We start from the raw sequence: 57,671 nt of genomic DNA, 5'->3' as shown, positions 1-57,671 counted from the left end.
GCAACTGTGAGTTTTATGTTGGAGATATGAAAAATGTTTTCAACGACGATTTTATTGCAAAACACGGTAAACCAGATGTAATCATCACCGATCCACCAAGAGACGGAATGCATAAAGATGTTGTGGAAATGTTATTAAAAACTGGTGCTCCGAAAATTGTTTACGTAAGTTGTAACTCGGCTACGCAAGCTAGAGATTTGGCTTTGATGGACGAAATGTACAAAGTTACTCGTGTGCGACCTGTAGATATGTTTCCGCAAACGCATCATGTGGAAAATGTTGTACTTTTGGAGTTGAGATAGTATTAAGATTTGAGTATTAAGTAGAAAGACCTATGAAAAAAATATTTTTATTATTGTTTGTGTTTTCGCTTTTAGGATGTGAGAAGGATGATATTTGTGATGCAACTACGCCTACTACTCCTAGATTAGTAATTGAATTTTATGATTTTAATGCATCTACTGAGACTTTAAAGAATGTAAGTAATCTTGGAATCGTTGCTCCTCCATTAACAGAAGGCTTAGGTTTTTCTGCCGTGAATAAAATTCAAGTTCCATTAAAAACTAATGCAGAAAGTACCACATTCAGTTTTATTCAAAACGGAACAGATACCGACTTAACCAATGATAATGAAGATGTTTTAGAATTTAATTACACTACAAGAGAAGTTTATGTTTCTCGTGCGTGTGGATTCAAAACATTGTTTACGCTAAAGCAAACCAATCCGATTGTTAACGCAGAGCCATTTAGTAGTCCAAGCTCTTGGATAAAAAATATCGTAATAATAAAACCAAACCTTGAAAACGAAAATGAAGTACACGTTAAAATATTCTTTTAGTCTACTATTGCTTGTAGCTTCGTTTTTGGGAAATGCTCAAGAAGTGAAAGTCAAAGACAGTATCAAACCAAAAACTGAGCGTTATGGTTTGCGAGTTGGTGTTGATTTATTCAAACTAACGCGTTCGTTTTATGAAAAAGACTATCGTGGTATTGAATTGGTTGGTGATTTCAAATTAACCAGAAAGCACTACATCGCAGCAGAAATTGGAACAGAAAACAAAACTGTAGATGACGACCGATTGAACTTTACTACCAAAGGAACTTACTTAAAAGCAGGTTTTGATTTTAATGGATATGAAAACTGGTTGGGCATGAACAACATGCTTTACGTAGGTATGCGCTATGGATTTAGTTCGTTTAGCCAAACCTTAAACTCTTACACTATTTACAATCCGAATCCTTATTTTGGACAAGCTCCAGAAATGCCATCAGGTGATAAATTCAATGGACTTACAGCGCAATGGGTTGAAGTTTTGGCTGGAGCAAAAGCAGAAATGTTTAAAAATTTCTATGTTGGAATGAGTGTGCGATTAAACTATTTAGTTTCCAACAAAAAACCAGATGGATTTGACAATTTATACATTCCAGGTTTCAATAGAACTTACGACGGAAAATTTGGCGTAGGAATAAACTACACCGTTTCCTATTTTGTTCCTATTTTTAAATCCGAGGTTAAACCTAAAGAAGGAAAAAAGAAATAGTAAAGCGAAACATCATAAAATGATAAAAAATCTATTCAATTTAAAAAAAGTAAAAATTTGGGTAATTGGTGTAATGATTTTTTATATATTATTGTCTTATGAGTTATGCTACTTCTTAAGATTTGCAAAAAGTGAAACTCAGAGTCACTATCTTTACTTTTATGCTGTTTTTTCTCAACTATTTATTTATGCTTTTTTATATAAAGCATTGAGAGATATTAAAGTATATTTATTTATTTTTATTATTGGTGTTTTACATCTTTACCTATTTTTCATATTAAAAGAAAATGCATCGCTTATTGGTTTGAAAAATAATATAGTTCTTAGTCTTAGAAATACAATCATTCTACTAATTATATTTAAAGTCTTACAGTTTGTTAGTTTAAAAACTCAAAATCAAGAATTAGTAAATATTGGTAGGAATAATAAAGATGTCTATGGAACTAGAAATGTTACTAGAGTAGATTACATTCTAGAAATAATCTATATCACAGCAACTTTTATATTATTGATAAAGTAGAAAAACTATATCTAACAAACATTAATTTATCTCCTTCACTCCTTTTACAAAGATAACTTTCATAAACAATTTTTCACCGTCTTTAGTTTTAACGGCTTGAAATTTTGGAGCAAGTATTGTTGCTATAACAAAAGCTACAATCAAAATCCAAATTCCTTTCAAATCTGTAAACGCTTGGATAGCTACTTGCAACGGCAAAAAGAAAGCCGCAAAACTTAACATGTTGTAAATAAATGATTTTGTTGATTTACTCATTTGTCTGTAGTGAAATTATATATTGTACTTTTAAAAAGCTATTATTCGCCTTCTGCTATCTGAAACTTTGTTCGTTTACTTCCTTCGTACATTTCGTATTTTACCAATCGCGCTTCTAAACTTCCGTTAAAAAGTTTTATTTTTCTAGAAGGTTTCAATCCAACATGTTTCAATGCTTCTAAGTTTGCTGTAATAAACCAAGCATGAGTTCCTGGATAATTTTGCTTCATGGTATCGCCCATTTCTCTGTAAAAACGTTCTAAATCAATATCCAAACGTTCGCCATAAGGTGGGTTGAAAACCATTTGCAACGGACCAGAAGTTTCTTTTTTAGTATCAAAGAAATTTTGTTGTTCTACTTTAATGTAATCATCAAGGTTGGCGTTTTTGATGTTATCAATAGCTTTATTGACAGCACTTGGCGCTTTATCGTATCCTTTTATAGTGTAATGAAATTCACGTGTGCGTTTCATTAGTGCATCAATAATTTGATCAAACAAATCGTTATCCCAATCGTTCCATTTTTCAAAAGCAAATTCTTTTCTGTTGATGTTGGCTGGAATATTACAAGCAATCATTCCGGCTTCAATAAGAATTGTTCCCGAACCACACATTGGATCTAGGAAATCGGTTTTTCCTTCCCAACCTGCTAACAATAACATTCCTGCTGCTAGAACTTCGTTTATTGGAGCAATGTTCGTTGCTGTTCTATAACCTCTTTGATGCAAAGAATTTCCAGAAGTATCTAAAGCCACCGAAACTTGGTCTTTATCGATGTGGATATTGATTCTTAAATCTGGATATTCCTTATCAATACTTGGACGAACTCCAGTTTTCTCACGAAATTGATCTACAATCGCATCTTTAGCTTTTTGCGATACAAATTGTGAATGTTTAAAAAAATCAGAGTGAATGGTAGTATCAATTACAAAAGTTTGATTGGCATTCAAATACTTACTCCAATCAATTCCTTGTATTCCTTTGTAAAGTAACACATCGGTTTTTGCTCTGAAATAATAAATTGGTTTTAAGATTTTTAAAGCAGTTCTCAAAGATAAATTGGCTTTATACATAAAACCTTTATCACCTTTAAAACTTACCATTCTTGTACCTATTTCAACATCTTGAGCACCTAAAACACGTAATTCTTGAGCTAATATTTCTTCAAAACCAAAGAAGGTTTTGGCAATCATTTTAAAATTTTCCATTTTCAATATCAAAATTCAATTGCAACTTCAATCCCGAATTGTCGGGACAATTGCAATTTCAACAATTAACTAAATTCCAAACTTGGAATAACTTCTGCAAAAATACACTAAATTTGCACGCTAGGAATTCATTTGAAAAGATAAATGTCAGAAAATACAAATTTGAAAACCAATAACTGGTTCGCCTCTTGGTTTGATACACCTTATTACCACATTCTTTATAAAGATAGAAATTACCGTGAAGCACAGATTTTCATGGACAATTTGACGCATTATTTAAACTTACCTGAAAAGGCAAAAGTATTAGACTTAGCTTGCGGAAAAGGTCGTCATTCTATTTACTTGAATCAATTAGGATTTGATGTAATTGGCGCCGATTTATCTGAAAACAGTATTGCTGAAGCTACTAAAAATGCAAATGCAACTTTACATTTTGAAGTGCATGACATGCGAGAAAAATTTGAAGATAAATTTGATGCTATCTTTAATCTTTTTACAAGTTTTGGTTATTTTGAAAATGATAATGATGATTTAAAAACATTAGTTGCAATAAAAGAAAGTCTTACCGATTACGGATTTGCTGTAATTGATTTCATGAATGTGCATCAAGTAATTCCGAATTTAGTTCCTGATGAAGTTAAAACTGTTGATGGAATTGATTTTCATATTAAAAGATATGTTGCCGATAATCATATCATCAAAGAAATTGATTTTGAAGACAACAATGAAAAATATCATTTTACAGAAAAAGTAAAAGCATTGACGTTAGAGGATTTTCAAAATATGATGAACGATGCTGGAATTTATTTATTGGACACTTTTGGTGACTACAAGTTGAAGAAATTCCATAAAAATACTAGCGAACGATTAATTATGATATTTAAATAATGAATTATTTATTACCTTTATTATCGGTTTTAATTGGTTTTTTTATAGCGATAGCATTAAAACCTAGAGCCAAAAAGAATTTAAAATTACTATTAGCTTTTAGTGGTTCTTTTTTGCTTTCACTAACAGTAATTCACTTGCTTCCAGAAGTATACGAATCCCACAATCACAATGTTGGAATTTTTATAATGATTGGTATTTTGTTTCAAATAATATTAGAATTTTTTTCAAAAGGAGCAGAACACGGACACGTTCATGGACATGATAAAATGGCTCAAATGCCATGGCTATTATTTATTAGTTTATGTATTCATGCGCTTTTAGAAGGATTTCCTGTTGGTCATCATCACGAATTGGCACTGGGAATTGCCATTCATCATCTTCCAATTGCCATCATCCTAACCACTTTTTTCTTGAATGCTGAGTTAAATAAAACTGCTTTGTTCCTTTTTATGTTAACCTTTGCCATAATGACACCGCTTGGGACTTTCATTTCTGATATTTTTCCAGCTTTAAATAAATACTATAATGAGATTACGGCAATAGTAATTGGAATTTTATTCCACATCTCTTCAACTATTATTTTTGAAAGTAGCGAAGGACATAAATTCAATATTGCAAAAATCTCGATGATAATTTTAGGAATTGTTTTGGCTTATTTTATGTAGATTTACAACATGAAAAGATTTCTATATTTTACATTATTTATACAATTACTTGCTTCTTGTAATAATGATATAAAATTTGATAAGAATAAATGGCAGGTAAATTCTGATGGATTTTACATTCATAGAGATAAAATGATTAATGATTTATTTTCTAAACATAATTTATCAAATTTAACATATGATGAAATTATAAATTTACTAGGTAAACCAGAAAATTATGCTAATGTTGAAGAAAATGAAATTTATTACAATATCGTAACTGATTATGGATGGGATATCGATCCTGTTTATTCAAAAAATTTAAAAATTCAATTCGACACACTAAATAAAGTCAAAGATTATAAAATTGAAGAAATAAAGAAATGAACTTCACTAAAACCACTGAGCAATCTTCCAAATACGAGCATTTAGAAAAAATGTCTGTTTCTGAATTGTTGACAAACATCAATAATGAAGATAAAACCGTTCCGTTGGCAGTTGAAAAAGCTTTGCCTCAAATTGAGTCATTAGTTTCAAAAGTGGTTGAAAAAATGAAACTTGGTGGACGACTTTTTTATATTGGAGCAGGAACTTCTGGAAGATTAGGAATCGTTGATGCTTCAGAATGTCCTCCTACATTCGGAGTTCCATTTGATTTGGTAAACGGAATTATTGCAGGTGGAGATAAAGCCATTAGAAAAGCAGTTGAAAACGCCGAAGACAATACTACACAAGCTTGGATAGACTTACAAGAACAAAATATTTCAGAAAACGATGTTGTAATAGGAATTGCTGCCTCAGGAACAACTCCATATGTAATTGAAGGTTTGAAAAAATGTAATGAAAATAATATTATTACTGGTAGTATCACTTGCAATGAAGGAAGTCCGTTGGCATTAACAGCAAATTTTCCAATTGTCGTTGTAGTTGGACCTGAATTTGTAACTGGAAGTTCGAGAATGAAAGCAGGAACAGCTCAGAAATTAGTATTAAACATGATTTCAACTGCAACCATGATTCAATTGGGAAAAGTGAAAGGCAACAAAATGGTAGATATGCAATTGAGTAATGATAAATTGGTGGATAGAGGCGTAAAAATGATTATGGGTGAAATTCCAGTTGATTATGAAAAAGCTAGTCAATTATTAAAGGAATTTGGAAGCGTTAGAAAAGCCGTTGAAAATTGGAAATAATAACTTAAAATAAATAAATATGAAAAAAATACTTTTAACATTCGCATTATTACTTTCTGTACTTTCTTTTTCTCAAGAAATCAATCTTGAAAGAGGTAAATATTATGTAAACGGAAGTCAGATTTCTACTAGAGAAACCAAACAATTATTGGCTTCTAATGCTGAGGCTTTGAGTAAATTCAAATCAGGACTTGGTAAAGAATCTGCTGGTGGTTTCCTTATTGGATTTGGTGGTGCATTGGTTATTACCGATTTGGTAGTAGGTTTGGTTTCAGATGTAAAATATCCAACTGCGGCAACCTATATTGGAGCTGGAGCCTTAATTGTTGCAATTCCTGTTTTATCAGGAAAGAATAAAAAAATTAAAGAAGGAATTGATTTGTATAATAGCGGTTTGAAAAATCTCGGAGAAACAAATTCAAATTTTGAGGTGAACTTAATAGGAAACCGAAGAGGTTACGGCATCCAAATTCGTTTTTAATATGGCAACCAACAAAGAACTTTTAGCTAAAGGTGTAAAGTATTTATTTGGTGCATTGCCAATGATGTTTATTGGACCAAGTTTAATGTATAATGCTTTCATGAACAAGCATACCAATTGGCATTATTTAATTTTAGTAATTGGTTGTGCTGTTTGTATAACATCGGTTTTTTTAGCTTTCAAAGGAATAAAAACTATGACTGATGCACTTTTTAATGATAAACAATAGTAAATTTTTATGAAAAAAATAATGCTTTTCTTTTTTACAATAACACTTCTTAGTTGCCAAAACAAATTGGAATGTAATCCAAAAGAGTTTAAAACCGGTAAATTTGAATTCGTTCAAGAAGTTAATGGCAAAAAAGAAATTACAACATTTGAACGAACAGATAAATTACAAATTGAAACCTACAACGGAAGAACCGATACGGCTTCAGTCCGTTGGGTAAATGACTACGAATTTATTCTTCAAAAATTGCATCCTAGAAATATGGCTGAAAAAAAAGCAATTTCCATGCGCTTCATTTCTACAAAAGGAAAAACCTATACCTTTGAATATTCTTTTGTAGGAGAATCAAAAAAACAAATGGGAACTGTAACAAAAATCGATTAATTCCGTAAAACCACTTTAACAATAACTTTTTTAAACTAACCAATGGAAGTATTATTTACCACAGATGCACTAATTGCACTTTTAACATTAACCTTTTTAGAAATCATTCTTGGTATCGATAACATCGTCTTTTTATCAATTGTATCAGGAAAATTAAGAGCCGAAGACCAACCAAAAGCTAGAAGAATTGGACTATTGTTAGCTATGGTTTTTCGTATCATTTTACTTTTCGGAATCACTTGGGTTATGGGATTAAAAAAATCTTTTTATGATTTTGATTTCGGATTTTTCTCAGGTGGAATTTCAGGACAAAGCTTAATTATCTTTGGTGGAGGATTGTTTTTGTTATACAAATCGGTATCCGAAATTCATCACAAATTAGAAGGTGAAGAAGAATCAACCAACGGAAAAGCAAGCAATAGTTTATCCGCTGCTATTTTACAAATCGCTTTATTAAATATCGTTTTCTCATTTGATAGTATCTTAACAGCTATTGGTTTAGTAAGTTCTGCCGAACCACCAAAAGGTTTTGGACCTGCTGGAGCAATAGAAATCATGATTCTTGCTATTATAATTTCCATTGTTGTAATGCTTGCCTTTGCAGGACCAGTTTCTAAATTCGTAAACGAACATCCAACGATACAAATTCTTGGGCTTTCCTTTTTAATTCTAATTGGAGTAATGCTTCTAGCTGAAGGTTCGCATTTGGCAAACTTTAAATTTGGGGACGATGTTGAAGTTCATAGTATCCCAAAAGGTTACTTATATTTTGCTATTTTCTTCTCTTTATTTGTGGAATTCCTAAACTTAAAAATGAAGAAAAGCAGCAAAAAACCAGTTGTCTTACACAACAGTAAAATCATTGATAAAAAATTAGAAGATAGCGATATTACTAATTAATCGTATATCGTTGAAAGAAAAAAATGGTGATTGAGGCTCTCGAAATCACCATTTTTTTTATGGTTTAAAAAGAAATACTAAGACAATCCGATTATCTTACCATTATTGTCAATATCAATCCTTTCAGCATTTGGAACTGCTGGCAAACCTGGCATTCGCATAACATCACCAAGTAACGGAACAATAAATCCTGCGCCGCTTGCAATTTCAAACTCACGAACCGTAATAGTGAAATCCTTCGGACGACCTATTATCTTTTCATTATCAGAAAAACTTGCAGGTGTTTTTGCCATACAAATCTGAAATTCATTAAAACCTAAATCATTAATCATCTTCAATTGTGATTTCGATTTTGGTGAAAACTCAACAGAGCTTGCTCCATAAATTTCTTTGGCAATCGTATTTATTTTATATTCAATCGAATCCTCTTTTTGATATAAAGGTTTATAATTTGCTTCACCTTTATTGATTTCAGCAACTACTTTTTCAGCTAATTCAGCCGAACCTTTTCCACCATTAACAAAAGCTGTGCTTACAATTGCAGTCACACCTTTTGCTAAACACAATGCTTTCAATTTATCATATTCTGCTTGAGTATCATCCGGAAAAGCATTTATAGAAACCACAGGATTTATTCCAAATTTTTGAATATTTTCAATATGTTTTTCTAAGTTGCAAAATCCTTTTTCAATCGCAGCTACATTTTCAGTTTTAAAATCTTCTGAACTCAATCCAGCATGATGTTTAATCGCTCGAATTGTTGCAACTAAAACCACTGCATCTGGTTTTAATCCGCTTTGTCCACATTTTATATGAAAGAATTTTTCGGCACCTAAATCGGCACCAAATCCTGCTTCAGTAACAACATAATCACCAAGAGAAAGTCCCATTTTAGTAGCAATTACAGTATTCGTTCCTTGTGCAATACTTGCAAATGGACCGCCGTGAAGAATCGCTGGATTTCCTTCTAAAGTTTGCACTAAATTAGGTTTCAAAGCATCTTTAAGTAAAACTGCCATTGCTCCTACTACTTTCAAATCACGAGCAAAAATCGCTTTTCCATCAAAAGTTTTTCCAACAAAAATATTTCCTAATCTAAATTTCAAATCTTCTAAATCTTTTGATAAACACAAAATCGCCATCACTTCAGAAGCTGGAGTAATATTGAAACCATCTTCTCTCATTGTTCCATTGGCTTTGGCACCAACTCCAATAATGATTTGGCGCAACGAACGATCATTCATGTCCATCACACGTTTCCAAGCAATAGATTTTGGATCTAAATTCAAGGAATATTTTGGATTTTGAAGATTATTATCAATTACTGCCGAAAGTAAATTATTTGCTTTTTCAATAGCCGAAAAATCACCTGTGAAATGCAAATTAATATCTTCCATCGGAACAACTTGAGCATAACCGCCACCAGCAGCGCCTCCTTTCAACCCGAAAACTGGTCCGAGTGATGGTTCACGCAAAACTCCAATAGCTTTTTTTCCGATGTAATTCAAACCGTCTGTTAAGCCAATTGACATTGTGGTTTTTCCTTCACCATATTTAGTAGGTGACATTGCAGAAACCAGAATAAGTTTACCTTTTGGATTTTCAGATTGTAATTCTAAAGGTAATTTGGCTTTGTACTTTCCGTAGTATTCTAAATCGTCTTCTTGAATATTTATTTTTTCAGCAATTTTTCTAATGTGTTGTAAAGTTGCATTTTGAGCAATCTCAATATCGGATGGAAATGTTGACATTATTATTTTAGTATAATTTGAAGTAAAATTAGTTGAGTCGTTTTGAAATAAAAATGATATAAATCAAATAAAAAAACCTACAAGGTTTGTAAAACCTTGCAGGTTGAGTTTATTCTAAAGACAACGTAATTTGTCCGTCGTCGTCTAATTCTGTTTGAATATCTTCAGAAACATTATCTTCTCCTGAAACTTCCATTTCTTCTGGCGCTTCTTCCACAGGTTCTTCATAAGGCAATGGTTCTAGAAGATTGACTTGTTTCAATTTATCGGCCGTTAATTGGTTTCCTAAAGCTTTTATTCCTTTTACAGTAATAAATTGTTCTAAATCTATTGTTTGATTATCCTTTTGAACACCTTTTACTTTGGCAAAAATGATTTCAGCAACTGGACGCCAATCGGTAGAAACAATTTCTAACTGTGATTTTTCGTGTTCGGTAATGAAAACTTCATCTTTGTTTTCGTTTTCAACCAAGAAACGTTTTACAAAATAACGTTCTTTTTCACCATCATAATAAATACAAGAAATTGGTTTCTTTGGATTCCATTTTTCCAACACAATCATATCTTCATCAAAGTGCGTAGTCAATTCTGGAATTATGGTTTTCAATTTTCCTGCTTGATTGATAATCAAAAGTCTATCATTTGGACGGAATTCTCCCAACAACTCTCCTCTTCCATCAACATTCAAACGTTGAACTGTATCATCAAACCAAACTTTTCTCGGACGTAAAGTTGAAATTCCTTTCTCCTTCAATTCGATTTTCTTGATTGGATATTTAGTAACTGTATTTCCACGAGAAGCACGACCTTTTATGGCAATATCTGTGAAGTCTACATCCCATTTTAGTTTCTTAACGCTTCCAACTTGACGTAATAAAATGGTTACAACCTCAGCTTCACCATTTGGATTTGCAGAGAAATATAAGGTTTGCGAACCAACTTTTTCTTGAGTTAAATCGTAAAATTTATCACGAGTAACTCCTGAAACATTGAAACGTTTTATAAAAGTAGAACCATTTTTACCATCACGGTAAATCATGTTGTAAATGGTACGTTTGTCATTTTTATCAAAAACCGCAATGTGGATGATGTCTTTTCCAACGAATTTCTTATCATCGACTTTTGCAATCATCATTTTCCCATCTCGAAGAAAAACAATAACATCATCAATATCAGAACAATCGGCAACGTATTCGTCTTTTTTCAAACCTGTTCCAAAGAATCCTTCTTCTTTGTTTACATATAATTTTGTATTTCTTAAAACTACTTTGGTAGCTTCAATATTTTCAAAACTTCTTAATTCCGTTTGACGCTCACGACCTTTTCCGTATTTCTCTTTTAATTTGGCAAAATAATCTATGGCAAAATCAATTAGATTATCTAAATGATGTTGCACTTCTTTCATTTCGTCTTCCAATTTGGCAATAAAATCATCCGCTTTATCCGAGTCAAATCGTGTAATACGAATCATCGGAATTTGGGTTAATTTTTGCAAATCTTCATCTTCAATTTCACGAACAAATGACTTTTTAAACGGTTCAAATCGTTTGTACATATATTCGTAAAGCGATTCTCTATCCGAATACAATTTGAAATCAATGTACATTTCTTCACGAATGAAAATCTTTTCTAATGTCGAGAAATGCCATTTGTTTTTAAGTTCTTCTAATTGAATTTCGAGTTCTTTCTTTAATAAATCAACCGTTCTTTCCGTCGAAATTTTCAACATATCAGAAACACCAATAAACAATGGTTTGTTATCTTCAATCACACAACCCAAAGGAGCAACAGATGTTTCACAAGCCGTGAAAGCATATAAAGCATCAATCGTTTTATCTGGAGAAACTCCTGGAAATAAATGAATTAGAATCTCAACTTCGGCAGCAGTATTGTCTTCAATTTTTTTGATTTTGATTTTACCTTTTTCATTGGCTTTCAAAATACTATCAATTAGTGTCGACGTATTTGTAGAAAACGGAATTTGAGTAATTACCAATGTTTGTTTGTCCAATTGTGATATTTTGGCACGAACACGAACACGTCCGCCACGCAAACCATCGTTATAATTGGAAACATCCGCAATTCCAGCCGTTTGAAAATCTGGATATAATGTAAAAGGTTTTCCTTTTAAAATTTTAATCGAAGCATCAATTAATTCATTGAAATTGTGAGGCAACACTTTAGTCGATAAACCAACCGCGATACCTTCAGCACCTTGCGCCAAAAGCAACGGAAACTTCACCGGAAGATTATTTGGTTCAGCTCGACGACCATCATAAGAAACACCCCAATCGGTTATTTTTGGAGAATATAAAACTTCTAAAGCGAACTTTGACAAACGTGCTTCGATATATCTCGAAGCCGCAGCGCTATCACCTGTTAGAATATTTCCCCAGTTTCCTTGACAATCAATCAACAATTCTTTCTGACCAATTTGCACCATAGCATCACCAATACTCGCATCTCCGTGTGGATGATACTGCATCGTGTGACCAACTACATTCGCAACTTTGTTGTAACGACCGTCATCCAACTCTTTTAGCGAGTGCATAATACGACGTTGCACAGGTTTGAAACCATCTTCAATCGCAGGCACAGCACGCTCAAGAATTACATAGGAAGCGTAATCCAAAAACCAATCTTTGTACATTCCTGTAACTTTGGTAATGGTATCTTCTGGATTCTCGTCGTTTTCGTAAAAGTGATTTCCGCCTCTCGAAACGATGTCCTCAAAGCCTTCGTCTATACTTTCGTCGTTAGTGGAATCGTCTAACTCGTCGTTAGTTTCTTCTTCGTTAATGTTATCTTCTTCTTCGTCTTTCATTTATGCTGAATTTATTTCAGTATCTGTTTAAATTAACTTCTATTTACTATTAATTAATTTTATTAAATCCTCTTTGCTTGGTAAAATTGTTTTGTATTTACTTGCAAAAATTTGCTCGTTATTATCTGGTAATGTGTATTCTACAACTAAATCACTTTTGTTTTGACATAGTACAATTCCGATGGTTTTGTTTTCTCCTTCGAGACGCATTTCTCTGTCATAATAATTGACATACATTTGCATTTGTCCTAAATCTTGATGTTTCAATTCGCCAATTTTTAAATCGATTAAAACAAAACTTTTTAAAACTCGATTGTAAAATACTAAATCAATATAGAAATGTTTATCATCAAATGTAATTCGTTTTTGACGTGCGACAAAGGCAAAACCTTCACCTAATTCTAATAAAAAATGTTCTAACTTATTGATTATTTCTTGTTCTAATTCGGATTCAGAATAATTGTGTAACTCTGGCAAACCTAAGAATTCTAAAATGTAAGGATCTTTGATAATGTCTTTTGGTTTTTCAATAATCTGACCTTCTTCTGATAATTTTAAAACACCTTCTTTATCTCTACTTAAAGCCAATCTTGTATATAAAGCAGAATCATATTGACGTTTTAATTCACGTACGCTCCAATTATGTTTTTCCGATTCAATTTCGTAAAAACTTCGTTCTTTTTCATCGTCGATTCTCATTAGAAAAAGATAGTGTGTCCAAGTGAGCTTAAAAAATGAAATAAGTGTATGATAATCAAATTTTTTGAATTCCACAATCAGTGATTGTGGAATTGAAGATTCGGATTCCACAATCACTGATTGCGAATTTTGAATTTGTAAAATCCTAGACAACGTCTCGGAATTTGAATAAATTAAATAAAACTTTCTAATTTGTTCTAAATTACTCAATGAGAATCCTTTACCAAACTCATTTGTCAATTGCACAGAAAGTCCTTTTAGGATTTGTTTTCCGTATTCGGCTCGTTCTTTTCCGTTTTGTTCTTCTTCGATAATCATTCTTCCAATTTCGAAATAGGTGTAAGTCATTGTTGAATTTACCGTACGCAAAACTTGTTGTTGTGCATTTTGCAATAACACAACGACTTGTTGGAATAACTCTTTATTTTGAAGTTCTTTTGACAAAATTCTAACTTTATTTCTCCACCAATTCCTTATCCAATTCCACTTTCAAATTATTGATAATGAACGTTTGTCTATCTGGTGTATTTTTACCCATATAAAACTCTAATAAGGTTTCTATTGAGGTAGCTTTATCTAACATCACAGGATCTAAACGGATGCTTTCTCCAATAAAATGCTTGAACTCATCGGGTGAAATTTCTCCTAATCCTTTAAATCGTGTTATTTCAGGTTTTGGTTTTAATTTTTCAATGGCATCGCGACGTTCTTCGTCTGAATAGCAATAGATGGTTTCTTTTTTATTTCGAACACGGAATAACGGCGTTTGTAAAATATATAAATGTCCTTCTTTAATCATTTCAGGAAAAAATTGAAGGAAAAAGGTAATCAATAACAAACGAATGTGCATTCCATCGACATCGGCATCGGTTGCGATTACAATGTTGTTGTAACGCAAATCTTCGATACTTTCTTCAATATCTAAAGCGGCTTGAAGCAAATTAAATTCTTCATTTTCATACACGATTTTCTTCGACATTCCATAAGAATTCAAAGGCTTACCACGTAAACTAAAAACCGCTTGTGTATTTACATCACGACTTTTGGTTATCGAACCCGAAGCCGAATCTCCTTCGGTAATAAAAAGCGTACTTTCTAAACTTCTTGGATTTTTGGCATCGGTTAAATGAACACGACAATCGCGTAATTTTTTATTGTGTAAACTTGCTTTTTTAGCTCTGTCTTTGGCTAATTTTCTAATTCCTGACAGTTCTTTACGTTCGCGTTCGGCTTGCAAAATCTTACGCAAAAGCGAATCGGCAACTTCTGGATTTTTATGTAAAAAATTATCTAATTTGGTTGTAATAAAATCGTGAATAAAGGTTCGAACCGTCGGGCCATTTGGACCTACATCATTAGAACCCAATTTGGTTTTGGTTTGCGATTCGAAAACTGGCTCTTCCACTTTTATGGAAACCGCAGAAACGATTGATTTACGAATATCTGAAGCTTCAAAACCTTTGTTGTAATATTCACGAATGGTTTTTACAATGGCTTCACGAAATGCGTTTAAGTGCGTTCCACCTTGAGTAGTATTTTGTCCGTTTACAAACGAATGGTATTCTTCGGAATATTGTGATTTACTGTGAGTTAATGCAATTTCTATATCATCACCTTCTAAGTGAATGATTGGATATTGCATATCGTCTTCAGCAATTGTTTCTTCCAATAAATCTTTTAAACCGAATTCTGAAAGGTATTTTTCACCATTGTAATATATTGTTAATCCGCGATTTAGATAACAATAATTTTTGAGCATTTTGATGATATACTCGTTACGGTATTTATAGTTTTTGAAAATAACTTCGTCAGCAATGAAGGCAACTTTTGTTCCTTTTCGCTTAGTTGATTCAACAACTTCTTCTTCTAAAGTTAAATTTCCTTCTGAGAATTCGGCTGCTTTTTGTTGGTTATCACGAACCGATTCTACGCGAAAATAATTGGACAAAGCATTCACGGCTTTGGTACCAACTCCATTCAAACCAACGGATTTTTTAAACGCTTTAGAATCGTATTTTCCACCGGTATTCATTTTGGAAACTACGTCAACGACTTTTCCTAATGGAATTCCACGACCGTAATCGCGAACAGTTACCAATTTATCTTTTATGGTTACTTCGATAACTTTTCCTGCACCCATAACGAATTCGTCGATGCAGTTGTCGATTACTTCTTTTAGTAAAATATAAATTCCGTCATCTGGAGACGAACCGTCACCGAGTTTCCCAATGTACATTCCGGGACGCATTCGGATGTGTTCTTTCCAATCGAGTGAGCGTATATTGTCTTCGTTATATTGTGTTTCTTGAGCCATTTTAAAATGTATCGATTTTGTGCTAATATAGTGCATTTCGAGTCATTTTTGAAATGATATTTGTCAAAGTTATTAAGAATGTTTTTGACAATTTATTTGTTTTCAAACTTGAAATTTATCTTTAATAGTAAAGACTAAATTTTAATTACGATTTTATTTTGCACCTGATTGAAATCGAAAACAGGATGAACAACTAAAAAAGTACAAATAAAAAAATGTAAAGTTGTAATTACTTGAAAATAGATCTATTTAATGTGTTTAAAGAGCTTTCTATTTAATTCTTTTGGACTGAACGGCTTAATAATATAATCGTTAATCCCAATGCTGATTGCTCTGTCTAGGTACCCATATGATGCGGATGCAGTTAACGCTATAATTGGAATGTCTTTGTCTAGATTTCTGATAATTGTAGTAGCTTCATAACCATCCATGATTGGCATGGATAAATCCATTAAAATAATATCATAATTGAATTTCTTAAATTTTTCAACCGCAATTAATCCGTTTTCAGCAACATCTAGAATTACATTCCATTGATTAATAATTTTATGAGCAATTTTAATATTGATAATATTATCTTCCACTAAAAGTACTTTCATTTGATTTAAATCTTTTTCTACATATTCGTTAGAAAACATGATGTCATCGTGTTGGGTTTTGTTTTTATCAATTGGAAGTTGGAGTACAAAGTAAAAATTAGAGCCTTTGCCAATTTCGCTTTCCAATTTAATTTCTGAATTCAAGAGTTGTAATAACTGTTTGGTAATGACTAATCCTAGCCCTGTTCCTCCGTAATTTCTATTTGTTTTTGTTTCGGCTTGGGTAAACTTTTCGAAAATAGATTGAAATTTATTTACATCTATTCCGATTCCATTATCGATTATTTGAATTTTAAAAGTAGAGATTCCGTTAATTAATGAAATTTGGGTTACTTTCACTTTTATTTCACCTTTTTTGGTAAACTTAACAGCATTTGATATTAAATTGGTAATTACTTGACTCAATCGCAATGGGTCGCTTATTAAATTTGGTGTAAAATCGGCATCAATTTCGATGCTTATTTTATTTAAATTTTCAGAAGCTTTCAACTCTAACGACTTGGAGATTTGAATAATTAATTCTTTGAAATTAAAGGGAATACTCTCAATCTCAATTTTTCCAGCTTCTATTTTACTAAAGTCTAAAATATTATTAATTAGTAAAAACAAATTGTTAGAAGAGTGTTTTAAAACCTCAAGATTTTCTTGAAAACTAACTAAAGTATTTTCTTTTTCCATGATATAAATTAAGCCAATAATTGCATTTAAAGGCGTTCTAATTTCATGGCTCATTATGGATAAAAAATCGGATTTTGCTTCGTTAGCATTTTCAGCAGAAGCTTTGGCTATATATAAAAGTTCTTGGTATTCTTTTTTGAGTTCAATTTCACTATTTAATACCTTGATTAGTTCTTTAATATTACTATTATTGCTTCGTTTAATTGTATTACCGCTAAGTTTATTGATTGCTTCAATTAACTTATTTTCAAAGAATTCTTTTTCGGTTAATTCGTCTTTTAATTTGGCATTAATTTCAGAGTATTCTTTATCATTTAATCGAGAGGCTTGTTCTGATAATTCGGCATCTTTTTCATAGTTTGAATAGGTTTGATTCACTACATTAATAAAATCTAATAACTTCGGGTTATCTGCAAAATCATCCTCAGTTAAAAATTTATTAAGTTGTCGCCTTAAATTTCTATTTAAAATATTATTATCCATTTATTCACTTTCAGAAATAACAGTTATGGTCATGGTTTGATTATGTAGTTCGCAAGCAACATTTTGTAGAGTTGGAGAAATTTCTCCATAGGAATAAAAACCTGCAAGAACAGTATTATTACCAAAAACATCTTTTACAACTTCAATTTCCTCTTCTATTCTGTTTCCTAAAACTATTTTTCGTCCAACACAACTTACCATTAAAGCCAATTGTGGGTTTTCATTGTCATTAATTAGGCTACTATTGGCGGCTTCATATGACGCATCAATTAATTTATCGAAATTAGCTTTCATTAAACGAACATAAGAACCTTGAGGAATATTTCCTGCAAATGTCATCGATTTATTTTCTTCATCAATGGCTAAAATTGTTCTTACAATCGCTTCATTCTCTTTATTTTCTTTCATCGATAATGGAAAATACAATGATGAACCTGGTAATTCATCGGCATATTTACCTAAATATTCTTTGTATAAATCTAAGGCGTATCGATCTCCAATTTTATACAAAACATTTTTATCTGATAATGTAACTTCACGTTCAGGACCAAAATCGGTCCAACCGCCTTCACATCCGAAACCAAAGTGTATATTTTCGCCATAAAAACCAACAGCAACAATTTTTCCTTGAGATGGTTCTGAATTAAGTCCTACTATTGTTTTTTCAAAATTAAAAGCATCACCAGCTAAACCTCCAAAAATAGGTATATCTCCATTAGTCTGTTTGATCAATTCGTTTATTAATTCTGTTCCGTTGACAAAACTTCCCTCAGATAAGATTAATATAGATTTTAAGTCTTTTACAAAAATTTCGTTTTTAATTTTTTTACCTAAATCTTCAATATTGTTATCTAACTGAATATCAACTTCAAGTGCTTTAATTTTTGTTTTTTGAAATTGTAAAGCAGTTGATATTACTTTTTCATTTACAATTGTATCGTTAGAAATTTGTCCTGAAGTAGAGCAAAAAACTATATCTGAATTGGGGTACAGACTTCTTAATGATTCATAATGCTTAAATTTTTCTAAAATTGTTCGTTCACCAAAGGCTAAAACTAATTGTGCTTCAATTGGATTAAAACCATCAGTTGAAACAATTGAAGTTGAATTTTCGGAGCTATTAAATAGCAGTTGTTGAATTTTCATTTTTTTGGTTACTTTAATAGATTGGGGTTATAAAGTAAATTAAAAAAAAGTTAAAAACAAAAAAAAGCTATAAACTTTTGGTTTAAAGCTTTTTAAATATTAAAAAAAAGTAGTTATACGTTAAATCTAAAATGCATCACATCTCCATCTTTAACGATGTATTCTTTTCCTTCCACTCTTAGTTTTCCGGCTTCTTTACATTTAGCTTCTGAACCTAAAGAAGAATAATCTTCGAATGCAATAACTTCAGCACGGATGAATCCTTTTTCAAAATCGGTGTGGATTACTCCAGCTGCTTTTGGTGCTGTATCGCCAACGTTAATTGTCCAAGCGCGAACTTCTTTAACTCCAGCTGTGAAATATGTTTGTTGTTTTAATAATTTGTAAGCTGCACGAATTAATACTGCAGAACCTGGTTCAGTCAATCCCATATCTTCTAGGAAAACTTGACGCTCTTCGTAGCTTTCTAATTCAGTAATATCTGCTTCTGCTCCTACTGAAAGTATGATAACTTCTGCATCTTCGTCTTTTACTAATTCACGAACTTGGTCAACGTATTTGTTTCCGTTTACTGCTGAACTTTCGTCAACATTACAAACATAAAGTACAGGTTTGTTTGTAATTAATTGAAAATCTTCCATCAATTCAATTTCGTCTTGATTTTGAGGTTCAACAGTTCTTGCAGATTTTGCTTGCAACAAGGTTTCACGAATTCTATCTAAAAGAGCTTTTTCTGTTTGCGCTTCTTTATTTCCTGTTTTAGCTGCACGATTTACTTTTTCTAAACGTTTTTCAACCGTTTCTAAATCTTTTAATTGCAATTCGATATCAATCGTTTCTTTATCGCGAATTGGATTTACATTACCATCGACGTGAACGATATTATCATTATCAAAACAACGCAAAACGTGAATAATAGCGTTACATTCTCTAATATTTGCAAGGAATTGATTTCCTAAACCTTCACCTTTACTTGCTCCTTTTACCAATCCTGCAATATCAACGATATCAACAGTTGCCATTTGTACGCGTTCTGGTTTTACCAATTCTTCCAAACGATTGATTCTTGGATCTGGAACGTTTACCACACCAATATTTGGCTCAATAGTACAAAACGGAAAGTTAGCACTTTGCGCTTTAGCATTTGATAAACAATTAAATAAAGTTGATTTTCCTACGTTTGGTAATCCTACAATTCCTGCTTTCATATTATGCTGAATTTAGTTCAGTATCTTTCGATTTGAATGTTATTTTTTAAAAGTGTGCAAATATAATCTTATTAATTGAAAGAATAAAAGATTTAAGCATGCTTACTATTAGTTTATTTAGAATTAAAATGTGGTAAATATATAAAAGTGTTCGATTTGCATGTAACACTTTCTAAATTAGCTGAATTAATTTTGTAAAACATTAATTATTAAAATTTTACATTATGAAAACTCTATTTTTTGGAATGCTATCGTTGTTTACAACAGCAACTTTTCAAGCTCAAAACAAAAACATTAAAGACGAAACAAAAACAACTACAACTACTGTTACTGATTCTAATGGTGAAAAAACTTATGTAAAGAAAGAAAATACTCGAGAAGTACAAGAAATTGAATTGAAAGAGGAAAAACCAAATACATTGAATATCGAAACCAAAGATTCTCCTGTTATAGTAACAACTACTACAAAAATAACAAATCCTGATGGAAGTACTCGTACAGTTGATGTAGATCGTTCATCCTATTATATGTATGACAACAAAAAATACAATGTTAAACTTGATGCTAATGGTTATAGAATAATAGGTGATGATACTAAAAAAGGTGCTTTACTAAGAAAAACTTCTACTAATAGTTTTATTTATTACAATGGTAAAGAAACATCAATTGGTTATTTTGATACTGATGGAAATTTAGTTTTAGAAACCTATAATTCCAAAACCGATACTGTTACTTATAAAACTTATGTTATTGTGAAACAATAGGAAAAAAAAGCGAATCAAAAACTACTTAAAAAATTTGTTTTTGATTCGCTCTATTTTAATCATCAATACTCAAAATTATCTTTTCCTCTTCTTCTGTAGCAACCATTCCTGAGATTTCCCAATAATTACTTAGGATTGTATTTTTCTTATTGAATAAGGTTTTATCTTTAAAAACCTCACTTTCCTTAAAGCTATAATTTTGGTTACTGAAATTAGTAGTTATAAAGTAATTCCTAACTTCAATGTCAGTCGTTTTATTCTTAACAACTTTTTCATATCCTATTTCCTCTTTTGAACCAATTAAATAATAATTATTGGAGTCAAATCGATACATAGTTTTAAAAAAGGATTTATAAACATGCTTCCCATTTTTTCCTGTTTTATCTTTTGCTTTTGCAAATGAAGTTGGAGAAATCTCGGAATTAACTTCAATAATTATCTTTTTCTTCCTATCATAAGTTATAGTATAATCGTCTAACATTGCTGAACTATTATCTGCTGGTATAGCAGTCATAACATAGTAATCTTCATTGACTGGATGTGCTTTTACTAAAAAATCGTACTCTTTCTTAGCTCTCGGTTCCAAAAGCGGATTCAAATATTTGAAATTGTAATAGTTTTGCATAATATTATTCAAATTGTATCCTACAAGTTCATCTATTATATAATCTTCAACCAATCCGAAAGACCTATTTTGCTCTACCAATATAGTTGTACTAAAATCATTTGGCTTACCTGAAAGTTGAAAATTCAATAGCCCATCATTATAATTTGAATAAACTCCGTTAAGTTTAAAAAACTCTCTAGCATATACTTTCAATCTTGCTGGAACCGTGAGTTTTTTGGAAGAATTTTCTATTAAAGAAGCGAGTATTTTTTGTGGATGTTGCTTTGTTAAAATTATTTCATCTAATTTATTAAAACTACTTTTAAGATAAATTACTGTTTCTTTTTCTTTTAATATTGTAGACCTAATTGTCTGAGAAACATAGGAAGTATGCGTTATTTGTATATTGGAAATTCCTTTTAGAAGAAAACTGACTTTTCCTTCAGCATTACTTAAATTAAGTTGCTTTGTTTTTAAGACTAAAACAGTAGCATCTTCAATAGCTAAATTAGTATCTGCATCTTTAAGAATTATAGATTTTTCTACCTCTTGTGAATAAAGATGACTTGAAAAAAATAAAAAAACAAATGCAATAAAACACTTCATACTTGAATTAGTTTATTAACAAATATATAAATTCTTTTAAAACATTGATAAATAATAGATTAAATATGTTTTGAAAATCATAACGTTTTTAATTCAAACAAAAAACCACCAACTATATCAACAGTTGATGGTTTACTCTATATTTTGCAAAAAATAAGTTATTCGTTATGTAAAAACGATTGTCTGTTTAAAAGTGTTTCTTCACTTTCCACATGATTGTCATCAGGAATACAACAATCCACCGGACAAACTGCTGCACATTGAGGTTCTTCGTGAAAACCTTTACATTCAGTACATTTTCCTGGTACAATGTAGTAAACATCATCAGATACTGGCGTTTGAGCCGCATCAGCATCCACTTCAGTCCCATCTGGAAGAATTACTTTTCCTCTTAACTTTGTACCGTCTTTGTATCTCCAATCATCTGCACCTTCATAGATTGCAGTATTTGGACATTCTGGCTCACATGCACCACAATTGATACATTCGTCTGTTATTATGATTGCCATCTTTACTTTTAGATATTAAATTTAAGATATTAGATTTAAAAAATCCTTAATCCTAAATGATTTGTTTAATTTTGTGCAAAATTACAATCAAAACCATTCATAAACAAGTTACAAATGTTACAAAAAGAAAAAATTAACGCTTTTGTAGAATTAGGAAAGTTTTTAAGCCAATTTTCATTGGATAATAACACCAAAAATGAAGCTGTTCTAAATAATAATTTGTTCTATGATGATTTTATAAATTTGATTGAATTATCACAATCACATAATGGTTGGTTTACACCTGAACAAGTTTATTTTGCTATAAATTCTTGGGCAGAAGCTTTGACAGAAGAAAATTTAGAAAAATGGTTATCGAGCTATGATTTTTCAAATGTGAAAGCAAAAACAGTTGGATTAATCCTTGCCGGAAACATTCCATTAGTTGGTTTTCATGATTTTTTATCGGTAGTGGTTTCTGGTCATAAAGTTTTGGTAAAGACCTCTTCCAACGATCAAAAATTATTGCCTTTCCTTGCTAACTATTTAATCTCTGTAAATTCTGAATTAGAAAATTACATCAAATTTACAGAAGGAAAATTAGAAAATTTTGACGCAGTAATTGCGACTGGAAGTAATAATACAGCAAGATATTTCGAATTTTATTTCAAAGACAAGCCAAGTATTATTCGTAAAAACAGAAATTCAGTTGCTATTTTAACTGGAAATGAGTCGCATGAAGATTTAATAAATTTAGGTGAAGATATTTTTAGATATTTTGGGTTAGGTTGTCGCAATGTTTCAAAATTGTTCGTGCCAAAAGATTATAATTTTGAAAATTTCTTCAAAGCTATTTATGAATACAAGGATGTAATTTTTTATGAAAAATATTCTAATAATTACGATTATAACAAAGCCGTTTTCTTGATGAGTAATTTCAAATTACTGGATAATGAATTTCTTACAATCAAAGAAGACACAAGTTACTCCTCACCTATTTCATCTGTTTTTTATGAATATTATGAGGACTTGAATGAAATAAAATCACGTTTAGAAAACGATGCCGACCAAATTCAATGCATTGTTTCAAAAGATGCAATAGAAAATTCAATACTATTTGGACAAACCCAAAAACCAAATCTTTGGGATTATGCCGATAACGTTGACACTTTAGCATTTCTAAAGGAAATTTGATTGCGTTTTTCTCAAAAATTGTTATAAACTATAACGATTTCGTTAATAACAAGGGCTGATTATTGTCAAATTCTAACCGCTTTTTCGTAGGCTATTTACGAAATTTGCGCTTTAAAATTTGCATTAACTTAACAATGAAAAAACACAACTACAGCGCCGGACCATGTATTCTTCCTCAAGAAGTATTTGAAAAATCAGCACAAGCCATTTTAAATTTTAATAATTCCGATTTATCTATTTTAGAAATATCTCATAGAAGTAAAGATTTTGTTGCCGTTATGGACGAAGCAAGAGCTTTAGTTTTAGAACTTTTAGGATTGGAAGGAAAAGGATATCAAGCTTTATTTTTAGCTGGTGGAGCCAGTTTAGAATTCTTGATGGTTCCTTATAATTTAATGAAAACGGATGGAAAAGCAGCCTATTTAGATACTGGAACTTGGGCTAGTAATGCGATAAAAGAAGCCAAACATTTTGGAGAAACTCTAATCGTAGGTTCATCTAAAGAGCAAAATTACAATCACATTCCAAAAGGTTATTCAATTCCTGAGGATGCTTCCTATTTTCATTGTACAAGCAACAACACCATTTTTGGAACGCAAATGAAATCGTTTCCAATAACAAATGTTCCTGTAGTTTGCGATATGAGTTCTGATATTTTTTCAAGAACTTTAGATTTTTCAAAATTTGATTTGATTTATGCTGGAGCTCAAAAAAATATGGGCCCTGCTGGAGCAACTCTGGTAGTTGTAAAAGAAGAAATTTTAGGAAAATCTGGAAGATCTATTCCAAGTATGTTGGATTATGAAAAACATATCAAAGCAGAAAGTATGTACAATACGCCACCTGTTTTTCCTATTTATGCATCGCTTTTAACTTTACAATGGTTGAAAAACCTTGGAGGAATTGCTGCAATTGAAAAAATTAATGAAGCCAAAGCCAACTTATTATACTCAGAAATCGACAGAAATCCATTATTTAAAGGAACTGCAGCCGTTGAAGATAGAAGTATCATGAACGCCACGTTTTTATTAAATGATGAAAACCACGCACCTATTTTTGACAAAATGTGGAAAGAAGCAGGAATTTCAGGATTGCCTGGACATCGTTCTGTTGGAGGTTATCGTGCTTCAATGTACAATGCTTTGCCGTTAGAAAGCGTTCAAGTTTTGGTTGATGTAATGAAAAATTTGGAATCACAAGTTTAAGTTTCATGCATGGATTTCAATTTCAAAGAAGATTATATTTTAGAAAATGATGTAGTGCGTTTGCAACCATTACAAGCTTCTGATTATGAAAAATTAGTTGCATTTTCTATAAACGAACCCGATCTTTGGAGTTTCAATGCAAATGCAGCAGATTCACCAGAAAATTTGAAGATTTACATTGAAAAAGCATTATCTCAAAAGGAAAAATTAATTGAATATCCATTCATTGTTTTTGACAAGGTAAATCAAAAATATGCTGGATGCACAAGATTTTATGCAATAAGCCTTGAGTTCAAGTTTTTAGAAATTGGTTACACTTGTTGGTACGGAAAAGAGTTTCAAGGAACTAAATTAAATAAAAATTGTAAGTACTTACTTTTAGAGTTCGCATTTGAAAAAATGAAAATGGAGCGAGTTGCATTTGCTGCAAATAGTAAAAACGAAAGAAGTATAAATGCAATGAAAAGCATAGGTTGTGTTGTTGAAGGCATCTCGAGAAATATAAGTACTGATGCTTTTGGAAATAGAATTGATGCTATTAGATTAAGCATAATAAAAAATGAATGGTTTGATTCGGTCAAACAAAATTTAAAAAATAGAATATAAATTATAAATGAGTTTTAAATTTTAAACTCATAAACCCTTAAAATCATAAACTCAAATTATGAAAGTATTAGCTAACGACGGAATTTCAAAAAGCGGAATCAAAGCTTTAGAAAAAGGTGGATTTGAAGTAATTACTACCAAAGTAGCTCAAGAACAAGTTGCCAATTTCATCAATTCGAATAATGTTGATGTAATTTTAGTGAGAAGCGCAACCAAAGTTCGAAAAGATATTATCGACGCCTGTCCAAATTTAAAAATCATTGGTCGTGGTGGCGTTGGAATGGACAATATTGATGTAGAATATGCGCGTTCCAAAGGAATTCACGTTATCAATACGCCAGCATCTTCATCTGAAAGTGTGGCAGAATTAGTATTTGCACACTTATTTACTGGAGTTCGTTTCTTACATGATTCTAACAGAAATATGCCTCTTGAAGGTGATACTAATTTTGAAGGTTTGAAAAAAGCTTACGCAAATGGTATCGAACTTCGTGGCAAAACATTAGGAATTATCGGTTTTGGACGAATTGGTCAAGCGGTTGCAAAAATGGCACTTGGACTTGGAATGAAAGTAATTGCTGCAGATAAATTTTTAAGCAATGCCGAAATAAGAGTTGATTTTTACACTGGCCAATTCATTAATGTTGATATTATTACAGAACCATTAGAAGATTTGTTCAAACATTCTGATTTTATTACACTTCACGTTCCTGCGCAAGAAGGTTATGTAATTGATGCCGATGAAATTGCACAAATGAAAGACAATGTAGGAATAGTAAATTGTGCTCGTGGTGGCGTGATTAATGAAGTTGCTTTAATTGAAGCTTTAGAAAGTGATAAAGTTCTTTTTGCAGGATTAGACGTTTTTGAAAAAGAACCAACGCCAGAAATTCAAATTTTGATGCATCCAAGGATTTCATTAACGCCACATATTGGAGCTGCAACTCTAGAAGCGCAAGATAGAATTGGAACCGAATTAGCCGAACAAATTATTGGTCTATTAAAGAAGTAATCAACTTCAAAAAAAATAGAATCCAAATCTAAATTTTACTTCAGATTTGGATTTTTTTGTAGAATAAATTTGACGTTTTATATATTTGCTTTTAAACTTTTATACCTTTGTTAAAACTAAAAACAAAAAACTATGTTTGAACAACTTACAGAATTAGTAAAACAATTTGGTGGTGATGCAGTAGTAAACAATCCTGCAGTGCCAAACGAACAAAATGAAGCCGTAATGGAAGAAGCTGGAGGTTCAATCCTTTCTGGTTTAAAAGATATGGTTGCTAGTGGAAATGTTGGTGATTTAGCAGGATTACTTTCTGGTAAAACTCCAATTGATATGAACAATCCAGTAGTTCAAGAATTAACAGGAAAAGTAACAGGAAACCTTGGAGAAAAATTCGGTTTATCTTCAGAAGCTGCTGGAAGTGTAGCTGGTGGTTTAATTCCTCAAATATTAGGTGGATTGATCAATAAAGCTAAAGATCCAAACCAACCTGGATTTAATATTACAGATTTGATTAGCTCAATTTCAGGTGGAAATGGTGGTGGATTGATGGATGCTGTTACTAAATACGGTGGTCAATTTGGTTTAGACCAAGATGGTGACGGACAAGTTGGAATGAGTGACGCAATTTCTGCTGTGACTAAAAAATCTGGTGGACTTGGAGGTTTATTAGGAAAACTTTTTGGAAAATAATTTAAAGAAATTCTTTTCAATAATAACCATCACTTTTACAGTGGTGGTTTTTTTATGGCTAAATGTGAGAATCATGTAATCATTATCCTCATTTTTGTAACATAAAAGCTTGAATTTCTTCTCAATTTTGTTGTTGATATTAATTATAACATTAATAATAAAACAATGAAATCATCAAAAAAACTAGGAATTTGGATGGATCATTCTAATGCCTATTTAATCGAATTTCCTTCAGAGGTAAAAGAAACCAAAACCATAACTTCCGATTTTACTTATGAAGATAAGGTAGAAACTTTAAAACGAAGTGAAAATGAAATGCATAACAAAGAGCAGCAAAAACATACAACTTTTTACAAAAATATTGCTGCTGAAATTGAAAAATATGATGAAGTCCTTCTATTTGGTCCAACGGATGCAAAAGCAGAATTATTCAATATTTTAAAATCTGATTCAAAATACAGCAAAGTCAAAATTAAAGTCAAAAATGCTGATAAAATGAGTGATATAGAGCAACATCATTTCATTAGAGATTATTTCAACCGTTTAGAATTCAAAATGTAAATTAAGCCAAATGAAAGATACTCAAAAAAAAGACCATGAGAAATTAGATGAATTTCCTGGTTATCCTCATTATCCTGCCAATGAAGATATTTATAACCAACTTGAAAAAAAAATTGATATTGATCCAGAAGATATTACTATAAAGAAATCGATTATAGAAATTGATAACACAAATGAATTTAACGAGAAAGATTTTGATGAAGATCAGACTGGTGAAGATTTAGACATTCCAGGAACTGAACTTGATGACGAGCAAGAAGAAGTTGGTAGCGAAGATGAAGAAAACAACTATTAGAGCATTGGTGGTGACAATCATAACGATTTAGACGAAGATAAAGGATAATAATTATGAAAAAAATAAAGCTAAAATAAAGATATCAATATTATTTTGTCAAGAGAAGAATAATTTCACCAAATAAAATAATGTTTGGTACTAGCAAATTACATTTATATTTTATGGCTTGAAAAGAGTATCTCAGTTATTGAGGTACTTTTTTTTGTTAAAACAGTTATAAATCAAATCACAATAGATTGAATTTTAGTAACTTTATAAAAAATATATTGTGAAAAATCTAATTTACTTTTTTGTAATACTTGTTTTTATAATTGGATGTTCTTCAACAAATAAGTCTATTTCAAAAACTAATGAGAATTCAACAAAAGCATCCGACACTATTCGTATTGCTAATGATTCCTTAGAATATGAAGTAATAATTATTGATGGTGGATTTACTTCGTGGTTGAATAGTATTGCAAAACCAAGAGGTTTTTACACAGAAAATTATCTAGAAACTAGAAATAAGGTTTATGTTTCTGAATGGAATCGAAGAGTACTTTTACCTCAGCAATACAATCCAAATTTATACGAAATGCAAATCAATTATGATTATTATACCAAATATGGTTACGAAGTAAACTACTTGATTTATAATTATTTCATTTATTTTCAAATAACATACAAACAACAACTCGCCGGATTTGTACCACGTCCATAAATTGAGTAAATTTGCACTTTATTTTAGAAAATGGGAAGCTTTAAAGAACGTTGGAACATTACATCAGATTGGCAAGTAGTTGTTATACTTGTTGTATTTGCAGTTACAGGTTCTACTTCGGCACTTATTGCAAAACCCATTTTAGCCCTTTTCGGAATTACAAAAGAAAGTGTTTCCTTGTGGCTTTATTATCCTTTATACATTGTGATGATTTTTCCTGTTTACCAAGTTCTTTTGGTAAGTTTCGGATTCTTGTTCGGTCAATTCAAATTCTTTTGGGCTTTTGAAAAGAAAATGCTTCGAAGCATGAAACTTGGATTTATCGCCGATTTTTTTGAGAAATAAAAAAAGGAACTATTGAAGTTCCTTTAAATTATTATCCTCTTGATTTTTAATCACATAAGTGTAAATCCATGTCAGCGTAAATGTTGGAATAAAATCACTAAAAGGTAAAATCTCTTCTAAAAACTCGATTATACCACCCACTTTACCAATGGAACCTTTGTACATATAAGATAACATAAAAGCGGCTAATGGTGCCCAAATAGTATCTGCAAATTCTCCGAAAAACGGAACCAAATACGTTAACATACCAACTAAATCAAGAAAAATACCTAAAAATAAATTTCTTTGTTTGTTACTTAAGTTGGTCAATGCATCCGATTGTAATATCATTTCTAATTTAATTTATAATTTGGAAATGATATTACAAATCTAATGCCAAACTATTTAGGCTGATTAATCATGTTGAAAAAGTCGTTTCTGTTTTCTTTTTCATTAAAAATTCCACCGTATTGAATCGTTGAAGTGTAACTCGATTCGTCTTTAATTCCTCGACTTGATACACACAAATGCGTTGCTTCCATTACTACAATAACATTGTCAGTTTCTAGAACAGTTTTCAATTCATTGTAAATCTGCATAATCAAGCGCTCTTGAACTTGCGGACGACGAGAATAATAATCTACTATCCTATTCAATTTTGACAATCCTATAACTTTTCCACTAGATACATAGCCAATGTGAGCTTTTCCAACTATTGGTAAAAAATGGTGCTCGCAAGTTGAGTTGAAACTAATATTAGCTTCGACCAACATCTTGTCATAATTATAACTGTTGTCAAAAACCGATATTTTTGGTTTGTTCGCTGGATTCAATCCAGAAAATATTTCTTGAATAAACATTTTAGCAACTCTATGAGGTGTTCCTTGAAGACTATCATCAGTCATGTCTAATCCCATTTCTTCCATGATGATATGGAAATGCTTTTCTATGGTTTGCATTTTGTCAGCATCCGATTTGTCAAATGCATCAGGACGCAAAGGAGTTTCTGCTGATGTCATCTGATGATTATCGCCAATCAATTCGTAAATTTCTTTTTCAATTAATGTGTTCATGGCTATTTTATTTTGGGTTTATTTTGTTTAACAAATTTACGATAATTTTAAACAAAAAGTTTTCTTTAACTTTTATTTATTATTTATTCAACGATAAAAAAAATCTATATCACTCATTTTTTATAAAATACTTTGTTACTTTGTGAAAAATTGAAGCATGATTACAGCCAGAAATATTCACAAGTTTTATGATAGTTTACAAGTCTTAAAAGGTGTTGATTTACATATAAAAAAAGGTGAAATTGTATCTATTGTAGGTGCATCTGGTGCTGGAAAAACAACGCTATTGCAAATCCTTGGAACGTTAGACAAACCTTCTTTAGAAAATGGAACTTCATTAACCATAAATGAGGAAGACATTTTAAAAATGAACGATAAATTATTATCAAAATTCAGAAACCAACATTTGGGATTTATTTTTCAGTTCCATCAACTATTACCTGAATTTACAGCTTTAGAAAATGTATGTATTCCTGCATTTATTGGTGGAAAAGAAAAAAAAGAAACCGAAACAGAAGCAAAAAGATTATTAGAATACTTAGGATTATCTCACAGAATTGATCACAAACCCAACGAACTTTCTGGCGGTGAACAACAAAGAGTTGCAGTTGCAAGAGCTTTAATTAACAAACCAGCCGTTATTTTTGCCGATGAACCTTCAGGAAATTTAGATACAGCTTCGGCAGAAAATTTACATCAATTGTTTTTCAAACTTCGTGATGAATTTGGACAAACCTTCGTAATTGTAACCCACAACGAAGAATTAGCCAACATGGCAGACCGAAAACTGGTGATGGTTGATGGATTGATATCAAAATAAAATTTATGGTTCTAATACTTCTATCATGGATTTATATTCTCTTCACCACAATCAATCTTGGTTTTGGTTTTGATAGATGTATTGGATTGAAAAATAAAAATTTCGCGATTACTTCCATTTTAGGATTGTTTTCTGTTACAATTCTTGCTAGCATTTGGGCAATTTTTGGTAGAATCAATATTGAATTTCATGGAGTTATCTTAATTCTAAATCTTTTACTTTTTTTTAAATTCCAAAAGGAGATTATTGAAAAGTATAAAGTATTTTGGAGCGAACTACAATCACTATCAAAAACGCTGCAACTCTTTTTATTCACAATTACTTTAATGATTGTTGCTCAATGCAGCTCCATTCCGTATGTTATTGATAATGAATCTTATTACATTCAAACCATCAAATGGATTAACGAATACGGTTTTGTAAAAGGAATTGTGAATTTGCATTTTTTTCTTGGTCAAACAAGCGGTTGGCATATTACACAAAGTGTTTTTAATTTTTCATTTCTGTATTCCAATTTCAATGATTTAAGTGGGTTTATTTTGTTATTAGGAACTATTTTTTCCGTTCAAAAACTTCAAGAATTTTATCAAAATAAAAACTCCAACTATCTTTTGATAGGATTATTTCCGATAACGAGTATTTTTCTTTTTCAATTTATTAGCGCGCCATCGCCTGATATTCCGGTTTATGTTTTGTCATTTATCATCTTTTTTTACTTTTTAGAAAATTTCAAAAAATGTACAGTTGAAGTATTTAATCTGATTGTAATTCTGATACTTTTTACACTTTACATTAAAAATACCACTTTAACTTTTGTACTAATTCCAATTGTTTTATTAGCTCAAAACTTCAAAATTCTTTCTAAAAACTTATCAAAATCGTTTATACTAGCAACTATTGTTTTGATACTTTTTATAACGAAAAACATGATTATTTGTGGTTCGCCAGTTTTTCCATCCAAATTATTTTCATCCTTAACAATGGATTATGCGATTCCTGATAGAATTGAAAGTTTCTATTACGACCAATTAAAATATTACGGATACTTTGTCGATTTGCAACAATACAATTCTATGTCGGCTTTAGATTTATTTTTAAGATGGCTATCGCTTCCAAAACTAAATGGATTGTTCAATAAATTGAGTGTTTTACTCATAATAATTACACCAATTTTTATCTATAAATTTCAAAACAAGAAAGCCGTTTGGATACTTTATATTTTGATGGTTTTGCAATTAATCATCCTTTTCGCAACATCGCCTCAATATCGATTTTTCATGAATTTTATCTTATTCTTTTCGCTGTTTTGCTTCATTTGTTTGTTTCAAAATAAAAGAATAATTAATGCTGTTTTATTGCTTTCGTTAGTTCCAACGCTACTAATTCTATTTCTTCCTGTCAATTTAAATCGTTTTTCAAATTACAAATTCATGATGGAACTCAGTAATTTTTCAACTAAAAACATAGTTTTTCCTCATGAAAACACCAAAAACAACACCACATTTGAAGTCATTCAATTAGGAAATTTAAAATACAACTCTCCTATCCAAAACGACTTCTTTTGGGCAAGCGGAAACGGAGCACTTCCTTGCGTAAATAAAGACCAAATCGCTTATTTCAAAAAATACTTTTATATCATTCCACAACAAAGAAGCAAAGATTTAAAAGACGGATTTTATGCCAAAAAAATCAACAAAAATGACTAATTCCGAATTAAAATCCTTCCTTGAAGAGAAAGTAGAATTATACAACAATCCGAAGTTTATTGAAAGCGATCCAATACAAATTCCGCATGCTTTTTCTTTGAAAGAAGACATTGAAATTGCAGGATTTTTATCAGCAACAATTGCTTGGGGAAACCGTAAAATGATAATCAATAATGCAAAAAAAATGATGGATTTCATGGGAAATTCACCATACGATTTTGTACTAAACCATCAAGATTACCAGCTCGAAAAATTAGAGAATTTCGTTCATCGCACTTTCAATGGTGGCGATATGATTACGTTTGTCAAAGGATTACAAAATATTTACACCAATCATAATGGTTTGGAAGCTGTTTTCTCAAAAAACATTGAGAAAGATTCCATGCAAAAAAGTATTTCCGAATTTAAGAAAGTGTTCTTCGAAATCAATCATCAAAATCGTACTCAAAAACACATTTCTGATCCTTTAAATAATTCGGCAGCAAAAAGAATCAATATGTTTCTTCGTTGGATGGTTCGAAACGATAAAAAAGGAGTTGATTTTGGAATTTGGAAAACCATTCCAACATCAGCATTGTCTTGTCCGCTTGACGTTCATTCAGGAAATGTGGCTCGAAAATTAGAATTACTTTCAAGAAAACAAAACGACGCAAAAGCACTTTCAGAATTAGACACCAACCTCAGAAAATTAGACCCAAATGATCCTGTAAAATATGATTTTGCATTATTTGGTTTGGGAGTTTTCGAGAAGTTTTGACATTGATAAATCCTAATTTTTAATTCGTAATTCGTAATTTTTTATCTATTTTTGTCCAAATAATAACACAACAACACAACTATGCTTATCATCGGAATTGCAGGCGGAACAGGTTCAGGAAAAACAACTGTTGTTCACCAAATTATGAACGAACTTCCAGAAACTGAAGTCGGAATTATTTCTCAAGACTCTTACTACAAACAAAATGTAGGCATGAGTTATGAAGAAAGAAGCAACATCAATTTTGACCATCCACGTGCTATCGATTTTGAACTTTTAGTACAACATTTAAAAGAGTTAAAAGCCGGAAAAACCATCGATCAACCTGTTTATTCTTTCGTAACGCACAACAGAACCGACGATACTATTTCAACACATCCCAGAAAAGTAATGATTGTAGAAGGAATTCTTATCCTAACCAATCCAGAACTTCGCGAGATGTTTGATGTAAAAGTTTTCGTTCACGCCGATTCAGACGAACGCTTAATTCGTCGTCTAAAACGTGATATTGCAGAGCGTGGTCGTGATATGGAAGAAGTTTTAAACCGTTACCAAACTACGCTAAAACCAATGCACCAACAGTTCATCGAACCAACAAAAGCATTTGCAGACATCATTATTCCAAACGATAAATACAATACCGTTGCCATTGATGTAGTTCGTGCCGTTATCAACCAACGCTTGACCTAATTTTACACCAAAAACAAATGAAAAATTGGTTCCAAAACCTTATTAGTGATTTTCCTTTTCTTAAATTTTTAGGAAGCAAATACACTTTGGTTTCCTTATTTTTCATCGTTTGGATGCTTTTTCTTGACAACTATTCTTATATGGATAGTCGTGTTTTAGATAAAGAAATCAACGAATTAGAAGACAATAAAAGATACTACCAAGAAGAAATCGCCAAAGACAAACAAAGCATTAAAAACTTAAACAATCCTGGCCAAACCGAAAAATATGCTCGCGAGAAATACTACATGAAAAAAGACAGCGAAGACATATACATCATTGACATCGAAGAAGATAGAATTAAAGACAGTTTAGAAGGAGCGAAACAGTAGGCATTTCTATTATGGTAATTCCTGCTTTACGTTCTACTTCGTGCCACTGCAATCAGGGCTAGATTGTGAACTTTAAACTAGATATCACGATTTTAAAGAAACTCATTCTAAAAAACAAATTTATCATTTATCATTATTAGAATTTAACCATCGAAAAAGTATATACCTATTTTGCAAAAAATCAAATTTAAATCTTCAAAAAAAGATAATTTTTGACTAAATTTGAAGTATCAAAAAGCAAAATACTTGTGAGCACAAATAAACCACTTTTTACAGATTTTGAAAGCGTAAGTTCCAAACAATGGAAACAGCAAATTCAATACGAACTCAAAGGCGCCGATTATAACGAAACACTAGTTTGGGAAAGCCCAGAAGGCATCAAAGTAAAACCATTTTATCACAATGATGAAGTGGAAGAAACAGATTCTAAAATTTCAATAAATTCTCCAGAAAAAGCCTTTGAAATTCTTCAAAACATATTCGTTCACGACGTAAAAAAATCTAACGAACGTGCGTTAGACACACTTACTCGTGGAGCAGAAAGCATTCGTTTCACGATAGAAAACGACACAATTTCTATTGCAGATTTGATGCAAAATCTTCCTTTAGAAAAAACAACTTATTATTTTTATTTACCATTTCTATCGGTAGATTTCGCAACTCAAGTAAGTGAATATGCTGCTAAAAATCATGCAAAATTCGTTATGCAAATTGATCCAATTGGTCAACTTACTAAAGACGGAAATTGGTTTGAAAACCTAGAAAGTGATTTTGAAAAACTAAATACTATTGCAAGTTCATCAGCAATTAATTATCTAAATATTAGTTCGGGAATTTACCAAAATGCTGGAGCGAATATGGTGCAACAATTAGCTTACACTTTGGCTCATGCCAATGAATATTTCAATAGAATTCCAGCATTAAAACATCCCATAACAATTGAAGTCGCAGTTGGAACCAACTACTTTTTTGAAATTGCAAAACTTAGAGCTTTACGACTTTTATTCAACACTTTAGCTAAAGAATATCATCATAATTTTGATTGTAACATCATTGTAACACCAACTCGCAGAAACAAAACCATCTACGATTACAATGTAAACATGCTAAGAACTACAACCGAATGCATGTCGGCAATTCTTGGTGGAGCTAATGTTGTAGCGAATTTACCTTACGATGCATTGTATCATAAAGACAACGAATTTGGCGATAGAATTGCTAGAAACCAACTTTTAGTTTTAAAACACGAAAGTTATTTTGATAAAGTAAATAATCCTGCCGATGGCGCTTATTATATTGAAAATTTAACGCAACAATTAGCCGAAAAAGCATTAGAATTATTCAAAGACATTGAAAAAAATGGTGGTTTGATAACCCAATTAATCGAAGGAACTATTCAACGAAAAATCAGCGAAAGTGCCAATAAAGAGCAAGAGTTGTTCGACAACGGCAAAGAAATTTTATTAGGAACCAATAAATATCCAAACAAAAACGATAGCATGAAAAACGATTTGGAATTGTATCCTTTTGTAAAACAAAATCCTCGCAAAACGCTCATCACTCCTATCATTGAAAAAAGATTGGCAGAGAAATTAGAGCAAGAGCGATTAGCATCTGAATAATTGATAACTTTAACAAAAAAGAAACTATGGAAGCGATAAGACAATTTGTAAAAGTGAAAGATCAAAAAGTAAACATTACTTTACCTGACGATTTTATCGCAGATGAAGTTGAAGTAATCATTTTGGCAAAAAATGATATTAGTTATCACCTTTCAGAAGAACAAATAGAACTTTTAGATAACAGATTAAACGAACCTGAATCAGAATACATAACATCTACAGAATCGTTAAATCTATTAAAAAAGAAATATGGGTTTTAGAGTTATTGTTTCTAAAAAAGCACAAAAAGAGATTGAAAATGCAGTAGCATATTATGCCGAAATTAATTTAAAACTTGCTTTAAGATTTTACAACGAATTATCTGAAACTTACAAAAAACTAGAAATAAATCCTGATTATCAAATAAGACACAAAAATTATAGAGCAATTCCATTAAAAGTATTTCCTTTTTTATTGTTCTATGTTTATGATGAAAATAGTGAACTAATTAAAATTCTTTCTTGCTTTCATACATCAAAAAACATAAAAAAATATCCTAAATAGTTTTAGAAACTATGAGAAAAAATATACAACACATCACTTTGGAAAATTCCAAAAAGGAAACTCCAAATAACAATACTACAACTTTTCACACTGCTGAAAATATTGAAGTTAAACCAACCTACACTAAAGAAGACATTGAAAATTTGGAACATATTGGTTTTGGAGCAGGATTTGCACCAAATCTTCGCGGACCTTATGCTACCATGTACGTTCGTCGTCCTTGGACTATTCGACAATATGCAGGATTTTCAACTGCTGAAGAAAGTAATGCTTTCTACAGAAGAAATCTTGCTGCTGGACAAAAAGGACTTTCTGTGGCGTTTGATTTAGCCACACATAGAGGTTACGATTCTGACCACGAACGCGTTTTTGGAGACGTTGGAAAAGCTGGAGTTGCCATTGATTCTGTGGAAGATATGAAAATTCTTTTCGATCAAATTCCATTGGGTGAAATGTCGGTTTCTATGACTATGAATGGTGCTGTTTTACCAATTATGGCATTTTACATTGTTGCTGCCGAAGAACAAGGTGTTGCTCCTGAATTACTTTCAGGAACGATTCAAAATGATATTTTGAAGGAGTTTATGGTTAGAAACACCTACATCTATCCACCAACGCCTTCGATGAAAATCATTGCTGATATTTTTGAATATACGAGCAAGAAAATGCCAAAATTTAACTCGATTTCAATTTCGGGTTATCACATGCAAGAAGCTGGAGCAACTGCAGATATTGAGTTGGCCTACACTTTAGCTGATGGTTTAGAATATATTAGAACAGGTTTAGCAACCGGAATGAAAATCGATGAGTTCGCTCCTCGCCTATCTTTTTTCTGGGCAATTGGAATGAACCATTTTATGGAAATTGCCAAAATGCGTGCCGGAAGAATGTTGTGGGCAAAATTGCTAAAACAATTCCATCCACAAGATGAAAAGTCATTGGCTTTGAGAACGCATTGTCAAACATCAGGTTGGAGTTTAACCGAGCAAGATCCTTTTAATAATGTGGCTAGAACTGCTATTGAAGCAGCAGCAGCAGCATTTGGCGGAACTCAGTCGTTGCACACTAACGCATTGGACGAAGCAATTGCTTTACCAACCGATTTCTCTGCTAGAATTGCCAGAAACACCCAAATATTTTTACAAGAAGAAACCAAAATCTGTAAAACTGTTGATCCTTGGGCAGGAAGTTATTATGTAGAAAGTTTGACCAACGAAATTGCACAAAACGCTTGGAAACTTATTGAAGAAGTAGAAGAATTAGGAGGAATGACGAAAGCCATCGAAGCTGGAATTCCGAAATTGCGTATTGAAGAAGCTGCGGCAAGAAAACAAGCAAGAATCGACAGCAGTCAAGATATTATTGTTGGTGTAAATAAATTTAGATTAGAAAAAGAAGATCCATTACAGATTTTAGATGTAGATAACGATATGGTGCGCAAGCAACAAATTGAGCGTTTGACACAAATAAAAGCCACTCGCAATAACACCAAAGTTGCCGAATGTTTAGCAAAATTAACTGCTGCTGCAAAGACTTCAACGGAAAATACAACAGATTCTGATAGTCATCAGAATAACAATTTATTATCTTTGGCAGTAGAAGCTGCAAGAAACAGAGCAACATTAGGAGAAATTAGTGATGCTTTGGAAGCAGTTTTCGGAAGATATAAAGCACAAATTAGAAGTTTTAGCGGCGTGTATAGTAAAGAAATAAAAAACGACGAAAGTTTTGAAAAAGCAAAACAACTAGCCGATGCCTTCGCCAAAAAAGAAGGTCGTCGTCCTAGAATTATGATTGCTAAAATGGGACAAGACGGACACGATCGTGGTGCGAAAGTAGTTGCCACAGGTTATGCCGACGTAGGTTTTGACGTGGACATTGGACCATTATTTCAAACACCTCAAGAAGCTGCGAAACAAGCAGTAGAAAACGATGTTCACATTCTTGGAGTTTCTTCTCTTGCAGCTGGACACAAAACGTTAGTGCCACAAGTTATTGAAGAACTAAAAAAATACGGACGCGAAGATATTATGGTAATTGTTGGTGGCGTAATTCCTGCACAAGATTACCAATTCCTTTTTGATGCTGGAGCGGTTGCCGTTTTTGGTCCTGGAACTAAAATTAGTGAAGCTGCTATTAGTATTTTGGAGGTTTTGTTGGAAGAATAAACGCATTCTTGTCGTTCCAACAAAGGAAGAATTATATATAATATTACTAAACACTGACTGAAGAGTTGGTGTTTTTTATGTTTAAAACTTTACAAAAACTAGAAGAATGTATCAAAACACAAATTTGTAGATTAACATAGTAATTGAGAAAATAACACTAAGAATAAGTATTAAAAAAAATTATATGATTCCTATAAAATAAAAATTTCTCAATCTGATGTTGACAATTATAAAATATTTCAGAATCATTAAAAATAAATATTCAGAGCTAGAAGAACATAATGAGCGTAAAATATCTATTGAAAGTATAAATAAAAGTATTGTAAATTATATAAGATTTTAGTTTCTTTGTTTTATGAATTTTGAATCAGAATTTTTTAATCGCGTTGAATTATTAATCAGTAGCATAGGTGTTATTTTAGGATTTTCATTTAGCATTCAACTACTTTTAAAAAAAAATAAAAACTTAAAAGCAAATTTCTTTTTATCCCTATATTTTCTGGTATTAAGCCTTCGTGCAACAAAAGCAATATTTCATAATTATTATGAAATGACGAATTCTTTTTTAGCCTTTTTTTTATGCTTGTTTTTATTAATTGGACCCTGTGTATGGTTTTATGTTAAGCATCAAATTTCTAATAGTAGAACCATAAAAAGAATTGAATATTATTTGCATTTTACTCCTTTTTGTTTAATAACTATTTATAGTGTTTTTATTTCAAACAATAATTTTACTCAAACAAATGTTTTTTATTTAGGTTTATTTTTTCATGGTTTGATTTATTGTTTTTATAGTTTATACTGGTTGCTAAATACCCAAAGCGAAGAAATTGATATGCAAAGGGAAGAAACAATTAAAAAGTGGTTACTTTTTTTTATACTATCAACTGCTTTACAATTCATTAATTCTATTCTCATCTTTTTTGAAGTATTGCCTTTTTATCCTAGTAGTACATTCTTATTTTCTTTTTTAATTGTTTTAATGGCTATTGTAGGTTACAGAAATTTGTGGTTGTTTGAAGATAAAAAAGTTAAATATTCTAATTCAACTTTAGATAGTACTTTTACAAAGGAGTGTTTAATACGACTCCACCAATTTATGGAAAAAGATAAGTTATATTTAGATCCAGAATTAACTTTAGTAAAATTAGCAGAAAAAATAGGCATATCTTCAAAGCAGTTGTCTCAAATTATCAATCAAATAGAGCATACAAACTATTCTCAATATATTGCAAAGTATCGAGTTGAAGAAGCTAAAAAATATTTAGAAAACCCAGATTATAATAATTATAAAATTTCAGCTATTGCCTATGAAAGTGGTTTTAATAGTATGTCTTCTTTTAATGCAACTTTCAAAAAAATCACAAAAATAACAGCAATTGATTATCGAGAATTATTTATAAAAAAATAGGAATTGTATATGATTTTTGTATGCCAGAATCATGATTTTGGTAATCTAGCACAATAATTTAATCGAATTTTGCCCAAAACTTTTAAATTATCCACATGTCTAAGATTTTAGTATTATTCATCATTATCCAATTTATTCATTTTTTTTGCACTTTTAAATTGTATGTAAAAGCAGGTAGAAAATCTTGGGAAGCATTACTGCCAATTTATAATGCTTATATATTAATGCAAATTATTAATAGGCCAAGATGGTGGGTGTTTTTATTTTTCATACCTGTTATAAATTTAATTCTTTTACCTGTTGTTTGGGTTGAAACTATTAGGAGTTTTGGCAAAAATAGTTTGAGTGACACCTTGTTAGTAGTTTTTTCTTTTGGGTTTTATATTGCCTATTTGAATTATAACTCTGATCAATTAGAATATATAGTAGATAGAAACATAAAACCAAAGCACGGAATTGGTGAAACAGTTAGTTCTCTATTATTTGCAGTCATTGTTGCTACTTTTGTTCATACTTATTTTATTCAACCTTTCACAATTCCAACTTCATCTTTAGAAAAGTCATTATTAGTAGGAGATTATTTGTTTGTAAGTAAGTTTCATTATGGAGCAAGAATTCCAATGACTACTGTTGCATTACCAATGGTGCATGATTCAATTCCATTACTTAAAAAGAAATCATACATATTTGATGATGAATTTTCAAAAAAAGAATCTTCATTATTGAATCTATTTCAAATACCCTATATGCGATTGCCAGGTCTTCAAAAGATTGAACGGAATGATATTGTAGTATTTAATCAACCAGCAGATACGTTATTAGATATGAATAATTTTAATCCTGATAGAAATTATTATAAACCAATAGATAAAAAAACAAACTTGGTAAAACGCTGTGTTGGAATTTCTGGAGATACTTTAGAAGTTAGAAATGGTTATGTATTTATTAATGGTAAACTATCAAAGCTTTCCGATAGAGTTAGATTGCAGTTTTCTTATACTATTAAATTTAAAATTCAATTTTCTTCGTATGAGTCTGCGACAAATCTTCTCAAATCATATGATATAACTGATGGAATATCGTATGATCCTAAAACTGGAGATTATTTTGTTCAAGCAACAGAAGAAGCTGCAAATAAAGCTAGAGAAAACCCTTATATAGAAAGTCTTGTATTGCGAAAAGAGAAAAAAGCAAATAGAGATTTTAAAATATTTCCACATGCTGCAAATTATAATTGGAATGTTGATTTTTTTGGACCAATTTATATTCCAGAAAAAGGAAAGACAATTACTATCAATACTGATATTCTGCCACTTTATAAACGATTAATTACAGAATATGAAGGTCATCAATTAGTTGTGAAAGGTCATCAAATTTTTATTGATGGTAATCTTACTACAACTTACACTTTTAAACAAAATTATTTTTGGATGATGGGTGATAATAGAGACAACTCAAGAGATTCAAGATATTGGGGTTTTGTTCCTTTTGATCATGTGGTTGGTAAGCCAGTTTTTATTTGGTTTAGTTGGAACACTAATGGAAAAGGAATTCACAAAATCAGATGGGAAAGGATGTTTACAACTGTTGGAGGTAATGGAGAAAGAGTGTCTTATTTGGGTTACTTTATTTTGGCTTTAATTATTTATACACTTTACAATAAATATAAAAAAAGAAGACTTAAATTCTGTAAATAAAACATATTTTAAAGATACCAAATACGACAATATTTACCACTTCAATTATTCCGAAAATCAATATTATTTAAAATTCACAAAAAAATCTACAACAGATGAATTGCATTTTTTTGTCAATCATCCAAAAATAAATTCCAACATTCTAATGTGTCCAAAAGAGGAATTAATAAAACTTGAATTAATTAAATAATTGAGTTCAAAATTTTATTAAATCTAACTTAAAAAAAGCCACAAATACTGTGGTTTTTTTCTATTTCCTAGGATTCAACAATCCGAAGATGATTATGGCACCAAATACTACGTAGCCAATATATCCGTACCATTTGTGATGTATGTCATTCATCATTTCATCTACTTTTCCTTGAATCGGCATGGGTAAATATTTATAATTTGGAAAAGCTCTTTTGCATTCTGAACAATCTACTTTAGCCGTTTTTCCATATACAAATGGAAACAATTTTAAAATAAATATCTTAGAATAAACCGAAGCTGTCAAAGAATTTGGTGCTTGACACTCGGGACAATTGGCATTTCTTATTTTATCACCTTTTATTAATTTTTCTACAGAACCTATCATATTTTATAGTGTTATCCTTTACTATATTTAACTTTGAATAAAGCTACAAAAAACAATATTACAATTAAAAAAAACAGCGCTAAAATTACAAAACATCCTAAAGAATGCCATATTGGCCGCTTGGTTTCATTCAAAATTGTCTTTCTCTGAACTGCTTCTGAAAGCGTTGGACTTAAATACTGTCCGTCATAAATCTTTTGACAATACAAACACTGTACTTCTAATGAACTTCCTACAGGAATAATTGGAACAAAAAAGACATGAAAATAGCTTCCATACTTAGTCACCATCATATTATTGTCCTTATGACAATTCGGACATTCACACGTGTCTAATAAATCTCTAACTAATAAATTGCGTTTAATTCCAAATAGAAAAATCATAAATCAATTATTATTTTTCCAAATATAAAATTTTATTCCTAAACCCAAACCTCATTTTTAACCTTGATTTTCTCTGCTAATTTTAGAATGTCTGACAAAACTCCTCTTGCAGTTACCGCTTTTCCTGCACCAGCTCCTTGAATTACTATTGGAATTTCACCATACGATTTAGTATAAATTTCAATAAGGTTATCTGCTCCTTTCAATTGACCTAATGCAGTAGCTTTGGGAACCGAAACTAGTTTTACTTCCAATTGGTTTTTCTCTAAATCCAATTCACCAACGTAACGCAACACGTGATTGTCGGATTGTGTGATTTTGGCAATATTAAAGGGTTTATCAAATAGCGATTTGTTAATTGCATATTGCGCTTTGGAATGTTTTTCATTCAATTCTGGCAACAATAATGAAGCTACTTTTATATCTGACAGTTCTACTTTTTGCTCTAATTCACGAGCTAAAATCAATAATTTTCTAGCCACATCGTTACCTGACAAATCTTCTCTTGAGTCGGGTTCGGTTAATCCGAGTTTTTCGGCATCTACTAAAATCTTTGAAAAAGGCTCATTTTCTGATGAAAACCTGTTAAAAATATAACTCAACGAACCAGAAAATACGCCTCTAATCTTAGTAATTTTCTCACCAGAATAATACAAATCTCTAATGGTTTGAATCACTGGCAGACCTGCTCCAACATTGGTTTCATACAAAAAAGATTTATCAAACTTCTTAGCTATTCTTCTCAAATCGTTATAAAAATCTAAATGTTGTGTATTCGCTTTTTTATTGGCAGCCACAATATTAAATCCGTTTTGAAGTAAAGGAATGTAATTTTTTAAAATATCAGAACTTGCTGTTGCATCAACTGCAATTAAATTTTCTAATTCAAGTTCTTTTACATAATCAATAATATCTTCTACTTTGAATGGAATTGCCGATTGCGCAAAATTGGCTTCCCACTGGTTTTTAACTCCATCTTTTTCAAAAAAAGCTAAAGTTGAATTGGTAATTATTGGAAAGCGCAATTCGATATTTTTCTTTTCTAAAAAGAATTTCTGACTTTCTAAAACTTGATTCACTAAGGTACTTCCTACGTTTCCGATTCCGAAAAGGACTATATTAATTCTAAGCGTTGACATAATTTTGTTGTTTTTGTTTGTTAAAAATAGGTTTCAAAAATTGTTCTAATTGGGCATATTCTATTAAAAAAGCATCATGACCGTGAATGGATTCAATTTCATGATAGTGAACATTGTCTTTTACAGATTTTAGTGCTTCAAAATCTTTTCGATTTTCGTCAGCAATAAAAAAATAATCGGTATCGACTGCAACGATATGAATATTGGCCTGAATCGAATTTGCCACAGCTAAAAAATCGCCTCTGTTTCTAGTAATATCATTAGTTTTTAAAAGATGATTCATGAGTTTGTAAGCCGATAATCGAAAACGATTCTTCAGTTTGATTCCGTGATTTAACAACCAATTTTCAATTTGAAAAACCGCTAATCTATCGTTTTGAGCTCTTTTAAATCGTTGATTTATAGATTGTGGCGTTCGATACAAAAGCATAGCATGTAAACGAGCATCTGCAATAGGATCATCAGAATTATTCAAAATTTGATCTTGAATCAACACATTGGCAATTACCCAATCGGTGGCTTTCCAATCGGTTGCAATTGGAATAAGATTTTGAATTTTATTAGGTTGCAACACCGCCATTTCCCATGCAATTGCACCTCCAAGACTTCCGCCAATGACTGCAAAAACCTCTGAAATATCTAGAGAAAACAAACCTTCCCAAAAAATATTGGCAATATCACGAATGGTGAATTGTTTGTAATCTGAAATCAAGTTTCCGAAATTGTTATCAAAACCATTTCCTGGAATATTGAAAGCGATGATGGTAAAAGAATTAGTATCTATCGTTTTTCCTTCTCCTATCAAATCATTCCACCAACCGTTTTCACCAGAAACATTGGAGTTTCCTGTCAAAGCATGATTTACTACCACGACTGGAGCTTCACCAAAAGGTTGCCCAAATAATTGATAACTCAACGGAAGATAGGGTTTTGTACTTCCGTTTTCTAAAGTGAAATTAAAAACGTCTATTTTTTCTAACATTTTATATTTTTTAAACCATTAAGGAATTAAGAAAATTAAGATTTGGTGGATCTTTTTTAAAAAACTGCCTCCAACCGCGAAATCGGAGGCAGTTCAAAACAAACAAAAACCTAAATCAATTTTTCTACTGGAAGCTTTACAAAAACCGACTTTAAATCGGATTTCAAATCTTCAATATCTTCTAAACCTACCGACAAGCGAATCAAATCTTTAGTTACGCCAGTAGTAAGTTGTTGCTCTTCTGAAAGTTGCTGGTGTGTTGTACTTGCAGGATGAATAATCAATGATTTGGTGTCACCAATATTGGCTAGTAATGAAAATAACTTGGTTTCATCGGCTACTTTTTTGGCAGCGTCAAATCCTCCTTTTAATCCGAAGGTTACGATACCACTTTTACCTTCTGGCAAATATTTATCGGCTAAAGTTTTATATTTTGAAGTCGCTAATCCTGGATAATTCACCCAATCAACTTCGTCTTGAGCTTCCAACCATTGCGCTAAAGCCAAAGCATTTTCACTGTGTTTTTTAATTCGAATTTCTAAAGTTTCCAAACCTTGAATCGTTTGAAAAGCATTGAACGGACTTAAAGCAGCACCAAAATCACGCAATCCTTCAATTCTAACTTTAGCAATAAATGAGACAGCACCAAGAGCTTCATAATATTTTAATCCGTGATAACCTGCTGAAGGTTCGGTGAATTCTGGAAATTTTCCGTTGCTCCAATCAAAATTTCCTGCATCAATAATTACGCCTCCAAGAGAAGTTCCGTTGCCTGTGATGTATTTGGTAAGAGAGTGAATTACGATGTCTGCACCGTATTGAATTGGGTTAAGTAAATAAGGCGTTGCGACAGTATTATCAACAATAAATGGTACTTTGAAAGATTTTGCCTCGTTAGCAATAGCTTCCAAATCTAAGACGTCAAGTTTTGGATTTCCTAAACTTTCTGCAAAAAATACTCTGGTATTTTCTTGCGCCGCTTTGGTAAAGTTTTCAGGGTTTGATGGGTCAACAAATGTAGTTGTGATTCCGAGTCTTGGTAAAGTAACATTCAATAAATTGTAGGTTCCGCCATACAAGCTATTGGATGCTACAATGTGGTCGCCAGCTTTTAGTAATGTTAGAAAAGTGGTTGCAATTGCTGATGTTCCCGAAGCGGTAACCACTGCTCCTATTCCACCTTCTAGTTTTGCCAAACGTTGCTCCAAAATATCGTTGGTTGGGTTGTTTAATCTTGTGTAAATAAATCCTGCTTCGGCCAAGCCAAATAAATTGGCTGCATGTTGCGAATCATTAAAAACGTAAGATGTGGTTTGATAAATTGGAACAGCTCTAGTCCCTGCATTTTTTGTTACGTCGTGTCCTGCGTGTAAAGCGTTTGTTGCAAATTTTTGTGTGCTCATGATTTTGAATTTTAGATGTTAGATATTAAATTTTTTGATTTTACTTTTGATAAGAATCTGAAATGAATTCAGATTAAATAAAAAAAGTCCCTTTGGATGGCATACCAAAAGGACTTTTACACTAGAAATATATATTTCTTTTACGTTTTCCGTTTTTGGTAATAGCAAATGCCGATACAACACATCATCATGTGCATCATCATACAATTCATCATATTTTTTGCTATTACGTTCATTTTAGAATAATTATTTTTTGAAATTAGTTGAAATAAAAAAACCTCTGCAATTTGCAGAGGTTTGATTGTATATATTTTAAAAACTTAAAATTATGCAATAAATGTCCTCTGCGGAAACTTCCACATCATATGACACATATTGCAAATAATTAAATTCATTTTTTCTTCTTTTTGATGACGCAAACTTCTGAACTATTTTTCAATTGACCAAATGAAATTTGAAAATTTAACATTTGAAGAAGTAAAAACTGAATATATAATACTACGTATTATGTTTTTAAAAAGTTTTTTTATTTTAACATAAAAGTTAAAAAAAACAGCCTTGAATTACTCCAAAGCTGCTTTCACAATTAACCTCAACTAATTAACTAATCTATTGTAATTTCTGCTAAATTTTGGTTTTCTTTTACTTTTCCTAATTGGATTGTTTGCAATTTTCTTTCTATGCTACCATTTCCTTTTCTAGTGTAAACCTCAACCATTACAGTCGCTGGTCCATTTTCTGTTAATGCACTTTCACCAAAATAATTGGTTTTAATAATGTATTTTCCTTTTACAGCATTACGCAATAAATATTGCTCTGGTCCATAACCTTGGGTAAAATCTTTAGAAAATCTTGCACCTGCTTGTGTATCTCTGTGACCATAATAACATTCTTCACCTGTTGGTTCAATAATATGCAAATCGATATCAGTATCCATTTGATTCCAGTTTAAAATTATTCTAATTTCTATTGGCATTTTATCTAGATATTTTTTTTCTAATTTATCTGTTTTAATGCTTTTGTGTTCTTGCATCATGCGGTTTAAATCCATTAAAATAATATCTTCAACACCTGCATATTGTCCGCTCATTTCACCATAATAATTGACTTCCAATCCTTTTATCAATTCATCAAAAGCCGCTTGAAACTGTCCGTTATCTTCTAGAGTCAAAGCCAAATCACGATGTGCTTGTGGTTCTTGTTCTCTCCATACTGCAACTTGTTTAGCCGTATGCAATGCATCGTCATAAGCTTCCCATTGACGCAAAACATAAGTCAAGGATTTATACAATTGATGATTTTCTAATCCTAAATCGGCAATGGAACTAACAATTAATAATGCTGTTGTTTTATCTCCAGAATCATAAAAATGATTAGCTACATCAAAATAAAAACTCGGATTGGTTTCTTGACCTTCACGCAATTCCAAATACAAACCATATTTTTTATCTGCTGGAGCATTAGCCAAAGCTTTAAGATAAATTCTATCTGGATTCCATTTACTTATTTTAGTTCTATCATTGTTTACAAAACCATTTTGATACGTTCCATTTGATACAGAATTCGTTGCCCAAGATGCATTTCCTCTAATAGCAACATTGGTTTCGACTTGCAAACCAGATACTTTATCTGCTAAAGGATTTACTACATTAGTAGGGACAGCTTGTGTTAATTCTTTGACAGTTACAGCTTGTTGAGATAAAGTAATATCTGCTCTTTTTCTTGCAATTCCTGAACCTGAATCCTCACTTTTTATATCTTCTTCATCTTCTTCTCTTGAATCTCTCCTTACACCCACTGCTTGCACAACAACTTCATCTAGTTGAACATTAGATTCTCTCAATGTCACATCAATTCGTTTAGTATTCCCAACAGTTATAGTCATACTTTGCATGCCAACAAACTGATAAACAAGCACATCACCAACTTTAGCATCAATAGAATATTTTCCGTCAATATCTGTACTTACGCCTCTTGTTGTGCCTCTCACCATAACAACTGCACCAGGCAATGGACCTTGGTTATCGTAAACCAAACCTCTAACAAAACTTGGATTTATTCCAGTAAAACTGACATTTCTTGGAGGAGTTACCACAACTGGTTTTGGCTTAGGTATTTTCACTGGTTTAGGTTTAGAATACTTGGTATTATTATCCCACCACAATTTTAATGCTTCGTAATATTGAGCAACATTTTGCCAATTATTGTATTTTTTTGCCTCTGCATTGGCGATTTGCTGTTTCATCATTCTATCAAATTCAGGACGCAATTCAGCAGGTGGAACAATATCATATTGGATATAATCGAATAAATTTTCTAAAACAATAAGCGAAGTATTGTTGGTTACAATTCCGTATTTTTTGCCTAAAGTTTCAATCTCTTCTGCATTCTGTTTGTATTGGATTTCTAAGTTGGCAATTTTCTTCTGAGCCCATAATTTTTCTATACTAACATCTGTTGAAGCTTGAGTTGAAGCATTGATAACTATAGTTTTTTCTAAAGTCGGAGTGTCTCCATAACCAAACAATAAAACAACTTGATTTTGTTCTTTCAATGAAATTCCGGCTACGCTAAAACTTCCTGAAACTGGTGTTCCGACCATAGGATATAAGTCGGTTACCATGTAATTTTCTTTTACACCCAAAAATTTCAAACTTTGAAAAACCAATTTATCTAAAGCATCTTCAACTTTTAATTGATTCAAATTGATAAAACTACCACCAGTTTTTATAGCATTATAATTCAAAAAAGGATAATCAGAAGAAGGCAATGAAGTAATGGTATATACTGGTTTTTTAATTGCTGGCAAAACATTAGAACTCAATGAAGATAATCCATCAGTGAAGTACAAATACTCATCGTGAACCGGCAATTTTATTTTAGAAAAACGTGTTCCTCCATCGTATTTTACTTGCTTTAAAGCTGCATTCAATTCGTTCCAATCACCATTTTTAATTTGGTAAGTCGCTTTTTTATCAAAAGTATATCCTGAAAAATAAAGAGTAACTTCTACTGTATTCAATCCTTTAAAATAAGCATCTAATAAGGCTAATTCTTTTATTAAATCGCGTTTTCTACAACTTAAAGATACGTCCCAAATTAATCCGATTGAGTTTGGGTTTTTCTTTTTTATGTTGGCACCATCTAAAACCGTATTTGCATAAAAATAATGCTGTCCATCAACAGATTGAACGACAACACTAGGAATGTCTTGACGAATTGGAATAGAAATCAAGAGCTTGTCTTTAGGTTTGTAGTTATTTTTGGTCAACGAAGTTTGATAACTTTGATTCAAATTTTCTAAAGCTAAAACACCTTCATCATTCGTAACCGTTGGAGTAGCTGATGCTCCTAAAACTGCTACAGTCAATTCGAAAACATCTAATGCATAAGGATAACTACTCAACATTTGATATCCTAAATGGGTTGCATCTATACTACTTAATTCTTGTTCATAGCCAATAATCACAATTCGTTTTCCATTTGGTGGTAAAGGATAAATGCGTGTACGAAAATTATTTCCTTCTACTTTTTCCAACAATCCTGGATCTACACGACGGTGTTCTATGGCTTCAAAAACTTGCTTTCCTTTATTCTTATTCACTGGAACAGCTTCACGCATTTTACCGTTAATATCAATTGCATATCGCGAAACTGATACGCCTTCTGGCAAAGGAAACAACAGCTCTGCTTCCATCTGACGATTGGTTCCATTAAAAAAGTGCATCTCTGTAGTAGTATAGGCAATATTTCCAACGACTTTTACATTTACTTTTAACTGACTCAATCGCACCAACGACGAATCTTTACCTTTAACATTTAACTGTGGATTTTGAGCTTGAACCCAACTTCCAAAAAAGAAAAGCGAGATTAGAATTAGATTTTTCATGTAGATATTTATTTATTTTCTTTCAAAACGTGTTACAATGTTATAGAGTAGTTATTTTATAAAAAGGTTGGGATAGAAAATATATTTATTTACTTTTATGCATAAAATAATTGTTCAGTATGACCAAACTACCTCATATTACCACTAGTATTTTCAGCATAATGTCGCAAATGGCAGCAGATTATAAAGCCATAAATTTATCGCAAGGCTTTCCGAATTTTCCTGTCGATGAACGTTTAAAAAACTTGGTCGCTCAATGGTCAAAAAAAGAAATTCATCAATATTTGCCGATGGCTGGTTTTCCTCCACTACTTGAGAAAATCGCGACACTTACCCAAAATTCTTATGGTAGAAAAGTGAATCCGAGAACTGATATTTTGATTACTGCAGGCGCTACAGAAGGTATATTTGCAACCATACAAGCATTAGTTGAACCAAATGAAGAAGTTATCATTTTGGATCCTAGTTATGATTGCTATGAAACGCCTATTTTACTATGTAATGCTATTCCAAAACGCATCAATCTGAATACCGATTTCTCTCCAAATTGGGAACTTATTGGAGCTACTATGAACAGTAAAACCAAAATGATTATCATTAATAATCCACATAATCCTACTGGAAAAACTTGGAGCGAAAATGACTTTGTACAACTCGAAAAATTATTAGAATTGTATCCAAAAGTTTTAGTTCTTTCCGATGAAGTTTATGAATACATCACCTTTGAAAACAAACATATTTCGATACATCATAGAGAAAAACTGAGAGATAGAAGTATTAGCGTTTCCTCATTTGGTAAATCATTTCACATCACAGGTTGGAAAATTGGATATTTAATTGCTCCTGAAGATTTAATGATTGAAATTAAAAAAGTACATCAATTTTTAGTGTTCAGTGTCAATAGTATTGCTCAATATGCCATAAATGATTATATGGATTTGGTGCAAGTTTCTGAACTTGGAAATTTTTACCAACAAAAGCGAGATTTATTTAGAAACTTAATGCAAAATTCTAAATTTGAACTACTTCCATGTGAGGGTTCTTATTTTCAGATAGCTTCTTATGCTGCTATTTCTGATGAAACTGATTTAGATTTTACTAAGCGCCTGGTTACAGAATTTGGAGTGGCTACCATTCCTCTTTCTCCATTTTATGCTGATGGAAAACAAACACAATGCATTCGCTTTTGTTTTGCCAAAGAAGATAACACTTTGATAGAAGCAACGAATCGATTGTTAAAATTATAATATTATGCGTGCATAATAAATTATTTTCTATATTTACACTTCTAAAACAAACTAAACTATGGATTTTTCAGCAAAAATGCTTCGTGACGATGCACTAAAAGGTAAAACAATTGTAGTAACAGGTGGCGGAAGTGGCTTGGGAAAAGCAATGACAAAATATTTTCTAGAATTAGGTGCTAATGTTGCAATTTCTTCAAGAGATTTGGAAAAATTAAAAACTACAGCATCAGAATTAGAAAAAGAAACTGGTGGTAAATGCTTACCTATTCAATGTGATGTAAGACATTATGAACAAGTAGAAGCTATGCTAGCAGAAGTTTTAAAAACTTTTGGAAAAGTGGATGTTCTTCTAAACAATGCAGCTGGAAACTTCATCTCTCCTACTGAAAGATTATCTGCAAATGCATTTGATACTATTATTGATATTGTTTTGAAAGGTTCGAAAAACTGCACTTTAGCTTTTGGAAAACATTGGATTGAAACGAAACAAACCAATTGCAATGTTTTAAATATTGTAACAACTTATGCTTGGACAGGTTCTGGTTATGTGGTTCCAAGTGCTACAGCAAAAGCAGGAGTTTTAGCTATGACAAGAAGTTTAGCCGTAGAATGGGCAAAATATGGTATTCGTATGAATGCTATTGCACCTGGTCCATTTCCAACTAAAGGTGCTTGGGACAGACTATTGCCAGGTGACTTAGCAGAAAAATTTGACATGGCTAAAAAAGTGCCATTAAGAAGAGTTGGTGATCACCAAGAATTAGCAAACCTTGCGGCTTATTTAGTTTCCGATTTTTCTGCCTATATCAATGGAGAGGTTGTTACTATTGATGGTGGAGAATGGTTGCAAGGCGCTGGACAATTCAATATTTTAGAAAAAATTCCTCAAGAAATGTGGGATATGCTTGAAGCAATGATTAAAAACAAAGGAAGTAAATAGTTTTTAGTGAACTTTACAATACCATTTAAAAAAGTCAGTTAGAATTTTCTATCTGACTTTTTTATTTGAAAAAGAATTATTGTCTAACAATTTAGTACTGAACACTGAAAACTAAATTTTACAAGATTGTTAACAAATAACACTTTTATAAACCATAAAAAATTGTATTTTTACCACTCAAAATTTGAATCAAATAAATGGGTAAAATCATTGCAATCGCCAACCAAAAAGGTGGTGTAGGAAAAACGACTACTTCGGTTAATTTAGCTGCATCACTAGGAGTTTTAGAAAAGAAAGTTTTATTAATCGACGCCGATCCGCAAGCCAATGCGAGTTCGGGTTTAGGCATTGATGTAGAAAGTGTAGAAATTGGAACGTATCAAATTATTGAACAAAGTAATATTCCTGAAGAAGCAATTGTAAAATCTACTTCTCCAAATGTTGATATAATTCCTGCGCACATTGACCTTGTAGCCATTGAAATTGAATTGGTAGACAAAGAAAATCGTGAGTATATGCTTAAACAGGCTTTAGAAAGCATTAAAGATAAATACGATTATATTTTAATTGATTGTGCACCATCACTAGGATTACTAACATTAAATGCTTTAACAGCAGCCGATTCTGTAGTAATTCCTATTCAATGTGAATATTTTGCGTTGGAAGGTTTAGGAAAATTATTGAATACAATAAAAAGCGTTCAAAAAATTCATAATCCAAACTTAGATATTGAGGGATTACTTTTAACAATGTATGATTCGCGTTTACGCCTTTCAAATCAAGTAGTAGAAGAAGTTCAAAAACATTTTAACGATATGGTTTTCAAAACTATAATTCAAAGAAATGTAAAATTAAGCGAGGCACCAAGTTTTGGAGAAAGTATCATTGCTTTTGATGCAACTAGCAAAGGAGCGATGAATTACTTGAGTTTGGCAGAAGAAATTATTAAAAAAAACAGTAACTAATTTATGGCGAAGGCACTAAAAAAACAAGCTTTAGGAAGAGGATTGTCTGCTTTGTTAAAAGATCCTGATAACGATATTAAATCAATTGATGATAAAAATGCTGACAAAGTTGTTGGTAATATTCTCGAAATTGAAATTGATTCTATTGAAATAAATCCGTTTCAACCTAGATCTAATTTTAATGAAGAAGCATTAAAAGAATTAGCTTCATCAATCAAGGAACTTGGTGTTATTCAGCCCATTACTGTAAGAAAATTAGATTTCAATAAATACCAATTAATTTCTGGTGAACGCCGTTTACGCGCTTCCAAATTAGTTGGAATGACAACAATTCCTGCCTACATTAGAATTGCTAATGATAACGAATCATTAGTAATGGCATTGGTTGAAAACATTCAACGTCACGATTTAGATCCAATCGAGATTGCTTTATCTTACCAACGTTTGATTGAAGAAATTCAACTAACTCAAGAACAAATGAGTGAACGAGTTGGAAAAAAACGCTCTACAATCACAAATTATCTTCGTCTTTTAAAATTAGACCCGATTATTCAAACAGGAATTCGTGATGGTTTTATTAGTATGGGACATGGTCGTGCAATGATTAATATAGATGACCAAGATGTTCAAACTGATATTTATCAAAAAATTGTAAGCCAAAACCTTTCTGTTCGTGATACAGAAGCTTTGGTAAAAAAACATCAAGACGGATTAAAACCTATTACTGCGAAAGCAAAAAAAGCAAGTTCATTTTCTATTGCAGACGACCAAAAGAAAGCCTTTACTAATTTCTTTGGAGCAAAAGTTGATGTAAAAGTTGACGGAAAAGGAAAAGGTAAAATTGCAATTCCATTTCATTCAGAAGAGGATTTTAATAGAATTGTAAAATTAATCAACGGTTAGTGATTAAGTCGATTTACATATCATTATTCTTACTTCTTTTGGGAAGTAATTTGTCATTTAGCCAAACTGAATTGGGTAAAGATTTAGTGGCTTTAGATACTATTAGCAAATCACAAATCAATCCGCTTGCACCTGCAAAAGCAGCTTTTTATTCAGCTGTTCTTCCCGGTTTAGGACAAGCCTACAATAAAAAATATTGGAAAATTCCTATTGTTTATGGAGCTATGGGAACTAGTATTTATTTCTATATTAGTAATAATAAAAAATACCACCAATATAGAGATGCTTACAAAAGTCGATTAGAAGGTTATACTGGAGATGAATTTTCTTACTTAGATGATTCACGACTTATTGCTGCACAAAAATTCTATCAAAGAAATCGAGATTTATCGATGCTTATCACTGGATTGTTTTACATTTTAAATATTGTCGATGCTAACGTTGATGCTCACCTAATGCAATTCAACGTAAATGAAAAACTTACTGTAAAACCAGATATTTACAGAAATGACTTCACTTCAAGACAAAATCTTGGTATTTCTGTAACTTTAAAATTATAAAGTTTTCTTAAAACTGTAACAAACAACATCACAAGCTAACTAACTCATCATGAAAATAGCACTTCTTGGATACGGAAAAATGGGTAAAGTAATTGAACGAATTGCTTTAGAAAGAGGTCATGAAATCGTACTAAGAAAATCAAGTGCTTCTTCTTTTGATGGACTAGATAATGCTGATGTTGCCATAGATTTTAGTGTACCAAGTTCTGCTGTCACAAATATTTCTGAGTGTTTGAATAACGGAATTCCAGTAATTTCAGGAACTACAGGTTGGTTGGAGGACTACAACAAAATGGTAACACTTTGTGAAGAAAAAAATGGCGCCTTTATTTATGGTTCTAATTTTAGTTTAGGAGTAAATTTATTTTTTGAATTGAATAATTATTTGGCAAAAATGATGTCAAAATTCAATCAATATAAAGTCACGATGGAAGAAATTCACCATACTCAAAAACTAGATGCTCCAAGTGGAACTGCTATTTCATTAGCAAAAGGAGTTATAGAAAATTCAAATTATAGCAATTGGACTTTAGAAAATCCAAATGAAAACGAAATTCAAATTGATGCTAAAAGAATAGAAAATGTTCCAGGAACACATAGTATTTTTTACACATCAGAAGTAGATACTATAGAAATCAAACATACAGCACATAATCGCGATGGGTTTGCTTTAGGTTCTGTAATAGCTGCAGAATGGTTAGTAGGAAAAAAAGGTGTTTTCACAATGAAAGACGTTTTAGAATTAGAATAAAGAAAATAGATATAGAAGATTAAATGAATTAAGATATTTTGCTCTTAAACTTTTAAACTCATAAACTTTTAAACAAATATAAAATGACAGCATATCAATGGTTTGTGTTTTTCCTAATTGTTCAACTAATCCACGGATTGGGAACATGGAAATTATATGAAAAAGCAGGAAGAAAATCTTGGGAAGCATTTATTCCAGTTTACAATTCGATAGTTTTGATGAAAATCATAAATCGACCTAGTTGGTGGACATTTTTATTATTTCTTCCGGTAATCAATCTAATGATGTTTCCTATTGTTTGGGTAGAAACCTTGAGAAGTTTTGGTAAAAATTCTTCAACTGATACTTTTCTTGGTGTGATTACTTGTGGGTTTTACATCTACTACATCAATTACACTCAGAATGTTGAATATATAAAAGATAGAAGTTTAACTCCAGCAACCAAAACTGGTGATACTATAGGCTCTTTGCTTTTTGCAATCATTGTTGCAACTTTCGTTCATACTTATTTTATTCAGCCTTTTGTAATCCCATCATCCTCTTTAGAAAAATCTTTACTAATTGGTGATTTTCTATTTGTAAGTAAGCAAAATTATGGTGCAAGAACTCCTATGACAACTATTGCAGCGCCAATGGTTCATGACACCTTACCATTTATTAAAACAAAATCATATTCTACTTTTCCGCAATTACCTTATTTTAGATTTCCAGGTTTTGAAAAGATAAAAAACAATGATATTGTAGTTTTCAATTGGCCAAGAGACACCTTATTCCATATGTATCTTCCAGCTGATAAAAGATATGACAAACCCATCGATAAAAAGACAAATTATGTAAAACGTTGCGTCGGAATTCCAGGTGATAGCCTACAAATCAAAGACGGAATTGTTTTTATTAATGGAAAAGAATTGATTTTACCAGATAGAGCAAAACCTCAATATTCTTATAAAGTAACTTTAGATCCAAAATCTACAACAGATTTTGACGCTGTTTTCAAAGATTTAAATATTACAGATGGATATGGATTTGAAACTGCAGACAGAGATTCATTAACTATTCGTGCGCTTACATTTGAAAATGCAGAAAAACTAAAAACAGTTTCTGGAATTACTTCTATAAAAAGAAATATCAGAAAAGGTCGTGAAAATGGAATTTTCCCATGCAAACATCACGACGGTGCAGATGAGAACAAAATTGCTTGGAGTGGCGATAATTATGGTCCTATTTACATTCCACAAGCTGGTAAAACGGTTGCATTAAATTTAGAATCTCTTCCATTCTACAAGATTATTATCAAAGAATATGAAGGAAATAAATTGAAAGTTGTTGGCAATGATATTTATATTAATGACAAAATAGCAACTACTTATACTTTCAAACAAAACTACTATTGGATGATGGGAGACAATCGTCATAATTCTTTAGATGCGCGTTATTTTGGTTATACTCCAGAAGATCATATAGTAGGAAAACCAATCTTTATTTGGATGAGTTGGGATTCTAATGGTCAAGGAATTATGAATAAAATTCGTTGGGAAAGATTGTTTACAACGGTAAGTGGTGAAGGACAACCTCAATCTTATTTTAAATATTTCTTATTTTTATTAGCTGCCTATTTCGTCGGTGAATACTTCTGGACTAAGAGAAAAGCAAAAAAATCTGAATAGTTTGAAAATAGTTTAAACGTTTAAATGTTTAGAAGTTTATGAGCCTTACTTTTAAACTCATAAACATTTAAACTCATAAACCTTAAAAATGAATATAATTTTATATCCTACTTATTTCCCATCAATAAGTCAGTTTATTGCAATGGCGCAAGCAGATTCGATTACTTTTGAAATGGAAGACAATTTCCAAAAACAAACCAATCGTAATAGAATGTACATATACAGTCCGAATGGCTTGCAAATGTTGAATGTTCCTATCAAACATAGTAAAGAACGTCATCAAAAGACAAAAGATGTAAGAATTGAAAACGACTTTGATTGGCAAAAACAACATTTTAAATCGCTAGAAGCTGGCTACAGAAGTTCGCCTTTCTTTGAATATTTTGAAGATGAAATAGTACCCATTT

60 protein-coding genes (2 of these 60 only partly in view) are annotated in these 57,671 nt (G+C 31.5%); 41 read left to right on the top strand and 19 right to left on the bottom strand.

Translation table 11 applies throughout. The features are described 5' to 3' along the window. The 4 genes in view from rlmD to ACYU7A_RS09215 are tightly spaced (at most 32 nt apart) and all read left to right on the top strand, a layout consistent with a single transcriptional unit that may run on beyond the window. Positions 1–302, top strand: the end of a protein-coding gene (gene rlmD, locus ACYU7A_RS09230) for a 23S rRNA (uracil(1939)-C(5))-methyltransferase RlmD (RefSeq protein ID WP_460575958.1). Its footprint begins 1,114 nt before the window's first position; only the last 302 of its 1,416 coding nucleotides appear in the window; its start codon lies beyond the left edge, outside the window; its stop codon occupies positions 300–302. Between the two features lie 32 nt (positions 303–334). Further along, positions 335–838 (top strand): DUF6452 family protein, encoded by a 504-nt coding sequence (locus ACYU7A_RS09225; RefSeq protein WP_460575956.1) that lies wholly within the window; start codon positions 335–337, stop codon positions 836–838. Then, entirely contained in the window at positions 810–1,541 is a 732-nt protein-coding gene (locus ACYU7A_RS09220; protein ID WP_460575954.1) for a DUF6048 family protein, read from the top strand. The genes ACYU7A_RS09225 and ACYU7A_RS09220 overlap by 29 nt, the downstream gene beginning before the upstream one ends. Positions 1,542–1,560: 19 nt before the next feature. Then, on the top strand, positions 1,561–2,061 hold the full coding sequence (locus ACYU7A_RS09215) for a hypothetical protein (protein ID WP_460575952.1): 501 nt from the start codon (positions 1,561–1,563) through the stop codon (positions 2,059–2,061). A gap of 21 nt (positions 2,062–2,082) precedes the next feature. Here the strand turns inward: ACYU7A_RS09215 and ACYU7A_RS09210 are convergent, their stop codons facing one another. Further along, positions 2,083–2,316, bottom strand: coding sequence for a hypothetical protein (locus ACYU7A_RS09210; protein ID WP_344814988.1), 234 nt, complete (start codon positions 2,314–2,316; stop codon positions 2,083–2,085). A gap of 41 nt (positions 2,317–2,357) precedes the next feature. Continuing rightward, positions 2,358–3,524, bottom strand: a complete 1,167-nt coding sequence (locus ACYU7A_RS09205) for a THUMP domain-containing class I SAM-dependent RNA methyltransferase (RefSeq protein ID WP_460575950.1) — start codon at positions 3,522–3,524, stop codon at positions 2,358–2,360. Positions 3,525–3,668: 144 nt separating this feature from the next. Here ACYU7A_RS09205 and ACYU7A_RS09200 point away from each other — a divergent pair, with 144 nt between their 5' ends. Genes ACYU7A_RS09200 through ACYU7A_RS09165 form a run of 8 tightly spaced genes read left to right on the top strand, consistent with a single transcriptional unit; the run spans position 3,669 to position 8,246 of the window. After that, the gene (locus ACYU7A_RS09200; RefSeq protein WP_345089596.1) at positions 3,669–4,412 is read left to right on the top strand and encodes a class I SAM-dependent methyltransferase; all 744 of its coding nucleotides are present in this window, start codon (positions 3,669–3,671) and stop codon (positions 4,410–4,412) included. Continuing rightward, on the top strand, positions 4,412–5,080 hold the full coding sequence (locus tag ACYU7A_RS09195; protein ID WP_460575948.1) for a ZIP family metal transporter: 669 nt from the start codon (positions 4,412–4,414) through the stop codon (positions 5,078–5,080). The genes ACYU7A_RS09200 and ACYU7A_RS09195 overlap by 1 nt, the downstream gene beginning before the upstream one ends. Positions 5,081–5,089: 9 nt before the next feature. Next, complete coding sequence (locus ACYU7A_RS09190) at positions 5,090–5,446, top strand: hypothetical protein (protein ID WP_460575946.1); 357 nt, start codon at positions 5,090–5,092, stop codon at positions 5,444–5,446. Next, complete coding sequence (murQ, locus tag ACYU7A_RS09185) at positions 5,443–6,252, top strand: N-acetylmuramic acid 6-phosphate etherase (RefSeq protein ID WP_344814992.1); 810 nt, start codon at positions 5,443–5,445, stop codon at positions 6,250–6,252. The genes ACYU7A_RS09190 and murQ overlap by 4 nt, the downstream gene beginning before the upstream one ends. Before the next feature lie 19 nt (positions 6,253–6,271). Next, entirely contained in the window at positions 6,272–6,733 is a 462-nt protein-coding gene (locus ACYU7A_RS09180; protein ID WP_460575943.1) for a hypothetical protein, read from the top strand. Between the two features lies 1 nt (position 6,734). Continuing rightward, on the top strand, positions 6,735–6,962 hold the full coding sequence (locus ACYU7A_RS09175; RefSeq protein WP_344814993.1) for a DUF6095 family protein: 228 nt from the start codon (positions 6,735–6,737) through the stop codon (positions 6,960–6,962). A gap of 9 nt (positions 6,963–6,971) precedes the next feature. After that, complete coding sequence (locus ACYU7A_RS09170) at positions 6,972–7,346, top strand: DNA topoisomerase IV (protein WP_460575941.1); 375 nt, start codon at positions 6,972–6,974, stop codon at positions 7,344–7,346. A gap of 42 nt (positions 7,347–7,388) precedes the next feature. After that, positions 7,389–8,246 (top strand): TerC family protein, encoded by an 858-nt coding sequence (locus tag ACYU7A_RS09165; RefSeq protein WP_460575939.1) that lies wholly within the window; start codon positions 7,389–7,391, stop codon positions 8,244–8,246. Positions 8,247–8,323: 77 nt separating this feature from the next. Here ACYU7A_RS09165 and ACYU7A_RS09160 read toward each other — a convergent pair whose 3' ends face one another. The 7 genes from ACYU7A_RS09160 to ychF all read right to left on the bottom strand — a co-directional run bounded on the left by ACYU7A_RS09160 (position 8,324) and on the right by ychF (position 19,948). Next, positions 8,324–9,997, bottom strand: a complete 1,674-nt coding sequence (locus ACYU7A_RS09160; RefSeq protein WP_460575937.1) for a formate--tetrahydrofolate ligase — start codon at positions 9,995–9,997, stop codon at positions 8,324–8,326. Between the two features lie 109 nt (positions 9,998–10,106). Beyond that, positions 10,107–12,821, bottom strand: coding sequence for a DNA gyrase/topoisomerase IV subunit A (locus ACYU7A_RS09155; protein ID WP_460575935.1), 2,715 nt, complete (start codon positions 12,819–12,821; stop codon positions 10,107–10,109). A gap of 39 nt (positions 12,822–12,860) precedes the next feature. Further along, on the bottom strand, positions 12,861–13,964 hold the full coding sequence (locus ACYU7A_RS09150) for a PDDEXK nuclease domain-containing protein (RefSeq protein WP_460575933.1): 1,104 nt from the start codon (positions 13,962–13,964) through the stop codon (positions 12,861–12,863). Positions 13,965–13,974: 10 nt separating this feature from the next. Then, positions 13,975–15,834 (bottom strand): DNA topoisomerase IV subunit B, encoded by a 1,860-nt coding sequence (locus ACYU7A_RS09145; RefSeq protein ID WP_460576694.1) that lies wholly within the window; start codon positions 15,832–15,834, stop codon positions 13,975–13,977. 245 nt (positions 15,835–16,079) lie between these two features. Beyond that, positions 16,080–17,594: an ATP-binding protein gene (locus ACYU7A_RS09140; RefSeq protein ID WP_460575931.1), complete on the bottom strand. Its 1,515-nt coding sequence runs from the start codon at positions 17,592–17,594 to the stop codon at positions 16,080–16,082. Further along, on the bottom strand, positions 17,595–18,740 hold the full coding sequence (locus ACYU7A_RS09135; RefSeq protein WP_460575929.1) for an FIST signal transduction protein: 1,146 nt from the start codon (positions 18,738–18,740) through the stop codon (positions 17,595–17,597). A gap of 113 nt (positions 18,741–18,853) precedes the next feature. After that, the gene (ychF, locus tag ACYU7A_RS09130) at positions 18,854–19,948 is read right to left on the bottom strand and encodes a redox-regulated ATPase YchF (protein WP_460575927.1); all 1,095 of its coding nucleotides are present in this window, start codon (positions 19,946–19,948) and stop codon (positions 18,854–18,856) included. Positions 19,949–20,172: 224 nt separating this feature from the next. Here ychF and ACYU7A_RS09125 point away from each other — a divergent pair, with 224 nt between their 5' ends. Next, on the top strand, positions 20,173–20,712 hold the full coding sequence (locus tag ACYU7A_RS09125; RefSeq protein ID WP_460575925.1) for a hypothetical protein: 540 nt from the start codon (positions 20,173–20,175) through the stop codon (positions 20,710–20,712). A gap of 55 nt (positions 20,713–20,767) precedes the next feature. On the opposite strand, the gene ACYU7A_RS09120 is transcribed toward ACYU7A_RS09125, so the two are convergent. Next, positions 20,768–21,925, bottom strand: a complete 1,158-nt coding sequence (locus ACYU7A_RS09120; RefSeq protein WP_460575923.1) for a hypothetical protein — start codon at positions 21,923–21,925, stop codon at positions 20,768–20,770. A 158-nt stretch (positions 21,926–22,083) separates the two neighbouring features. Further along, complete coding sequence (locus ACYU7A_RS09115; protein ID WP_345089648.1) at positions 22,084–22,434, bottom strand: 4Fe-4S dicluster domain-containing protein; 351 nt, start codon at positions 22,432–22,434, stop codon at positions 22,084–22,086. A gap of 114 nt (positions 22,435–22,548) precedes the next feature. Here ACYU7A_RS09115 and ACYU7A_RS09110 point away from each other — a divergent pair, with 114 nt between their 5' ends. From ACYU7A_RS09110 to ACYU7A_RS09070, 9 genes are all read left to right on the top strand, one after another. Beyond that, positions 22,549–23,607, top strand: coding sequence for an acyl-CoA reductase (locus ACYU7A_RS09110; protein ID WP_460575921.1), 1,059 nt, complete (start codon positions 22,549–22,551; stop codon positions 23,605–23,607). 134 nt (positions 23,608–23,741) lie between these two features. Continuing rightward, on the top strand, positions 23,742–24,812 hold the full coding sequence (serC, locus tag ACYU7A_RS09105) for a 3-phosphoserine/phosphohydroxythreonine transaminase (RefSeq protein WP_460575919.1): 1,071 nt from the start codon (positions 23,742–23,744) through the stop codon (positions 24,810–24,812). Positions 24,813–24,821: 9 nt separating this feature from the next. Beyond that, on the top strand, positions 24,822–25,418 hold the full coding sequence (locus ACYU7A_RS09100) for a GNAT family N-acetyltransferase (protein WP_460575918.1): 597 nt from the start codon (positions 24,822–24,824) through the stop codon (positions 25,416–25,418). Between the two features lie 58 nt (positions 25,419–25,476). Further along, the gene (locus ACYU7A_RS09095) at positions 25,477–26,430 is read left to right on the top strand and encodes a D-2-hydroxyacid dehydrogenase (protein WP_298306678.1); all 954 of its coding nucleotides are present in this window, start codon (positions 25,477–25,479) and stop codon (positions 26,428–26,430) included. 132 nt (positions 26,431–26,562) lie between these two features. Then, positions 26,563–27,120 carry a hypothetical protein gene (locus ACYU7A_RS09090; protein ID WP_460575917.1) on the top strand — a complete coding sequence of 186 codons (558 nt, stop codon included), beginning with the start codon at positions 26,563–26,565 and terminating at the stop codon, positions 27,118–27,120. 165 nt (positions 27,121–27,285) lie between these two features. Next, positions 27,286–27,681 (top strand): hypothetical protein, encoded by a 396-nt coding sequence (locus ACYU7A_RS09085; protein ID WP_396145107.1) that lies wholly within the window; start codon positions 27,286–27,288, stop codon positions 27,679–27,681. A gap of 10 nt (positions 27,682–27,691) precedes the next feature. Continuing rightward, positions 27,692–27,976, top strand: a complete 285-nt coding sequence (locus tag ACYU7A_RS09080; protein WP_460575915.1) for a hypothetical protein — start codon at positions 27,692–27,694, stop codon at positions 27,974–27,976. Between the two features lie 268 nt (positions 27,977–28,244). Then, on the top strand, positions 28,245–28,676 hold the full coding sequence (locus tag ACYU7A_RS09075) for a DUF6146 family protein (RefSeq protein ID WP_460575914.1): 432 nt from the start codon (positions 28,245–28,247) through the stop codon (positions 28,674–28,676). A 30-nt stretch (positions 28,677–28,706) separates the two neighbouring features. Next, a complete protein-coding gene (locus ACYU7A_RS09070) occupies positions 28,707–29,021 on the top strand; it encodes a DUF6787 family protein (RefSeq protein WP_344815017.1) in 315 nt (104 codons plus the stop codon). A 9-nt stretch (positions 29,022–29,030) separates the two neighbouring features. Here ACYU7A_RS09070 and ACYU7A_RS09065 read toward each other — a convergent pair whose 3' ends face one another. Beyond that, positions 29,031–29,351, bottom strand: coding sequence for a hypothetical protein (locus tag ACYU7A_RS09065; RefSeq protein WP_460575913.1), 321 nt, complete (start codon positions 29,349–29,351; stop codon positions 29,031–29,033). 50 nt (positions 29,352–29,401) lie between these two features. Next, on the bottom strand, positions 29,402–30,073 hold the full coding sequence (folE, locus tag ACYU7A_RS09060; protein WP_298306666.1) for a GTP cyclohydrolase I FolE: 672 nt from the start codon (positions 30,071–30,073) through the stop codon (positions 29,402–29,404). Positions 30,074–30,230: 157 nt separating this feature from the next. On the opposite strand from folE, the gene ACYU7A_RS09055 reads away from it, so the two are divergent. From ACYU7A_RS09055 to lepB (ACYU7A_RS09005), 11 genes are all read left to right on the top strand, one after another. Continuing rightward, a complete protein-coding gene (locus ACYU7A_RS09055; protein ID WP_460575911.1) occupies positions 30,231–30,893 on the top strand; it encodes an ABC transporter ATP-binding protein in 663 nt (220 codons plus the stop codon). 5 nt (positions 30,894–30,898) lie between these two features. Continuing rightward, positions 30,899–32,599 (top strand): LIC_10190 family membrane protein, encoded by a 1,701-nt coding sequence (locus tag ACYU7A_RS09050; protein WP_460575910.1) that lies wholly within the window; start codon positions 30,899–30,901, stop codon positions 32,597–32,599. Further along, positions 32,592–33,356 carry a TIGR02757 family protein gene (locus ACYU7A_RS09045; RefSeq protein ID WP_460575908.1) on the top strand — a complete coding sequence of 255 codons (765 nt, stop codon included), beginning with the start codon at positions 32,592–32,594 and terminating at the stop codon, positions 33,354–33,356. The genes ACYU7A_RS09050 and ACYU7A_RS09045 overlap by 8 nt, the downstream gene beginning before the upstream one ends. 81 nt (positions 33,357–33,437) lie before the next feature. Next, positions 33,438–34,046 carry a uridine kinase gene (gene udk, locus ACYU7A_RS09040; RefSeq protein ID WP_460575907.1) on the top strand — a complete coding sequence of 203 codons (609 nt, stop codon included), beginning with the start codon at positions 33,438–33,440 and terminating at the stop codon, positions 34,044–34,046. A 17-nt stretch (positions 34,047–34,063) separates the two neighbouring features. Beyond that, positions 34,064–34,417, top strand: a complete 354-nt coding sequence (locus tag ACYU7A_RS09035) for an FtsB family cell division protein (RefSeq protein WP_460575906.1) — start codon at positions 34,064–34,066, stop codon at positions 34,415–34,417. 248 nt (positions 34,418–34,665) lie between these two features. Next, on the top strand, positions 34,666–36,039 hold the full coding sequence (locus ACYU7A_RS09030) for a methylmalonyl-CoA mutase subunit beta (RefSeq protein ID WP_460575905.1): 1,374 nt from the start codon (positions 34,666–34,668) through the stop codon (positions 36,037–36,039). Positions 36,040–36,065: 26 nt separating this feature from the next. Beyond that, entirely contained in the window at positions 36,066–36,299 is a 234-nt protein-coding gene (locus ACYU7A_RS09025; RefSeq protein ID WP_460575903.1) for a hypothetical protein, read from the top strand. Continuing rightward, positions 36,289–36,582, top strand: a complete 294-nt coding sequence (locus tag ACYU7A_RS09020) for a type II toxin-antitoxin system RelE/ParE family toxin (protein ID WP_460575902.1) — start codon at positions 36,289–36,291, stop codon at positions 36,580–36,582. The genes ACYU7A_RS09025 and ACYU7A_RS09020 overlap by 11 nt, the downstream gene beginning before the upstream one ends. 11 nt (positions 36,583–36,593) lie before the next feature. Continuing rightward, positions 36,594–38,750, top strand: a complete 2,157-nt coding sequence (gene scpA, locus ACYU7A_RS09015) for a methylmalonyl-CoA mutase (RefSeq protein WP_460575901.1) — start codon at positions 36,594–36,596, stop codon at positions 38,748–38,750. A 355-nt stretch (positions 38,751–39,105) separates the two neighbouring features. Beyond that, positions 39,106–40,161: a helix-turn-helix domain-containing protein gene (locus tag ACYU7A_RS09010; RefSeq protein ID WP_460575899.1), complete on the top strand. Its 1,056-nt coding sequence runs from the start codon at positions 39,106–39,108 to the stop codon at positions 40,159–40,161. 95 nt (positions 40,162–40,256) lie between these two features. After that, on the top strand, positions 40,257–41,858 hold the full coding sequence (gene lepB / locus ACYU7A_RS09005; protein WP_460575898.1) for a signal peptidase I: 1,602 nt from the start codon (positions 40,257–40,259) through the stop codon (positions 41,856–41,858). A 250-nt stretch (positions 41,859–42,108) separates the two neighbouring features. On the opposite strand, the gene ACYU7A_RS09000 is transcribed toward lepB (ACYU7A_RS09005), so the two are convergent. From ACYU7A_RS09000 to ACYU7A_RS08975, 6 genes are all read right to left on the bottom strand, one after another. Continuing rightward, a complete protein-coding gene (locus ACYU7A_RS09000) occupies positions 42,109–42,435 on the bottom strand; it encodes a hypothetical protein (RefSeq protein WP_460575896.1) in 327 nt (108 codons plus the stop codon). An 11-nt stretch (positions 42,436–42,446) separates the two neighbouring features. Next, complete coding sequence (locus ACYU7A_RS08995; RefSeq protein WP_460575894.1) at positions 42,447–42,818, bottom strand: zinc-ribbon domain-containing protein; 372 nt, start codon at positions 42,816–42,818, stop codon at positions 42,447–42,449. A gap of 38 nt (positions 42,819–42,856) precedes the next feature. Further along, complete coding sequence (locus ACYU7A_RS08990; RefSeq protein ID WP_460575892.1) at positions 42,857–43,957, bottom strand: homoserine dehydrogenase family protein; 1,101 nt, start codon at positions 43,955–43,957, stop codon at positions 42,857–42,859. Next, on the bottom strand, positions 43,944–44,939 hold the full coding sequence (locus ACYU7A_RS08985; protein WP_460575890.1) for an alpha/beta fold hydrolase: 996 nt from the start codon (positions 44,937–44,939) through the stop codon (positions 43,944–43,946). The genes ACYU7A_RS08990 and ACYU7A_RS08985 overlap by 14 nt, the downstream gene beginning before the upstream one ends. Positions 44,940–45,049: 110 nt before the next feature. Next, the gene (locus ACYU7A_RS08980; RefSeq protein ID WP_460575888.1) at positions 45,050–46,342 is read right to left on the bottom strand and encodes an O-acetylhomoserine aminocarboxypropyltransferase/cysteine synthase family protein; all 1,293 of its coding nucleotides are present in this window, start codon (positions 46,340–46,342) and stop codon (positions 45,050–45,052) included. Positions 46,343–46,946: 604 nt separating this feature from the next. Next, entirely contained in the window at positions 46,947–50,231 is a 3,285-nt protein-coding gene (locus ACYU7A_RS08975; protein ID WP_460575886.1) for a VIT domain-containing protein, read from the bottom strand. 119 nt (positions 50,232–50,350) lie between these two features. On the opposite strand from ACYU7A_RS08975, the gene ACYU7A_RS08970 reads away from it, so the two are divergent. The 8 genes from ACYU7A_RS08970 to ACYU7A_RS08935 all read left to right on the top strand — a co-directional run. After that, the gene (locus ACYU7A_RS08970) at positions 50,351–51,478 is read left to right on the top strand and encodes a methionine aminotransferase (RefSeq protein ID WP_460575884.1); all 1,128 of its coding nucleotides are present in this window, start codon (positions 50,351–50,353) and stop codon (positions 51,476–51,478) included. 58 nt (positions 51,479–51,536) lie between these two features. After that, entirely contained in the window at positions 51,537–52,418 is an 882-nt protein-coding gene (locus ACYU7A_RS08965) for an SDR family oxidoreductase (protein ID WP_460575882.1), read from the top strand. A 197-nt stretch (positions 52,419–52,615) separates the two neighbouring features. Further along, on the top strand, positions 52,616–53,383 hold the full coding sequence (locus tag ACYU7A_RS08960) for a ParA family protein (RefSeq protein ID WP_396145058.1): 768 nt from the start codon (positions 52,616–52,618) through the stop codon (positions 53,381–53,383). Between the two features lie 3 nt (positions 53,384–53,386). Continuing rightward, positions 53,387–54,286 (top strand): ParB/RepB/Spo0J family partition protein, encoded by a 900-nt coding sequence (locus ACYU7A_RS08955; protein ID WP_460575880.1) that lies wholly within the window; start codon positions 53,387–53,389, stop codon positions 54,284–54,286. Positions 54,287–54,288: 2 nt separating this feature from the next. Then, complete coding sequence (locus ACYU7A_RS08950; protein ID WP_396145138.1) at positions 54,289–54,846, top strand: DUF5683 domain-containing protein; 558 nt, start codon at positions 54,289–54,291, stop codon at positions 54,844–54,846. 49 nt (positions 54,847–54,895) lie between these two features. After that, a complete protein-coding gene (gene dapB, locus ACYU7A_RS08945) occupies positions 54,896–55,597 on the top strand; it encodes a 4-hydroxy-tetrahydrodipicolinate reductase (RefSeq protein ID WP_460575878.1) in 702 nt (233 codons plus the stop codon). Between the two features lie 83 nt (positions 55,598–55,680). Next, complete coding sequence (gene lepB, locus ACYU7A_RS08940) at positions 55,681–57,264, top strand: signal peptidase I (protein ID WP_460575876.1); 1,584 nt, start codon at positions 55,681–55,683, stop codon at positions 57,262–57,264. A gap of 88 nt (positions 57,265–57,352) precedes the next feature. Further along, positions 57,353–57,671 carry the 5' portion of a WbqC family protein gene (locus tag ACYU7A_RS08935; RefSeq protein ID WP_460575874.1) on the top strand. It continues 293 nt past the right edge of the window, so 319 of the gene's 612 nt are visible here — the first part of the coding sequence; its start codon is at positions 57,353–57,355; its stop codon lies off the right edge, out of view.

The sequence above is a fragment of the Flavobacterium koreense genome, from assembly GCF_054776075.1.
This window is presented reverse-complemented; position numbering and strand designations above follow the sequence as displayed.

Coding starts and splice junctions, on each gene's coding strand:
- ACYU7A_RS09195 (WP_460575948.1), top strand. CDS start 4,412: ATGAATTATTTATTACCTTTATTATCGGTTTTAATTGGTTTTTTTATA.
- dapB (WP_460575878.1), top strand. CDS start 54,896: ATGAAAATAGCACTTCTTGGATACGGAAAAATGGGTAAAGTAATTGAA.
- ACYU7A_RS09050 (WP_460575910.1), top strand. CDS start 30,899: ATGGTTCTAATACTTCTATCATGGATTTATATTCTCTTCACCACAATC.
- ACYU7A_RS08955 (WP_460575880.1), top strand. CDS start 53,387: ATGGCGAAGGCACTAAAAAAACAAGCTTTAGGAAGAGGATTGTCTGCT.
- ACYU7A_RS09055 (WP_460575911.1), top strand. CDS start 30,231: ATGATTACAGCCAGAAATATTCACAAGTTTTATGATAGTTTACAAGTC.
- ACYU7A_RS09100 (WP_460575918.1), top strand. CDS start 24,822: ATGGATTTCAATTTCAAAGAAGATTATATTTTAGAAAATGATGTAGTG.
- ACYU7A_RS09160 (WP_460575937.1), bottom strand. CDS start 9,997: ATGTCAACATTTCCATCCGATATTGAGATTGCTCAAAATGCAACTTTA.
- ACYU7A_RS09070 (WP_344815017.1), top strand. CDS start 28,707: ATGGGAAGCTTTAAAGAACGTTGGAACATTACATCAGATTGGCAAGTA.
- ACYU7A_RS09225 (WP_460575956.1), top strand. CDS start 335: ATGAAAAAAATATTTTTATTATTGTTTGTGTTTTCGCTTTTAGGATGT.
- ACYU7A_RS09065 (WP_460575913.1), bottom strand. CDS start 29,351: ATGATATTACAATCGGATGCATTGACCAACTTAAGTAACAAACAAAGA.
- ACYU7A_RS09020 (WP_460575902.1), top strand. CDS start 36,289: ATGGGTTTTAGAGTTATTGTTTCTAAAAAAGCACAAAAAGAGATTGAA.
- ACYU7A_RS09210 (WP_344814988.1), bottom strand. CDS start 2,316: ATGAGTAAATCAACAAAATCATTTATTTACAACATGTTAAGTTTTGCG.
- ACYU7A_RS09035 (WP_460575906.1), top strand. CDS start 34,064: ATGAAAAATTGGTTCCAAAACCTTATTAGTGATTTTCCTTTTCTTAAA.
- ACYU7A_RS09125 (WP_460575925.1), top strand. CDS start 20,173: ATGAAAACTCTATTTTTTGGAATGCTATCGTTGTTTACAACAGCAACT.
- ACYU7A_RS09205 (WP_460575950.1), bottom strand. CDS start 3,524: ATGGAAAATTTTAAAATGATTGCCAAAACCTTCTTTGGTTTTGAAGAA.
- ACYU7A_RS09115 (WP_345089648.1), bottom strand. CDS start 22,434: ATGGCAATCATAATAACAGACGAATGTATCAATTGTGGTGCATGTGAG.
- udk (WP_460575907.1), top strand. CDS start 33,438: ATGCTTATCATCGGAATTGCAGGCGGAACAGGTTCAGGAAAAACAACT.
- ACYU7A_RS09180 (WP_460575943.1), top strand. CDS start 6,272: ATGAAAAAAATACTTTTAACATTCGCATTATTACTTTCTGTACTTTCT.
- ACYU7A_RS09120 (WP_460575923.1), bottom strand. CDS start 21,925: ATGAAGTGTTTTATTGCATTTGTTTTTTTATTTTTTTCAAGTCATCTT.
- ACYU7A_RS09080 (WP_460575915.1), top strand. CDS start 27,692: ATGAAAGATACTCAAAAAAAAGACCATGAGAAATTAGATGAATTTCCT.
- ACYU7A_RS09165 (WP_460575939.1), top strand. CDS start 7,389: ATGGAAGTATTATTTACCACAGATGCACTAATTGCACTTTTAACATTA.
- ACYU7A_RS09140 (WP_460575931.1), bottom strand. CDS start 17,594: ATGGATAATAATATTTTAAATAGAAATTTAAGGCGACAACTTAATAAA.
- lepB (WP_460575876.1), top strand. CDS start 55,681: ATGACAGCATATCAATGGTTTGTGTTTTTCCTAATTGTTCAACTAATC.
- ACYU7A_RS09045 (WP_460575908.1), top strand. CDS start 32,592: ATGACTAATTCCGAATTAAAATCCTTCCTTGAAGAGAAAGTAGAATTA.
- ACYU7A_RS08965 (WP_460575882.1), top strand. CDS start 51,537: ATGGATTTTTCAGCAAAAATGCTTCGTGACGATGCACTAAAAGGTAAA.
- scpA (WP_460575901.1), top strand. CDS start 36,594: ATGAGAAAAAATATACAACACATCACTTTGGAAAATTCCAAAAAGGAA.
- ACYU7A_RS08960 (WP_396145058.1), top strand. CDS start 52,616: ATGGGTAAAATCATTGCAATCGCCAACCAAAAAGGTGGTGTAGGAAAA.
- ACYU7A_RS08995 (WP_460575894.1), bottom strand. CDS start 42,818: ATGATTTTTCTATTTGGAATTAAACGCAATTTATTAGTTAGAGATTTA.
- ACYU7A_RS09110 (WP_460575921.1), top strand. CDS start 22,549: ATGTTACAAAAAGAAAAAATTAACGCTTTTGTAGAATTAGGAAAGTTT.
- ACYU7A_RS08975 (WP_460575886.1), bottom strand. CDS start 50,231: ATGAAAAATCTAATTCTAATCTCGCTTTTCTTTTTTGGAAGTTGGGTT.
- ACYU7A_RS09085 (WP_396145107.1), top strand. CDS start 27,286: ATGAAATCATCAAAAAAACTAGGAATTTGGATGGATCATTCTAATGCC.
- murQ (WP_344814992.1), top strand. CDS start 5,443: ATGAACTTCACTAAAACCACTGAGCAATCTTCCAAATACGAGCATTTA.
- ACYU7A_RS08970 (WP_460575884.1), top strand. CDS start 50,351: ATGACCAAACTACCTCATATTACCACTAGTATTTTCAGCATAATGTCG.
- ACYU7A_RS09215 (WP_460575952.1), top strand. CDS start 1,561: ATGATAAAAAATCTATTCAATTTAAAAAAAGTAAAAATTTGGGTAATT.
- lepB (WP_460575898.1), top strand. CDS start 40,257: ATGTCTAAGATTTTAGTATTATTCATCATTATCCAATTTATTCATTTT.
- ACYU7A_RS09200 (WP_345089596.1), top strand. CDS start 3,669: ATGTCAGAAAATACAAATTTGAAAACCAATAACTGGTTCGCCTCTTGG.
- ychF (WP_460575927.1), bottom strand. CDS start 19,948: ATGAAAGCAGGAATTGTAGGATTACCAAACGTAGGAAAATCAACTTTA.
- ACYU7A_RS09145 (WP_460576694.1), bottom strand. CDS start 15,834: ATGGCTCAAGAAACACAATATAACGAAGACAATATACGCTCACTCGAT.
- ACYU7A_RS08985 (WP_460575890.1), bottom strand. CDS start 44,939: ATGTTAGAAAAAATAGACGTTTTTAATTTCACTTTAGAAAACGGAAGT.
- ACYU7A_RS09000 (WP_460575896.1), bottom strand. CDS start 42,435: ATGATAGGTTCTGTAGAAAAATTAATAAAAGGTGATAAAATAAGAAAT.
- ACYU7A_RS08980 (WP_460575888.1), bottom strand. CDS start 46,342: ATGAGCACACAAAAATTTGCAACAAACGCTTTACACGCAGGACACGAC.
- ACYU7A_RS09190 (WP_460575946.1), top strand. CDS start 5,090: ATGAAAAGATTTCTATATTTTACATTATTTATACAATTACTTGCTTCT.
- folE (WP_298306666.1), bottom strand. CDS start 30,073: ATGAACACATTAATTGAAAAAGAAATTTACGAATTGATTGGCGATAAT.
- ACYU7A_RS09025 (WP_460575903.1), top strand. CDS start 36,066: ATGGAAGCGATAAGACAATTTGTAAAAGTGAAAGATCAAAAAGTAAAC.
- ACYU7A_RS09175 (WP_344814993.1), top strand. CDS start 6,735: ATGGCAACCAACAAAGAACTTTTAGCTAAAGGTGTAAAGTATTTATTT.
- ACYU7A_RS09170 (WP_460575941.1), top strand. CDS start 6,972: ATGAAAAAAATAATGCTTTTCTTTTTTACAATAACACTTCTTAGTTGC.
- ACYU7A_RS08990 (WP_460575892.1), bottom strand. CDS start 43,957: ATGTCAACGCTTAGAATTAATATAGTCCTTTTCGGAATCGGAAACGTA.
- ACYU7A_RS09090 (WP_460575917.1), top strand. CDS start 26,563: ATGTTTGAACAACTTACAGAATTAGTAAAACAATTTGGTGGTGATGCA.
- ACYU7A_RS09010 (WP_460575899.1), top strand. CDS start 39,106: ATGAATTTTGAATCAGAATTTTTTAATCGCGTTGAATTATTAATCAGT.
- ACYU7A_RS09095 (WP_298306678.1), top strand. CDS start 25,477: ATGAAAGTATTAGCTAACGACGGAATTTCAAAAAGCGGAATCAAAGCT.
- ACYU7A_RS09155 (WP_460575935.1), bottom strand. CDS start 12,821: ATGAAAGACGAAGAAGAAGATAACATTAACGAAGAAGAAACTAACGAC.
- ACYU7A_RS09135 (WP_460575929.1), bottom strand. CDS start 18,740: ATGAAAATTCAACAACTGCTATTTAATAGCTCCGAAAATTCAACTTCA.
- ACYU7A_RS09220 (WP_460575954.1), top strand. CDS start 810: ATGAAGTACACGTTAAAATATTCTTTTAGTCTACTATTGCTTGTAGCT.
- serC (WP_460575919.1), top strand. CDS start 23,742: ATGAAAAAACACAACTACAGCGCCGGACCATGTATTCTTCCTCAAGAA.